This is a genomic window from Brucella anthropi (genome assembly GCF_046630315.1).
Classification (GTDB): Bacteria; Pseudomonadota; Alphaproteobacteria; order Rhizobiales; family Rhizobiaceae; genus Brucella; species Brucella anthropi_A.
Window position 1 is genome coordinate 1 of sequence record NZ_LQBD01000017.1, and the last position, 57,671, is coordinate 57,671.

Genomic DNA, 57,671 nt, shown 5'->3' on the forward strand with positions numbered 1-57,671 from the left:
AGCCGCGCTCGGTAATCTGCGCGACAGCATCGCGCTTGAACTCGTCACTGAAATTGCCAGACCCCATCATGGCCTCCTTGCCTCAAAAATAGGGAAGAAAGCGTCCACAAATCTAGGGGCTATTCAGAGCGACATATGTGCACGGAGATGATGATATTCGAGTACCGGAGTGCAAAGCACCCGACATACACGGGCACCGGAACTTGAAACAATTGCCATTTGCAGCCACCCAGGGTGACTAGCAGGGCATGCTCTTAGACGACAGAAACTTTTACCGGGCCACAGGACTGCCTGACCTGCAAATATGTTTCACTGACGATCCGCCGGGGCTCTCCTTTTGGATTTGCCAAACGGGACAGGAGCAAGTTGGCAGCATTCTGACCAACCGTTACAGGCCGGGTTGAAACAGAACTCAGGCGCGGACGCGTTGCTTCGGCATCGCTTACATCATCGAAGCCGACCAAAGAGAAATCCTCACCCACTTTTCTTCCGCAATCATAAAGACCTGCCGAGAGGCCCAGCGCAATCACATCATTGAAGCAGATTGCGGCTGTCGGCTCACGGCCATCCTCAAACAGAAGCGGAGCCGCCCTTGCGATTTCCGGCATCGTATGCGGCAGGCGAACAATCAATGCGGGGTCAAGACCCTGCCGTTGCATCGCATCGCGAAAACCTTCAATACGCTCGCGATATGCCGAATGAATGGGCCCGTGCACAGCGAATGCGATCGTCTTGTGCCCAAGCGTTGCCAGATGATTGACCGCCTGTCGCATGCCGCCCGCGTAATCCACGCCTGCATAGTCAATGCGGTCTGTCACATGGCGCAACACCTGCACCACCGGCAAACCCCAGTCGGCGATCTGCTCGATGGTTTCCGCTGGTGTTTCGGCCGTCAGTGAGACGATCACACCGTCAACACCGTGCTCGCGCATGCGCTGCATCAGGGTGCTCTGATTGGCAAAGTTTTCATGACTGTTGGCGAGAAGCACCACCATGCCCGCTTCACCCACGACACTGTCTATACCTGAAAGCAATTCGCCATAGAACGGATTGCCGAGCGTCGGCACGATAATGCCAACCGTATTCGACCGCTCCACCCGCAGGCTGGCGGCCCCCATATTGTAGACGTAACCCAGTTCATGCAGGGCCTTTTCCACCTTCTCACGTGTGGCCGCCCCCACCAGCGGACTTTTGCGAATGACCAGTGAAGCCGTTGCACGCGAAACATTTGCATGGCGCGCCACATCCAGAAGGGTAACGCGACTTTTCTTGCGATCGTCACTCGGCATAAATTCACCTGTCAGCAAGCGGGCAATGCGCAATAGGGTTGCGGTGGAAATTCGGTCGACCACCGATCAGATTCGAAGGGCTTATAATCGGTTCAGACCTGTGCATTGGTCAATCCGCTGGATAGGGAGCCTCCAATTATCGCGGGAGAATGCCGCTTCAAGGCATTTTCGCCCCCCTGATTATTCACATGTTCTCCCCACGATTATCACTTACCTTTCGTTTTTTTTCATTTTGAATGCTACCGTTTTCGGATTTATTCTGCCATTGGAGGAATCGAAGGTTGATCCTTCGCAAAAAATTGCATTCATATAAGTGCAATGAATATATCGCAGATGTCGGGACTTTGAGACCAACATGAAGAAGCTCAAATGTTCACGCAATCTCACATTCGAGGAGGAAACATGCTTATCCGTCTGATTACGACTTCGGCGCTGACAAGCGCCCTCGCCCTCACCATCGGTTCGCAGGCATTCGCCCAGACGGAACTGGCGTGGTGGCACGGCATGACCGGTGCCAACAACGAAATGGTCAACGAGCTTTCGAAAGAGTTCAACGAAAGCCAGAGCGAATACAAGATCGTTCCCGTCTATAAGGGAACCTACCCGGAAACGCTGAATGCTGGCATTGCCGCGTTCCGTTCCAAGCAGCCTCCCGCAATCCTTCAGGTATTTGATGCCGGTAGCGGCGTCATGATGGCAGCCGAAGGCGCCATCGTTCCCGCCGCCGAGGTGCTGGAAAAGGGCGGCTACAAGTTCGACAAGTCGCAATATTTGCCGGGCATCGTGGCTTATTATTCCAAGCCGGATGGCACCATGCTGTCCTTCCCGTACAATTCCTCGTCGCCGATCCTTTATTACAACAAGGACGCCTTCAAGAAGGCCGGTCTAGATGAAAACAATCCGCCAAAAACCTGGCCGGAAGTTTTCGAAGCCGCCAAGAAGATCAAATCCAGCGGCGCCGCACCATGCGGTTTCACATCCACATGGCTAACCTGGATCCAGACTGAAAACTTCGCTGCCTGGAACAACGTTCCCTATGGCACGAACGAAAACGGTCTTGGCGGCACGGATGTAAAGCTTGAAATCAATTCACCGCTTTACATTCAGCACTTTCAGTCGATCGCCGATCTCGCCAAGGACGGTACGTTCCGCTACGGCGGGCGCACCTCCGAAGCCAAGCAGCTCTTCACCTCCGGGGAATGCGCCATGCTGACGGAATCCTCCGGCGGTCTGGGCGACGTTGTGAAGTCGGGCATCAATTACGGCATCGGCCAGTTGCCTTACTATGAAGGCCATGGCCCACAGAACACGATCCCCGGCGGCGCAGCTCTCTGGGTCTTTGCCGGCCTGAGCGACGAACAGTACAAGGGCATTGCAGAGTTCTTCAATTTCCTTTCGCAGACCAAAATCCAGGTCAAGCTGCATGAAAAATCCGGTTATCTGCCGGTAACGCTTGCGGCTTATGAGGAAACCAAGAAATCGGACTTCTATGACAAGAATCCGGGTCGCGAAACACCGATCCTGCAAATGATGGGCAAGGCTCCCACCGAAAATTCGAAGGGTGTTCGTCTCGTCAACCTGCCGCAGGTGCGCGATATTCTGAACGAAGAATTCGAAGCCATGCTTGGTGGCAAGCAAGATGCGAAAACCGCGCTTGAAAATGGCGTCAAGCGCGCTAACGACGCGATTGCCGCCGCACAGTAATCGATAATATTGACGCAGCGCCGCCTGCCGCCCTGGCAGGCGGCCTTGTTGCCCCACGAGGAAGCTCCCCGTGCAGAAAGTTACCTTTCCGAATAAAATCTTGCCTTACTTCCTGCTGGCCCCGCAGATCATCTTGACTGTGGTGTTTTTCTTCTGGCCAGCCAGTCAGGCAATTTATCAATCCTTCATGCGTGAAGACGCATTCGGCCTCAAATCCACCTTTGTGGGGCTGGCGAACTTTACCGCCGTTCTATCGGACCCGAACTATCTGCATTCCGTTAGAGTAACGATTGTCTTCAATATTCTGACCGCCCTGCTTGCCATGGGTGCAGCGCTTTTGCTTGCAACAGCGGCGGATCGTGTTATCCGCGGCAAGACTTTCTATCGTACCCTTCTGATCTGGCCATATGCCGTGGCGCCCGCCGTTGCAGGCATGCTGTGGCTCTTCATGTTCAACCCGGCGATGGGCACTTTTGCCTATATTCTGCGTCGCAACGGCATTGCATGGGACCCTCTTCTTGATGGAAATCAGGCTATGGGCCTGGTCGTCGTTGCGGCCGCATGGAAACAGATTTCTTATAATTTTCTGTTTTTTGTCGCGGGCTTACAGGCGATCCCCAAGTCTTTGATCGAAGCGGCGGCGATCGATGGCGCGCGCGGAGCGCGGAGATTCTGGACAATCGTGTTTCCCCTGCTCGCACCAACTTCGTTCTTCCTGCTGGTTGTGAATACGGTTTACGCCTTCTTCGATACGTTCGGCATCATCCATGCCGTGACAGGCGGGGGGCCGGCCAAAGCGACCGAGACGCTGGTCTACAAAGTTTACAATGACGGCTTCGTCAATCTCAATCTGGGATCGTCTTCAGCCCAGTCGGTCATTCTGATGGCAATCGTGATTGCTTTGACCGCGTTCCAGTTCCGCTTCGTCGAGAAGCGCGTGCATTATTCGTGAGTGAGGCGACAATGATAGAAAAACGCCCAGTCTCAAACCTGATCGGCCATCTGATCCTGATCCTCGGCATCATTATTGTCGCCTTTCCGATCTATTATACATTCGTCGCGTCAACAATGACGTCGACACAGATCATTCGTCCGCCCATCTCGCTGTTGCCCGGCGACCATTTCGTCGAAAACTACGGCGAGGCAATCTTCGGTGGTGTGGAACGCGTTGTCGGCGTCAGCCTCGAACGGCTGCTCTGGAACTCCTTCGTCGTTGCCATGGCGATTGCCGTCGGCAAGATCATCATTTCCTTCATGTCCGCCTTCGCGATCGTGTTTTTCCGCTTTCCGATGCGCATGTTCTTCTTCTGGATGATCTTCGTCACGCTGATGCTGCCCGTGGAAGTGCGCATCCTGCCAACCTACAAGGTGATCGTCGATCTCGGCATGATCGACACTTACGCAGGCCTCACCCTGCCCTTGATGGCATCGGCGACAGCAACCTTCCTGTTCCGTCAGTTCTTTCTCACCATTCCGGGTGAACTGGTGGAAGCAGCGCGCATCGACAATGCGGGGCCGTTCCGCTTCATGCGCGATATCCTGCTGCCGCTTTCCAAGACGAATATCGCAGCGCTCTTCGTCATTCTCTTCATCTACGGATGGACCCAGTATCTGTGGCCCCTTCTCGTCACCAATGACGCCAAGATGAATACGATCATCATCGGCCTGCGCCGCATGGTCGATTGGGCCGATGCGTCCACGCCCTGGAACTACGTCATGGTCACGGCCATCCTGGCCATCATCCCGCCGATTCTCGTGGTGGTGCTGATGCAGCGCTGGTTCGTCAAAGGTCTCGTTGAAACGGAAAAGTAATGAGCAAAATCGTTCTTGATAACGTCCGCAAGAGCTATGGCGGCAATATCGAAGTCATCAAAGGTGTTTCGCTTGCGATTGAGGATGGCGAATTCGTCGTGCTGGTCGGTCCGTCCGGCTGCGGCAAGTCCACGCTGCTGCGCATGATCGCTGGTCTGGAAAGCATCACATCCGGCACCATTTCCATCGGCGACCGCGTGGTCAACGACGTCGAGCCCGCCGAGCGCGACATCGCCATGGTATTCCAGAACTATGCGCTCTATCCGCATATGACTGTGCGGGATAATCTCGCCTATGGCCTGAAAAACCGTAAGACGCCAAAGGATGAAATCGAACGCCGCATCGCCAAGGCGGCGAAGGCGCTTGAGATTGAACAGTTTCTGGAGCGTAAACCCCGCCAGCTTTCCGGCGGCCAGCGCCAACGCGTCGCCATGGGCCGCGCCATTGTGCGCGAACCGGCGGCTTTCCTCTTCGATGAGCCGCTTTCCAACCTCGACGCAAAACTGCGTGTGCAGATGCGCGTGGAAATCAAGCGCCTGCAACGGTCACTCGGCACCACCAGCGTCTATGTCACCCACGACCAGATGGAAGCCATGACCATGGCCGACCGTCTGGTGGTGCTGAATGCCGGTCATATCGAGCAGGTCGGCACGCCGATCGAGCTTTATGAAAAGCCCGCCTCCACCTTCGTGGCAACCTTCATCGGTTCGCCCTCGATGAACCTGCTCCAGAGCACGGACACCACCGTCTGGCAGCCGGGCAGCGCGGTCACGCTTCCATCCGGCGGCTACACTTTCGGCGTGCGCCCGGAAGATATCCGCATTCTGGAGGAAGGCGATCAGGATGCCGACGGTTTCAACGCGCAAGCGCGCATCGAGGCGGTCGAGCTCGTCGGCGCGGAAAGCTATATCCACGCCGCCCTCAGCGACGGAAAACCGCTGATCTTCCGTGTCGCGGGCCGCTCCACGCACAGTATCGACGGCATGGTCCGTGTTGGCGCATCCGCCAAGGACGTGCATATTTTCGGCGCGGATGGACGCCGCATAAACAATTGATTTTGAAGGAACGGTTGCGCCCCGAACAAGGGCGCAACCGTTGTTCATGCACCACGTGCAGGCATATGCGTGCATTGCAATAATCGATTTCTGTTTTGATTTTTATCGGCTACACAGAGACGGAATAATTTTCCATTCTTGAGGATATCCCGATAGATGACGCATCAGCAGATACTCTCCTTCGCAGTGATCATACTCATGATGGGGGCGTTTATCTGGGGCAAGTTCCGTTATGATGTCGTGGCGCTTTGCGCCCTTCTTCTTGCCATTGCCGTCGGCGTCGTTCCCTTCGATCATGCTTTTTCCGGTTTCAGCGATGACATTGTCATCATTGTAGGCAGCGCATTGGTGGTCAGCGCGGGGGTGGCGCGCTCTGGCCTCATGCAGGCGGCCGTTCAGCGTTTTTTGCCGGAATTGAACAGCGTGCGGATGCAGCTTGCCGTTCTTGTGGCCGTCGTTACCGTTCTCTCCGCCTTTGTTAAAAATGTCGGCGCGCTGGCAATCATGATTCCGGTTGCCTTCCAGTTCGCGCGCCGCTCCAATGTTTCACCCTCGACCTTTCTCATGCCCATGGCTTTCGGCGCACTCCTTGGCGGGCTGATGACACAGGTGGGCACATCGCCCAATATCGTCGTTTCGCGTATTCGCGGCGAAATGGTGGGCGAACCCTTCACCATGTTCGACTTTACACCGGTCGGGGCGGTTCTTTCGGTCGTCGGCCTGATCTATCTCGTGCTGTTTTACTGGCTCGTTCCACAGCGTACCCGCGAAAATATATCGCTGAACGAAGCGATCAAGATCAAGAATTACGCGTCTGAAGCGCGGATCACCAAAACCTCCACCATGATCGGCAAGCGCGTGACCGATCTCATCAAGGCGGCTGAAGGTGAAGCGATGGTGACGTCCATCATACGCAACGACCAGCGGTTGACGCCGCTTCCCGACACGATGCTGAACGAGGGGGATGTCATCCTTCTCGAAGGCGACCCCAAGGCGCTCGATGCGATCATAAGTGCTGGAAAACTGACCCTGTCCGAAAACCGTAACCCGTCCGAGACTAGCGGCTCCACCGACATTGAGGTCGTGGAAGCCGTCATCGGCAAGAATTCACGTCTCGTCGGCCTTACGGCACAGCGGCTTGACCTTTATGCGCGCTATGATGTCAATCTTCTGGCAGTCAGCCGGCCAGATGAACGCATCACCGAGCGCTTGAGCGAAGTCATTCTGCGCTTCGGCGACGTCGTCGTGCTGCAAGGCAGGCAAGCCAATCTTTCCAGCTTCCTGCCGGAGTTCGAATTGCTGCCGCTCGCCCGTCGCAAGCTGATGCTCGGCAGCGTTCGACGTGGATTGATCCCCCTTGCCATTCTGATTGCAGCCATCGGGGCAACGGCATTAAGCCTGATACCGGTCGCGGTGGCGTTCTTTGCCGCCGCCGTTGCCATGCTGGTGTTCAAGGTGATCCCTCTCAACGAGGTCTATGACGAAATCGACGGCCCGATTCTGGTCATGTTGGCTGCCCTCATTCCGGTCTCGGATGCGTTGAGAACAACCGGCGGAACGGATCTCATTGCGGAAGGGCTTGCGACCATCGGCCATCAGTTGCCACCCGCCGGAGCTTTGGCGCTCATTCTGGTGGCGGCGATGATGGTGACACCGTTTCTCAACAACGCCGCGACGGTGCTCGTCATGGCTCCCATTGCGACAAGCTTTGCTGCTGGTCTTGGTTTCAGGCCGGAAGCCTTTCTCATGGCCGTAGCCATTGGCGCGGGATGCGATTTCCTCACGCCCATCGGCCATCAGTGCAATACGCTGGTCATGGGCCCCGGCGGTTACAAATTCAGCGACTATCCGCGTCTGGGGTTGCCGTTATCGATCATCATAGCGATTGTAACGGTTCCGACCCTGATGTTCTTCTGGCCTTTGAAATAGCGCTAAACTGCGACGGAGCGTATCCATTCGACGCTGTCGGAGACGATCTTCTCCACAGGCTCGGCAATATCCGCACGGAACACCAGCGGTTCTCCGACAGGACTTTCAAGTGTAGCAATCTGGCTTTCCAGCATCGTTAACGGCATGAAATGGCCAGTACGATGCCCCATATGTTCGCGCAGCACTTCAAAGCTGCCATCCAGAAAAACAAACATCACCGGAGCACCCGCAGCAGAGCGGAGCCGGTCACGATAGCTCTTCTTCAGTGCAGAACAGGAAACGACAATCCCGTCAGTCGAGGCAGCAAGACGTTCACCGATTTTATCGAGCCAGGGCCAGCGATCCTCATCCTGCAAGGGTATGCCCGCAGACATCTTATCGACATTGGATTTGGGATGCAGGCTGTCACCTTCTAGAAATGGAAGAGCCAGCGCATCCGCTATCTTCTCACCGACGGTCGATTTTCCTGAACCTGAAACACCCATCACGATAATACGTAGCATCAAACCCTCATACACTCGCCGTCATGCCGCCATCGACATGCAGGACCTGTCCATTGACAAAAGAGGAAGCATCGCTGCTCAGAAACACCGCAGCGCCCACCAACTCTTCCACATCGCCCCAACGGCCTGCCGGTGTTCGTTTTTCCAGCCATTCCGCAAACTCTGGGTTATCAACCAATGCCTGATTCAGCGGCGTCTTGAAATAGCCGGGGGCAATCGCATTAACCTGTAAACCGTGTCGGGCCCAATCGGTAGCCATACCGCGCGTCAAATTGCGAACAGCTCCTTTTGTTGCGGTATAAGGCGCGATGGAAGGCCGGGCCAGTTCACTTTGAACCGAAGCGATGTTGATTATCTTGCCACGCCCTCGCGCGATCATGTAGCGGGCAGCCGCCTGCCCAACATAGAAAGCGCTGGAAATATTCGTTTCCAGAAGCTGTTGCCATTTCTCGATCGGGAAGTCTTCCAGCGGAGCGCGATACTGCATTCCGGCATTATTGACCAGAATATCGAGTGGCCCGATCTCCTCTTCGATCGCATCGACAGCCGCACGCACGTCTTCAGCATCCGTCACATCGAAGACCGATGCAAAGACGGTATGGCCCTCATCTTCCAAGAGCGCGATCGCCGCATCCATCTTGGTCCGGTCACGCCCGTTGATGATGACTGTCGCGCCATGTTCCGCAAGCCCTCGAGCCAATGCGAAACCGATCCCCTGGCTGGCCCCGGTAATCAGGGCAATACGCCCCGTCAGGCTGAACAGTTCAACAGAAGACGTCATCAGAAAGTTTCCAGTTTGAGGCCGACGCGGTCTGCCGCATGCACAATATGGTGACGCATCACCTCACGGGCGCGCAATGGATCGCGCGAGGAAACGGCATCTCTGATTGCCGTGTGCTCATCGATGGTGATCTCGACAATCTGCTCAAGCACGGCACGCGCGCGCGCCGCATTGATCGCCTGATTGATGCGCTCGGCGATGAAACCAAGAACCAAGGGAAAATATTCATTATGCGTTGCAGTCGCGAGCGCACGGTGAAACGCCAGATCCGCGGCAATACCGGTCTCCGTCCATTTTTTTGAACCGCTCATTTCCGCAAGCGCGTCGTTCAGGTGCATCATGTCCTTTTCATCATGATGCACGGCGGCCAGTCCTGCTGCTTCTATCTCCAGCGCCATTCGCAACTGGAACAGGCTACGGAAACTGTCGCGATTGGCAAGGGTTTCCGGTTCTATGCGCAGCGCATGCCGCCTGTCGGGTTCCGTTACGAAAGCACCAACCCCTTGCCGGGTTTCAACCAATCCCTCATTGCGCAGCTGGGCTATCGCTTCGCGCACAACCGAGCGGCTGACACCGAAACTTTGCGCGAGATTGTGTTCTGTCGGCAGCTTTTGCCCCGGCAAAAGACTGCCCTCGCCGATCTGCCGCGTAATTTCGGAAGCAATGCGTCCGGGAAGCTGCTCATTGCGCCTGATTTCACCAAACAAAATGATAAAGTCTCCCTGATTGTCCATGCGATTTGGTGTGTCGTCAGCCTTTTCAAGAGTCAAGCGAAAGCTGGCAGCCGGGATTCATGATATTGCCGGGATCAATGACCTGCTTGAGGCCTTCAAGCAGTTTTCGCCGTGCAGGGTCGATGCGCTTCTCGAAATCCTCCCTCTTCAGGCGACCTATACCATGCTCAGCGCTGATGCTGCCCGCATAACGATCCAGAACAGCATTGATTGTCTCCTTGGCAAGCTTGATCTTCTTGTCTTTCAAGACGATATCGAGATCGCTTTCGGGAATGACATTGAGATGCACATTGCCATCGCCAACATGCCCATAAGAAACGGCGAGACAATCGGGAAGGACCCTGGCCAACTCCCTTTCAGCTTCCGCAACGAACGGCGCCAGTTTTGAAAGCGGGACTGATATGTCCGTGCGCAGGTGTTTGCCACGCAGCGCCTGGCCCTCGTTCATGGCCTCGCGGAACATCCAGAGATTTTGACCTTGCGCGCGCGAGGACGCGATTGTCCCGTCAAGAACGAGACCGTCTTCCATCGCGCCTTCAAGAAACTTTTCCATCAAGGACGCCATATCAACCAGTCCCGATCCTGAAATCTCCATCAGGACATAGGCCGGATATTGTCCAAGCGGCATGGCCAGATCAGGCATAGCCTCTTGCGCCAGGGAAAAAGCCACGGGCGGCATGAACTCAAAAGCAGACATCAGGTCACAACATTGCACGCGCGCACGCCGATAAAGGGCAATCGCATCATCGAGCGAGTTCAGTCCCAACAAGGCGGTTTCCACCTTATCCGGCAAAGGCATCAACTTGATTGCAACGCCGGTCACTATTCCAAGAATACCTTCCGCGCCGATAAAAACTTGTTTCACATCAATGCCGCGATTGTCTTTCCGCAATGTTGAAAGACCATTGAATAGTGTACCGTCAGGCAACACGACCTCCAATCCCAAGACCAGATCGCGGGTCATGCCATAACGCAATACATTGACGCCTCCGGCATTGGTGCTGACATTTCCACCAATGCGGCAGCTGCCCTGCGCACCGAGGGTTAAGGGGAAAAACATTCCTTCGTCCGCCAGTCTGTCTTTCAGTTCGGAAAGTATGCAGCCAGCATCGACAACCGCTGAAAAATCATCAGGATCGATCTTGCGAATACCGTTCATCCGATCGAGGCTAAGAATAGCGAGATTATCGCGCCCATCAGGTACGCCGCCTTGCACAAGACCGGTATTTCCACCTTGTGGAATGATGGACAGTCCCAGCGAGGCACAGGCTTTAACCGCAGCCGAAACATCTGCCGTCGAGCGCGGGCGGATTATTGCAACCGCCATATTCTCCACGTCTCCCGCCCAGTCGCGGCAATAGCCGAGCATGTCGCTTCGCTCGGTCATAACCAGATCGTTCCCCAAAAGAGCAACAAGATCAGCTTGCTTGTTCCCAGTCATATCCCCCGAACCGTGCATGGTATCCTCTTGACTTACTGATGCGCTACAGGCTGGCGCGGACGCGCGAAAGCGTTGGAAATGCTCCGGCTGTCCGCTTCATTCCTGTGGCAAGATGCAGAAAACTGTTTTCAACGCTTACATATAAGGTTATCAGACAACCCTACAACATAAATCTGGTGGGAGACTGGATAAGTGTTGTTATGGTGGCCGAAACGGCGCATCCAAGCGCAGCCGGCTGCAAGACAGGGAGGAGGCTTCAACATGCATATCGCAATCATCGGCGCCGCTGGCATGGTCGGGCGCAAGCTAACGCAACGTCTCTCAAATGACGGTCGCCTCGGCCGGAAATCCGTTGAAAAACTTACTCTTATCGATATCGTAGCAGCGGAACCTCCAATCGGCTTTGCAGGATCGGTCGATACTCTGGCAGCGGATATATCCACCATGGAAACCGCTCAGAAGATCGTGTCAGGACGTCCCGATGTCATCTTTCACCTTGCTGCAATCGTGTCCGGCGAGGCGGAACTGGATTTCGATAAGGGGTATCGAATCAATCTGGACGGCACCCGTCATCTGTTCGACGCGATCAGGCTCGCGCACATGGCGGACGGTTATAAACCCCGCGTGGTCTTCACATCGTCCATCGCGGTTTTTGGCGCCCCGCTCCCCTACCCGATCCCCGATGAGTTTCACACGACCCCATTGACGAGTTACGGTACGCAGAAGGCCATCAGCGAACTTTTGCTGTCGGATTACACCCGGCGCGGCTTTTTTGACGGTATCGGGATTCGCCTGCCGACAATCTGCATACGCCCCGGCAAACCGAACAAGGCCGCATCCGGCTTTTTCTCCAACATATTGCGCGAACCGCTCTGCGGGCAGGAAGCCGTTTTGCCCGTTCCGGAAGATGTCAGGCACTGGCATGCTTCGCCGCGCTCAGCCGTCGGTTTTCTGATTCATGGCGCCACCATCGATACGGAAGCAGTCGGAGCGCGTCGCAATCTTTCCATGCCGGGTCTTAGTGCCACCGTAGGCGAACAGATCGAAGCATTGCGCCGTGTTGCCGGTGAAAAGGCCGCCGGCCTGATCCGACGCGAACCGGACGAAATGATTATGCGCATGGTCGCTGGCTGGGCTCCCGGTTTCGAAGCAAAACGCGCGCGGGCCCTTGGCTTCTCCGCAGAAACATCCTTTGATGAGATCATTCGTGTTCACATCGAAGATGAAATGGGAGGCAAGCTTTGACGCACAAGATCGCTTTTCTGGGAACCGGGCTGATGGGCACCCCCATGGCCGGGCGTCTTCTGGACGCAGGCTTTGACGTGACAGTCTGGAATCGGAATAGCGTCAAGTCCGCCCCCATTGCGGAAAAAGGCGCCAAACTTGCTCATTCTCCTGCCGAGGCAGTCGAGCAGGCTGATGTCATCATCACCATGCTGACCGACGGCCCGGCGGTTCGCGACGTGCTTTTCGAACAAGGGGGCGCCGCTGCTTTGAAAAAAGGCAGCACCGTCATCGACATGAGTTCCAATTCACCAGACTTCGCACGCGAGCATGCCGCGCGTTTGCAAGCCAAAGGCGTCAAACATATCGACGCTCCGGTTTCAGGCGGCGTCGTGGGCGCCCAGGAGGGCACGCTTGCCATCATGGCCGGCGGCGATGAAGCGGTTATTGAGAGCCTCGCCGATGTATTCAAACCAATGGGGCGCCTCACCCGCGTCGGCCCATCAGGTGCCGGTCAGCTGGCAAAACTCGCCAATCAGCAGATTGTAGCCGTAACCATCGGAGCCATTGCGGAGGCAATGGTACTCGTCGAAAAAGGCGGCGGGTCGCGCGCTGCATTCCGCGATGCCATTCGCGGCGGTTTTTGTGAAAGCCGTATTCTCGAACTGCACGGCAAACGGATGATTGACCGCAATTTTGCGCCGGGCGGCACATCGCGCATTCAGCTGAAGGACCTCAATTCAATCCTCAAGACGGCAGGCGACCTGTCTTTGAGCCTGCCGTTGACAGAAACCGTGCGCGAGGCCTTTGCCGCTTTCGTGGAAGAAGGCGGCGGCGAGCAAGATCATAGCGCCCTGCTCCTTCACCTCGAAAAGCGCAATGAGGGTGGAACGAGCTAATTCCCATCCATTCCGATTGCATTGGGAGGTGCAATGAAGATCACAGCCGTCGAAACGATCCGCATAGCTGAACGGCCAAACCTGTTGTGGGTGGAAGTTCATACCGATGAAGGAATTACCGGGCTCGGTGAAACCTTCTTCATGTCCGAGACTGTCGAAGCCTATCTGCACGAATATGTTGCGCCACGCGTTCTCGGTCGTGATCCGCTGCAAATCGATCTGCTGGCCTCTGATCTTGTGGGCTATCTCGGATTTCGTTCAACCGGCGCCGAAGTGCGTGGCAACTCCGCTTTCGACATCGCCTTGTGGGATCTCTACGGCAAAGCTGCCAATCTCCCCATCGCCCAGTTGCTCGGCGGTTTCAGCCGTCGATCCATCCGCACCTACAACACATGCGCGGGAACGGAATACATCAAGAAAGCAACTGGTCAGCAATCCGCCAATTACGGTCTGGCGGATGCAGGGACCGATTATGACGACCTCAATGGCTTTCTGCATCGCGCGGACGAGCTTGCCCTCTCATTGCTGGACGAGGGCATAACGGCGATGAAAATCTGGCCGTTTGACATGGCGGCGGAGAAGACACGCGGGCAATATATTTCCCAGCCTGATCTTAAAGCAGCATTGCAGCCTTTCGAGAAAATCCGGGCGGCAGTCGGTGACCGCATGGATATCATGGTTGAATTCCATTCCATGTGGCAACTCTTGCCCGCCATGCAGATTGCCCGCGAACTCGCACCGTTCAAAACATTCTGGCACGAAGACCCGATCAAGATGGACAGCCTCGGCAGTTTGAAACGTTACGCGGAGGCAAGCATAGCCCCCATATGCGCTTCAGAAACGCTGGGCAGCCGCTGGGCGTTTCGCGATCTTCTCGAAACCGGTGCGGCTGGCATTGTCATGCTCGATTTGAGCTGGTGCGGCGGCCTCTCGGAAGCCCGCAAGATCGCAGCCATGGCGGAAGCCTGGCATCTTCCGGTCGCACCGCACGATTGCACCGGGCCAGTCGTTCTATGTGCTTCAACACATCTGTCGCTCAATGCGCCGAATGCGCTCATTCAGGAAAGCGTGCGCGCATTCTATAAAACCTGGTATCGAAACCTCGTCACGGCCCTGCCCGAAGTGACGAATGGCATGATTACCGTCCCACCCGGCGCAGGTCTCGGCATGGAGCTCAATCCTGAAATGGACAAGGCCTATACCGTCAGCCGAAGAAAAACAGATCGATCCAATTTTTGAGGTTAATGGAGTCCAACGGCTGGACTCAACGTCCGACTGCTAATAATAGTACTATTGTTGTCAGACATCCTGACAACGTATGACCTTTGGGAAAGGTCATGAAATGGGAGGATATCTGTGCAAGACAAGCATGAATTGAAAGCATCGGCAATTCTGCCAGAGGATAGCCATTCTGCCCTTCTCATTGGTCGTGTATGGTCGAAAGCGGACAACGGCCCCTGCCCGGTTCTGATTAAAAACGGTTATCTGCATGATATCTCCGGCTTGTCCGCGACCGTTTCGGGACTTCTGGAACGCGATCTGCTGCTGAGCGAGTTGAAAACCGCCGAGAGTTTTCCGGTCCTCGGTTCCCTGGATGATTTTCTTTCCGGTGATCGCGGAGAGCTTCTTGCCCCCATCGATCTGCAATCCATCAAGGCCGCTGGCGTTACCTTTGCTGACAGCATGCTTGAACGCGTGATCGAAGAACAGGCGAAAGGCGATCCCTCCCGCGCCCGTGAAATCCGCGAGCGCCTCGCCCCCGTCATCGGCGATAATTTGCGCGGCGTTGTGGCTGGATCTGATAAAGCGGCAGAGGTCAAGGCACTCCTTCAGGAAATGGGGCTCTGGTCCCAATATCTGGAAGTGGGCATCGGGCCTGACGCAGAAATCTTCACCAAGTCGCAGCCGATGTCTGCCGTTGGATGTGGCGCAACAGTCGGCATTCTACCCATTTCGCAATGGAACAATCCCGAACCGGAAGTCGTGTTGGTTGTCGCTTCGGACGGACGCATTGTCGGGGCAACGCTCGGCAATGACGTCAATCTAAGGGACGTCGAAGGGCGCTCAGCACTCCTGCTCGGCAAGGCGAAGGATAACAATGCGTCCTGCGCCATCGGCCCATTCATCCGCCTGTTCGATGGTGATTTCACCATGGACATGTTGCGCAAGCTCAAGCTTTCGCTGACGGTCCACGGTGCAGACGGCTTCGAAATGACCGGCGAAAGCCCGATGGAAGCGATCAGCCGCGACCCTGAAAATCTCGCCGCGCAGATGATGAACCGCAATCATCAATATCCAGATGGCGCGGTTCTGTTCCTCGGCACAATGTTTGCGCCCGTGAAGGACCGTCGCGGCACCGGACAAGGCTTCACGCATGAAATCGGCGATCGTGTGGAAATATCCACGCCGAAGCTCGGCCGTCTCATCAACTGGGTCGACCGGACCGACAAATGTCCTGAATGGACATTCGGCATCCGGGCGTTGATCCGGAACCTGCAAGCCCGCGACCTGCTCGATAAAGTCTGAGGGTGACCATATGACGAAAGCCATAGATTTCTTCTACAAGATACTTGGTGCAATTCTCGTCTTCCTCCTCGCCGGCATGGCTATCATGGTCTTCGTCAACGTGATTTTGCGCTATGCAGCAAATTCCGGGCTGACCGTATCGGAAGAACTTGCGCGTTATTTCTTTGTGTGGGTGTCGTTTCTCGGGGCTGTTCTCACTTTTCGCGAAAACAGCCATTTGGGTATCGAGACGCTCGTTGCACGCTTCGGGCGTCAAGGGCGCATTACCTGCATGGCAATCAGCTATCTGATCGTCCTCTTATGCTCGGGGATTTTCTTCTGGGGCACATGGAAGCAATTCGACATCAATGCCAGCATGGTCGCGCCCGTCACCGGTCTTTCCATGATCTGGGTTTATGGAATAGGCCTGTTCACCGGAGGAGCAATGTTCATCATTGCCGCCGAGCGTTTCCTGCGCGCTGTCACCGGTCGCTTGACCGATGAGGAAATTGCCACCTTTGCGGGCGAACATTCGCTCGACCATCTGATGGAGTAGACGACATGACGCTTGTAGTATTTGTCGGCTCGCTTCTCAGCGCCATGGCCATCGGTGTTCCGATCGCTTTCTCCCTCATGTTCTGCGGTGTCGTTCTCATGTTGTACATGGGAATGTTCAATACGCAGATCATTGCCCAGAACATGATTGCCGGCGTGGACTCCTTCACGCTTCTGGCGATTCCTTTCTTCATTCTGGCTGGTGAATTAATGAATTCCGGCGGACTGTCCCGCCGTATCATTGATTTCGCCATCGCCTGCGTCGGCCATATTCGCGGCGGCCTCGGCGTGGTCGCCATTCTGGCTGCCATCATCATGGCCAGCGTATCGGGTTCGGCGGCGGCCGACACGGCGGCGCTCGCAACAATCCTCGTGCCCATGATGGCCAAGGCGGGTTACAATATTCCACGCTCCGCCGGATTGATGGCAGCGGGCGGTATTATCGCACCGGTCATCCCACCGTCCATGGCCATGATCGTCTTCGGTGTCGCCGCCAATGTATCCATCACGCAGCTTTTCATGGCAGGCATCGTACCGGGTTTGCTGATGGGCATCGCCCTCCTCGTGACCTGGCAGATCGTCGTCAGAAAAGACAATCTCAACGTGCTTCCAAAGCAGTCCGGCAAAGACAGGCTGCAGGCGACCGGGCGCGCGCTATGGGCGCTCGGCATGCCCATCATCATTCTCGGCGGCATTCGCATGGGCGTCATGACACCGACGGAAGCAGCCGTGGTAGCAGCAGCCTATGCGCTCTTTGTCGGCATGTTCATCTATCGTGAACTGAGAATAGTCGATCTTTATGGCGTCTTCCTGCGAGCCGCAAAAACCACCTCCATCATCATGTTTCTGGTCGCATCGGCGCTGGTTTCATCGTGGTTGATAACGGCAGCAAATATTCCTGCGGAAATCAGCAGCTATATCGCGCCGCTGATCGACAGTCCGAAACTGCTGATGTTTGCGATCATGATCCTTGTGCTCATCGTCGGGACTGCGCTGGACCTTACGCCAACAATTCTCATCCTCACGCCGGTTCTGATGCCGATCATCAAACAAGCCGGTATCGATCCGGCTTATTTCGGCGTCCTGTTCATCATGAACAACAGTATTGGGCTTATCACGCCGCCTGTTGGTGTCGTGCTGAATGTGGTGAGCGGCGTCTCAAAGGTGCCGCTTGGAAAGGTGGTCGCTGGCGTCAATCCATTCCTGATTTCGCAAGTGATCGTATTGCTGTTGCTGGTTCTGTTCCCAAGTCTCGTTCTCGTACCCATGAACTGGCTTCATTAGAGCGCTGATCTGATCGAATCCAATCAGTGCTCTAACGATTTATTGTAACACGCATCTTGTCTGGACAATGCTTCATACTTTTCGGGATGCGCATTAGGTTCAACTTCAACTCTGGGAGGAGAGTTCAATGAAAAAACTGATTATGCTGGCTACAACGGCCCTGATGGCAGGAGCGCTGACCATACCCGCCTTCGCCGAGTTTCAGGAACGCAATATCAGGGTTTCGAACGGCATCAATGAAGATCATCCTGTCGGCAACGGCATCAAGGCAATGAATGAGTGCCTGGCCGAAAAGTCCGGCGGCAAGATGAAAATAACCGCTTTCTGGGGTGGAGCCCTGGGAGGCGATTTGCAAGCAACGCAGGCGCTGCGTTCCGGTGTGCAGGAAGGCGTCGTCACGTCATCATCACCCCTCGTCGGAATCATTCCGGCGCTTGGCGTCTTCGACCTGCCGTTTCTCTTCGCAAATGATGAAGAAGCCGATGCTGTCGTGGATGGACCTTTCGGCAAGATGATGGACGAAAAACTTGCCGCCGTCGGCCTCGTCAATCTGGCCTATTGGGAAAACGGCTTTCGAAATCTTTCGAACTCGAAACATCCGGTCAATAAGTGGGAAGACTTCAGCGGCATGAAAGTCCGCGTAATGCAAAACAACATCTTCCTCGACACATTCCAGAATTTCGGCGCCAATGCCACGCCGATGGCTTTCGGCGAAATCTTTTCGGCGCTGGAAACCAAGGCCATCGATGCGCAGGAAAACCCCTACGTCACGATCGACACATCAAAATTCTACGAAGTGCAGAAATACATCACGGAAACGAAACACGCCTACACGCCATTTCTCTTCCTCTATTCGAAACCGATCTTCGATACATACTCGCCCGAAGAACAGGCTGCCTTGCGTGAATGTGCCGTCATCGGGCGCGACGTGGAACGCAAGGTCATTCGCGAACTGAACCAGAAGTCGCTCGAAAAAATCAAGGAGGCTGGTCTGGAAGTCAACACGCTTTCACCAGAAGAGCATGCTCGCATGCTTGAGAAGTCCCAGCCCATCTATGACAAATATAAGCCCCAGATCGGTGCGGATGTCGTCGACGCGGTACAAAAGCAGCTTGGCGAAATCCGCAAGCAATAGGACATCAACGAAAATAGGCCGCGTTGATGACGCGGCCTATTCTGCCAATTCTGGCAGCCCCCAGACGATTATCGGCCCGGTTGGCAGATCGCAAGCGCGAACAAGACTGTCAATCGAGCTTGTGCCGGAACGCTCTTCGCCAGGCTCCATCATTCTCAATTGAGCGGAATAGCGTTTCCATCCTTGCCTGCCTGATATGCGGCTGACAATTCGTCATATTTCGCGAAAATGGCGTCGAGCCTTTTGCCAAAACGCAAACGATCGGCTTCGGGCAGGGATGCAACCATCTTCGGGATCGAATGGCTATGCCAGAAGGCATTATCGCGATTGTATCCGCCCGGCTCCAGCGTGAAGACTTCCTTGAGGATTTTCAGATCATGCGGGATCGAGAAAGCGTCTCGTGAATCTTCATGGCTGAAGAGATAGTAGAAATTGTCAAAACCACTCCACGTAATGGCCGAAAGGCACATGGAGCATGGCTCGTGAGTGGAAAGAAAGACCATGTCCTTCGTATCGGGGCGTTCGTTCTCGGGCATCTCGTAGAAGCGCTTCAAAGTATGCACTTCACCATGCCAGAGCGGGTTTTCAGTCTCGTTGTTGGTTTCAGCGAGAACAAGGGACAGATCCGACTTGCGCAATAAAGCTGCACCGAAAACCTTGTTGCCTTCAGCAACACCGCGTTCAGTCAGCGGAATGACATTCTGCTCGATAACGTCGATCAGCCTTTCGAGCAGTTTCAATTCGTCCGTTTGCACAGCGCTTTTTCTCCCGGTTTATCGAAACTGGCGCCGGGCTGTCAGCCCGGCGCATTTATTGTCACTCCGCAAAGAACGCGAAGCGGATAACGAAGAGCGCGGCAACCAGCCAGGTTGCGAGATGCACGTCACGCGCCTTGCCGGTGAAGGCCTTGAGCACGACATAGCTGATGAAGCCGAAAGCCAGACCGTTGGCAATCGAATAGGTGAACGGGATTGCCAAGGCCGTCAGCGCAGCAGGTGCCGCTTCCGTGACATCGTGCCATTCGATTTCGGTCAGTTCACGCATCATCAAGCAAGCGACATAGATCAGTGCCGGCGCTGTTGCGTAGGCCGGAACGGAACCGGCAAGCGGCGAAATGAACAAGGCTGCAAGAAACAGAAGTGCGACAACCAGAGCTGTCAGGCCCGTACGACCGCCAGCCTGAACACCCGATGCGCTTTCGACATAAGCCGTCGTGGACGACGTGCCGAGGAGTGACCCGCCAAGAATTGCCGTGCTGTCGGCAAAAAGTGCGCGTCCAAGACGGTTCGGTTTACCGGGTTCGATCAGGCCGCCGCGCTTCGCCACACCGATCAGTGTGCCGGTCGCATCAAAAACCTCGACCAGAACAAAAACCAGAATGACATGCAGAATACCGGTATGCAGAGCACCCATCACATCCAGTTGAAGGAAAGTGGGAGCAAGGCTCGGTGGTGCTGAGAAAACACCCCCGAATTGGCTGATGCCGATAGCGATCGATGCAACGGTGACCACAAGAATCCCGATGAGGATAGCACCGCGAACTTTCAGAGCGTCCAGCACCGCAATAATGAAGAACCCGGCAATGGCCAGCAATGGTCCAGCTTTCGTCAAGTCCCCAAGTCCGACCAGCGTTGCTTCGTTGCCAACAACGACACCAGCGCTCTTCAGACCAATCAGCGCGAGAAACATGCCGATACCCGCAGCAATCGCACTTCTCAGCGAATGCGGAATGCCTTCAACCAACCAGCGGCGTATGCCTGTCACGGTCAGGATCAAGAAGATGATACCAGAAATGAAGACGGCACCAAGCGCCTGCTGCCAGGAGAAACCCATGGCTCCGACCACGGTGAAAGCGAAGAACGCATTGAGGCCCATGCCGGGAGCCATACCGATAGGCCAGTTCGCAACGAGCGCCATGATGATCGAGCCAAGAGCCGCCGCAAGGCAGGTGGCGACGAAAACGGCGTTTCGATCCATACCCGTAGTGGACAGAATGTCCGGGTTCACGAAGATGATGTAAGACATGGTCAGGAAGGTCGTCACGCCGGCGATGATTTCCGTTCTCGCCGTGGTGCCGTGTTCCTGCAATTTGAACAGCTTTTCGAGCATCGTCCCTCCAAGGCAAGCGCCCGTCAATCAGCTTCCTCAGTTCGCGTAAAATCGCGACGCGCAATCCCTTGCGCCTCGTAATCTGCCTGACTGAGGCAACCTCTGCGATTGCCATAATGTTAGTTGCCGCTGCAGATTTGCAGTCGGACACGTTCCCCATACACCCATCACGAACAAAAGCACAGTTCCGCCGTGTGAATGCCAGTTTATTGACATGATTTAGTGTGGACTGAGTTTTCGCCGGGCGCCAGCCACTCATTTGCCGGGAAATATTTGAAACAGATTCAAAAAAGACAATCCGCAGAAACAGCCATGTTCTTCTAACCGACTGATTAGAAATGACTTTCCAAAAGCAACGCCGTGCCATACATGCCGAGTGCAAAAAACGTATGTGCGATCAGATTCAACAAGCGGATATTCTGGGCATTGGGCAATTTTGATGCTGCCCAACCGATTCCCAAGCCTGGTTGCAGCAAAAACCATCCCGCCGCGACGGTGAGAATACCGAAAATCCACACCGGTAGAAAGACCGGATCAGAAAACCATTCCATACCACCATAAACGGCAAAGATAACGCCATACAGAATACCGACGGCGTAATGTCCGATCCAGCCAAGTGCATTTTCGTGCTTATAAGGTTCAGCTTCGGAAATATCATCGTGGAAAATTTGCCCGTGGCGAAGGTGCCAGAACCAGCGGCCCACCAATCCCCAGTTTGGACGTTTCTGCCCCGGCATCGCCGCCAGCACAAGCGCCCACAGGTCCATGACAACCGTTGCGCCGATCCCAATCAGAATTCCACGCCAAATGATATCCATTATATATCCGCCTTTGCGTCATCGGGCGGCCAGATAAACCTGAGACCGCCCGATGAGCAAGCGTTGGATTGCGTGCACTCCTGCATTCCACGCAATGTACTGGCAATAAATTCACGCAATGAATGCAACTATTTCAGCAATAGACATCGCTATAAAACAAGAGGCGATGAAGATCGGCAAACATACCGCGCTACAACGGAAAGGCCCCTTCATCGCCTGCCCCCACACAAATACAGGTTGACTGAAAGTTAGCTCGACCACAACCGCAATCTGTCCCAAAATGGCACACAATATGTCCCATTCGCAAAACAGCGGGATATCGAAGGGCAAGATAGATTTCGCGAATGAAATATGAAGCCGAAGATGGAGCTCATTCGGCGAAATGCAATTCGAAAACACATAAAACAAAAGCGCCGGGACTGGAGACCGACGCTTTGTTATTTTATTTGATTTTTACTTATGAAGCGATCTTTCGGGAGATACGCCATAAGTTATTACCGACCAAAAACGGCGCTGTGAATCTGCGAACGCGAAACACCAATATCGGCAAGAAGATGATCGTCCATTGCACCGAGTTCGCGGATAGCGCGGCGGCGGGATACGAACTGCTTTACTTTCTGACGAATGTTCATTTGCTTTCTCCTCATTTCGATGATTGTTAAATAGGCGTTTGCACAAATTTCCACCACGGATATGATTGCAAATGAGGCATGCGTTTTTGTTTGAGCTTGAAGCCTTGAAAAGGCCAGATTTACTTCTTCTTGAAGCAATTGCGCGTTTAATATTCTTGAAATGAAAATTGCCACAAATGTCTTTTGCCAATAGGCTTTCAATCGATTAATGGAGCGGAAGGAACGAATTCCTTCCCCCGTTTCCTTCGGACATCGTCATGCTTTACGGTATTTTTCTCGCGTTTGCGTCTTATGCGGCATTCGCTGTCAGCGACGCCTGCGTCAAGTTTCTTGATGGCACGCTCTCCCCATACGAAGTGGCGTTTTTCGGCGCTGTACTTGGTCTGTTTGCTATTCCCTTTACAAAGAAAGCCGGCGATGTCTGGCTGGACATGTTTCGCACCACCAATATCAGGATGTGGCTGCTGCGGACGGTGACAGCCGCCATGGGAACGATAGGCAGTGTCACCGCATTCACGCATCTGTCCATGGCGGAAGCCTTTGCCCTCATTTTCCTTCTTCCGGCTTACGTGACGATACTTTCAGTCATATTCCTGAAAGAACAGGTGGGCTGGCGCAGATGGTCAGCCGTCCTGATCGGCTTTGCCGGTGTTCTGATTGTGCTTCGTCCGGGTTTCAGGGAACTTTCGATCGGCCATCTCGGAGCGCTTGCTGCCGGAATGGGCGGCGCGATGAGCATCATCATCTTCCGCGTCATGGGAAAACAAGAAAAGCGCATCTCGCTTTATACCAGCGGCCTCGTCGGTCCCATCATCATCTGCGGCGCCTTGATGGCCCCGTCTTATGAAGCGCCGAATACCGAACAATGGATCTATCTGGCAGGCTATGGCCTGCTCGCGGCGCTTGCCAATATCCTGTTGATGCTCGCAGCCCAACGCGCACCGGCGAGTGCGATCGCGTCTCCGCAATATAGCCAGATGATCTGGGCAATCCTTTTCGGATATTTCGTCTTCCATGACCACATAGACCTGCCAATGATGATCGGCATCGTCCTGATTACCATTTCCGGGCTCTTCACCTTCATCCGTGAAAGGCAGAAAGGCGTCGAAGGTCCACCGGCTGTTGCTACATCGGAACCAACTCCGGCACTTGTGGAAGACAAAATGGAATGATCCTGAAAGCAAACAGGGACAAGTTGGCACTTGTCTCCGGCGTTGCCTGCTCCTACGATGTGGACAGCCTGTCCGGGATCGATGAAATAACGCTTCAAACAGAAGTGCTTAGGACAATGATCTGATTCCATCATATCCAGATGCTCCGAGCATTTTTCCAATAACGATCTGTGTTTGAAAGCGCTCCGCCGCGGGCAGAAGCATGAGAAATATACTGTCAAAGGACCAGGGAAATGACTGACAAACGGCCGATGTGGACCTATTACAAGGGCGAATGGCGTGAAGGCGATGTACGCATTCTCGGCGCAGCCTCCCAGGCGACCTGGCTTGGTTCGCTGGTGTTTGACGGCGCTCGCCTGTTTGAAGGCGTGACACCGGATCTTGACCGTCATTCCGCCCGCGCCAACGATTCAGCCCGTGCCTTGGGATTGGAACCCACGCTTTCCGCCACCGATATAGAAGCGCTTGCACGCGAGGGCCTGAAAAAATTCGCGCCGGGAACAGATGTTTATATCCGCCCCATGTACTGGGCGGAAGAAGGTGACGCCAGCACGGTCGCGCCGCTTGCATCCTCCACGGATTTTGCGCTCTGTCTTGAAGCGATCCCCATGGTCGAGCCGAAGGGCTTTACCATCACCACGACATCGTTCCGCCGCCCATATCTGGAAGTCATGCCGGTCAATGCAAAAGCCGCCTGCCTTTATCCGAACAATGCGCGCATGCTGCGTGAGGCCAAGGCAAAGGGCTTTCATAATGCACTGGTGACAGACGTGATCGGCAATGTTGCGGAAACTGCAACCTCCAATGTTTTCATGGTGCGAGGCGGCGAGGTTTTCACGCCTGTTCCCAATGGCACATTCCTCAACGGCATCACGCGCCAGCGTGTCATCAGCCTGTTGCGGAAAGCGGGCGTCACCGTTCACGAGACCACCTTGAAGATCGAGGATTTCCGCGAAGCAGACGAAATCTTCTCCACCGGCAATATGAGCAAAGTCGTTCCGATTATCGCTTTCGATGACCGCAAGATTGAATATGGCCCCGTGACGAAACGCGCCCGTGCGCTCTACTGGGAATGGGCTCACGCCTGATCGCCAAGCAAAACATCTCCGACCTGATGCCGGAGATGTTTTTTCCCGCCCTCCGCAAAGCCAATCCCCCATCACATGATTGAACACACGTCTCTGTTCCTCACAATCGCAGTCATTGCGGCATTTCTCGTCGGGCTTTCAAAAGGCGGATTGCCATCAGTCGGAACGCTTGCGGTCCCGTTGATGGCGCTTGTCATTTCTCCAGTGACGGCCGCGGCACTTCTGCTTCCGATCTATGTCATCAGCGACATGTTCGGCCTTTATCTTTATCGCCATCACTTTTCCGCACGCAATCTGGCGATCCTGATCCCGGCCGCCATTGTCGGTGTCGGCATCGGCTGGATGTTCAGCGCACATCTGTCGCCAACTTTTATCGGAATGCTGGTCGGATTGGTCGGCATCCTTTTCTGCTTCAATGCGTGGTTCGGCGCACGTTATCGCAAAAAGGCGCGAAAGGCGGATGTTCCGGGCGGCGTATTCTGGGGCATACTTACGGGATTGACCAGTTTTGTCTCCCATTCCGGCGCACCGCCCTTCCAGATGTATGTGCTGCCGCAGCATCTCCCGAAACTGATCTTTGCCGGCACCTCGACTATACTTTTTGCCGTCGTCAACGCCGTCAAGCTCGTCCCCTACTGGCAATTGCAGCAATTTTCCAATCTCGATATCTCACTCGGTTTGTGGCTTGTTCCGGCTGCCATCATCGGCACCTTTGTCGGCGCAAAGCTGACCCGCATCATGCCGGACGGACCATTTTTCCTGCTCGTGCAACTGACCTTGTTCGGGCTTTCCATCAAGCTGATTGCCGATTGGATCGCGCCTTATTTCTTCGGTTGACGCGGTTCAACTACCGCTTGCAACCCATCATCCCTTCGGTCACGATGCACTTATCAAGCGCTTTGTGGGAGAGAGGGAGCGGGGATGGAGGATGCGGATGCAATTATCATTGGTGCAGGCCTGGCCGGACTTGTCGCAGCGCATGAACTGACGGCAGCCGGACGCAAAGTCATTCTTCTGGAACAGGAGGGTGAAAATTCCATTGGCGGCCAGGCGTTCTGGTCACTGGGTGGGTTGTTCATGGTCGACAGTCCGGAACAGCGTCGCCTCGGGATAAAGGACAATATCGATCTCGCGCGGCAGGACTGGTTCGGATCGGCACAATTTGACCGGCCCGAGGATCATTGGCCGAAACGCTGGGCCGAATCCTATCTGGAGTTCGCGGCCGGCAAAATGCGACCTTGGCTGCATGATCTCGGCATGCGCTGGTTTCCGGTTGTCGGCTGGGCAGAACGTGGTGGAGCAGGAGCCGATGGACACGGCAACTCGGTGCCGCGCTTTCACGTGACATGGGGCACGGGGCCAGCTGTTGTGGCTCCATTCGAACGGTCGCTCCGCGAGGCCATCGGCAAGGGCCTCATAACCCTGAAGTGCCGTCATCGGGTCAACAGTATCGCGACGACCGGCGGACGGGTCAGCGGCGTTTACGGGGAAGTGTTTGCCCCCTCGACGGTCGAGCGCGGGCAACCCTCATCACGCGATGTCGTTGGTGAGTTTGCCTATTTCGCTGACTGCGTCATCGTCACATCGGGCGGCATAGGCGGCGATCCGGACAAGGTTCGAAGAGCCTGGCCGCGAGAGAGACTTGGCAATCCGCCAAGAGACATGGTGTTGGGCGTTCCGGCGCATGTCGACGGGCGCGGTATCGATATCGCCGTTGCCGCGGGAGGACATGTTATCAATGCCGATCGCATGTGGCACTACACCGAAGGACTGCGAAACTGGAACCCCATCTGGCCCAACCATGGCATCCGTATTCTGCCGGGACCGTCCTCAATGTGGTTTGACGCCAAGGGCAATCGCCTTCCTGCTCCCTTTCTTCCCGGCTTCGATACGCTTGGCACGCTCAAACATATTCTTTCCACCGGCTACGACTATTCCTGGTTCATCCTGACCGAGAAAATCATCCGCAAGGAGTTCTCCCTATCGGGGTCGGAACAAAATCCGGACCTTACGGGCAAAGACTGGAAGCTTCTGCTGAAAAGCCGTCTCGGCAAGGCGCCACCGCCGCCGGTCAAGGCATTTGTGGATAAGGGCGCAGATTTCCTCACCGCCGGAACGCTGGACGAACTGGTGGCCAAAATGAACGGCTTGACGGGAGAGAATCTTCTCGAGCCCGACCATATCCGCGCTCAAATCGAAGCGCGGGATCGCGAGATAGCGAACCGTTATTCCAAGGACGCCCAGGTGATGGCGATCCACAATGCCCGGACCTATATCGGTGATCGTCTCACACGAGCCGTGCCGCCGCATCCGCTTTTGGAAGCCGCCCACGGGCCGCTCATCGCCGTCAAACTTCATATTCTCACACGCAAGACACTGGGCGGATTGCATACCGATTTGGACGCGCAAGTGCTCAATGAAGCTGGTGAAAAGGTGCCCGGCCTCTATGCGGCAGGTGAGGCCGCCGGCTTTGGTGGCGGCGGTTATCACGGCTACAATGCGCTTGAAGGGACATTTCTTGGGGGCTGCATCTTTTCGGGGCGCATAGCCGGTCGCGCTGCTGTTGCGGCAACATCGCTCTAATTCATGGACGGCCTGCGGTGCAACATGCAGGCTGTTCTCCCCTCGTCCGTATTCCATATATGAGATTTTTATTTTTTGCCGCCCGGCCCGCTCTCGAAACCCTATGCCGTGCGGCGCCATAATGCCCCTGTAAGAAACAGGGAGCCCCTTTGGGCAGTTCACGCATGATTATGGATTTCGCCGTCCTTGCGGTCGGTGTCGGCTTTTTCGCGCTGTTATTCGGCTATCTGCGCGTCTGCGAAAGACTTTGAGGCGCCGCCATGTTGATTGAATATATCGCTGGCGCTTTGGTTGCGGCCTTCATAACCGCCTATCTCCTTTACGCGCTCATAAGACCGGAGCGGTTCTAGCAATTCCGTTAAAACAGGAACCGCTCTGGACCGGTTTCCGGTTCATTCCGCGTCGTCGACAGCCTTTCAGGCCTCGGAAAAGATCATGACACTCAATGGATGGATTCAGATCCTCGTTTTCTGCGGGATCATCATTTTGCTCGTCAGGCCGCTCGGCGGCTACCTGACACGCGTTTTCAGCGGTGAACGGACATTCCTTTCACCGATCCTCGTTCCGGTCGAGCGCGGGCTTTATCGTCTCGCTGGCGCAAGTGAACGGGAAGAACAGCATTGGACAACCTACACCGTCTCCATGCTGCTATTCAATCTGGCCGGTTTTCTCCTGCTTTACATGCTGCAACGGTTTCAAGGCTCACTGCCCTTCAATCCAATGGGTATGAGCAGCGTCCCGGCAGACCTTGCCTTCAACACGGCAGCCAGTTTCGTCACCAACACCAACTGGCAGAACTATGGCGGCGAAAGCACCATGTCCTACCTGACGCAAATGTCAGGGCTGACGGTGCAGAACTTCGTTTCAGCTGCGACAGGCATTGCCATCGCTATAGCGCTCATCAGAGCGTTCTCGCGCAAATCCATGAAGACACTGGGAAATTTCTGGGTCGATCTTACACGCTGCACGCTCTACGTCCTCTTGCCGTTGTGTATTATCCTTACCCTGGCTTTTGTCAGCCTCGGCGTACCGCAAACGCTCGGCGCTTATGCCGAAGCAACCACGCTGGAAGGTGCGAGACAGGTGATCGCGCTCGGGCCTGTGGCTTCGCAGCTTGCCATCAAGATGCTTGGCACCAATGGCGGCGGCTTCTTCAATGCCAATTCGGCGCATCCCTTCGAAAACCCCGATGCTATCTCCAACATGATCCAGATGGTCGCGATTTTCGCCATCGGCGCGTCGCTTACCAACGTTTTCGGCCGGATGGTCGGCAACGAACGTCAGGGGTGGGCGATCTTCGCTGCCATGGGCATATTGTTCGTCGCTGGTGTTGCAGTCTGCTACTGGGCGGAAGCGGCGGGTAATCCCCTCATCCATGCGCTCGGTATCGATGGCGGCAATATGGAAGGCAAGGAAACGCGCTTCGGCATTGCAATGTCCGCGCTTTTTGCCGTCGTGACAACTGCTGCGTCATGCGGCGCGGTGATCGCCATGCATGACAGCATGATGGCGCTGGGCGGAATGATCCCCATGATCAATATGATGCTGGGCGAGATCATCATCGGCGGTGTCGGTGCGGGCTTTTACGGCATCGTTCTCTTTGTTGTCGTGACCATCTTCGTCGCGGGGCTGATGGTTGGGCGCACGCCTGAATATCTGGGCAAGAAAATCGAAGCCAAGGAAGTGAAAATGGCAATGCTCGCCGTTCTCTGTCTTCCGCTGTCCATTCTCGGATTTACGGCCATCGCTTCGGTTCTGCCGACGGGTCTGGCCTCCGTCGCCAATCCCGGACCGCATGGTTTTTCAGAAATCCTCTACGCCTATACTTCAGGTACGGCGAATAACGGTTCGGCCTTTGGCGGCCTCTCCGGCAATACACCCTGGTACAATATCACCATCGGTCTCGCCATGCTGATGGGGCGGTTTCTCGTGATCGTTCCCGCGCTCGCCATCGCCGGTTCGCTCGTCGCCAAGAAGGCCGCCCCGCAATCGGCAGGCACGTTCCCCACAACCGGCCCGCTTTTCGTCGGCCTGTTGATCGGAGTCATCCTTGTGGTCGGGGGGCTGATCTTTTTCCCGGCGCTGGCGCTTGGACCGGTTGCCGAACATTTCGCGCTGATTGAAGGGCAGATGTTCTGATGCTCAAACCTTCAAGCTGCATTCTCTCGATCCTTCTGGCAACGACCGTGCTTCTTCTCACGGTTCAGCTTGCCGGGTTGATCTGAGCTTTCCGAACGGAAATGTAATTTTACTGGAGCCTCTGTTATGAGCCAGTCCAAATCCGCGAGCATTCTCGATGCCCGCATCCTTATACCCGCCATTGGCGACGCATTTCGCAAGCTCAATCCAAAGAGTCTTGCACGTAATCCTGTAATGTTCGTGGTTGCAGTTGTTTCAACGCTGACAACGCTCCTGCTTCTGAAAGACGTTGCTGCCGGCAATCCGAATGTCGGTTTTTCGTTCCAGATTGTTCTGTGGCTGTGGTTCACCGTATTGTTTGCGAATTTTGCAGAAGCCGTCGCCGAAGGTCGTGGCAAGGCACAAGCGGATTCACTGCGCCGAACACGGACGGAAACGCAGGCCAAACTTCTGAACAGCCCGGAAGGGCCAAACTGGAAAAGCGTGCCGGGAACGAGCCTGAAAGTCGGCGATGTCGTTCTCGTGGAAGCCAACGACATCATTCCTTCGGATGGTGAAGTCATCGAAGGCGTTGCATCCGTCAATGAGGCCGCCATTACCGGGGAATCCGCACCCGTCATCCGCGAATCCGGTGGCGACCGGTCTGCCGTTACCGGTGGAACACAGGTTCTCTCCGACTGGATAAAGGTCCGTATCACAGCCGCACAAGGGTCGACTTTCATCGACAAGATGATCAGTCTGGTGGAAGGTGCCGAACGCCAGAAAACACCCAATGAAATCGCACTCAATATTCTGCTCGCGGGCATGACGCTGATATTCGTTCTGGCCGTCGTGACGATCCCGAGCTTTGCCACCTATGCAGGCGGTTACATTCCTGTAACGGTTCTGGTTGCTCTCTTTGTCACCCTGATCCCGACCACCATCGGCGCCCTGCTTTCCGCTATCGGTATCGCAGGCATGGACCGTCTCGTACGGTTCAACGTGCTTGCTATGTCCGGCAGGGCGGTCGAGGCCGCAGGCGACGTCGACACGCTTCTTCTCGACAAGACCGGCACGATCACACTCGGCAATCGTCAGGCGACCGCTTTTGTCCCTGTGAGCGGCATCACCGAACAGGCATTGGCCGACGCCGCACAATTGGCCTCGCTTGCCGATGAAACGCCGGAAGGCCGCTCCATCGTTGTCCTGGCCAAGGAAAAATATGGCTTGCGCGGGCGCGACATGCAGGGGCTTCACGCGCATTTTGTGCCGTTCACGGCACAGAGCCGCATGAGCGGGGTCGATGTCGAGGGTTCCGTCATTCGTAAAGGCGCAGTCGATGCCGTACTCACCTATGTGAGCCAGAATAGCCGAACGGATGAAAAAACACTCTCGGAACTGCAATCAATCGCAGACACGATCGCCAAAGCGGGTGGCACACCGCTTGCTGTCGCCAAGGATGGCCATCTGCTCGGTGTCGTGCATCTGAAGGACATCGTCAAGGGCGGTATCCGTGAACGCTTCGCGGAGCTTCGCCGCATGGGTATCCGCACGGTCATGATTACCGGCGACAACCCGATGACTGCGGCAGCCATTGCCGCGGAAGCCGGTGTGGATGACTTTCTTGCGCAGGCCACACCGGAAAACAAGCTGTCACTGATCCGCGAGGAACAGGCCAAGGGCAAGCTTGTCGCGATGTGCGGCGACGGCACCAATGACGCCCCTGCCCTTGCCCAGGCCGACGTCGGCGTGGCCATGAACACCGGCACGGTTGCAGCGCGCGAAGCGGGCAATATGGTCGACCTCGATAGCGACCCGACCAAACTCATCGAAATCGTTGAAATCGGCAAGCAGCTGCTCATGACGCGAGGGGCATTGACGACCTTTTCCATTGCCAACGACATTGCAAAATATTTTGCGATTATCCCGGCTATGTTTCTGGCCTTCTATCCCCAGCTTGGCGCGCTCAACATCATGGGGCTCGCGACACCGCAGAGCGCCATCCTGTCGGCCATCATCTTCAACGCCTTGATTATCGTGGCTCTGATCCCGCTCTCGTTGAAAGGCGTCACGTATAAACCGGTCGGTGCGGGCGCGCTCCTTTCGCGTAATCTTCTGATCTACGGTCTTGGCGGCATCATCGTCCCCTTCATCGGCATCAAGGCCATCGATCTGGCCATCACCGCCCTTGGCCTCGCATAAGGATTTGCACAATGCTGAAACAGCTTCGTCCAGCGCTCGTCATGATCGTTTCGCTCACCGTGATAACGGGATTGCTTTATCCGCTCGGCATGACAGGGATCGCCCAGGCGATCTTTCCGACCCGCGCCAATGGCAGCCTGATCGAACAGGAGGGACGTATCCTTGGCTCCGAACTGATCGGACAGAATTTTACCAGTGACCGCTATTTTCATGGCCGCCCATCAGCCGCGGGAAAAGACGGCTATGACGCTGCAAGCTCCGGTGGCTCCAATCTGGGGCCGACCAACCCACAGCTGATTGAGCGGATCAAAACCGACGCCACGGCCCTGGTGCAAGGTGAAGGCTCCACTCCGCCGCCGATCGACCTTGTGACGACATCCGCAAGCGGCCTTGACCCCCATATTTCGCCGGAGGCAGCGTTCTATCAGGTGCCGCGCGTTGCGAAGGCGCGCGGGATGGATGAAGCCGCTCTGCGCGGAATTGTCAGCCGACAGGTTGAAGCCCGTGAGCTTGGCTTCCTCGGTGAACCGGTGGTCAACGTTTTGGAGCTGAACCTTGTTCTGGACAGGACCGGCACCAAGTAGAATAACTAGCGGCGGCGTGATTTGCCGCCCCTTCTTTTCAGGAGCTTTGCTTGACATCGGACCCGCTTCGCTCTGGCGACAACAGACCTTCACCCGATGCCCTGCTTGAACAGGCGGAACGCGAGACGCGGGGCCGCCTGAAAATATTTCTTGGTGCCGCTCCAGGTGTCGGTAAAACCTATGAGATGCTGATGTCCGGCCGCGCGCGCAAAGCTGACGGGATAGATGTCGTCATCGGCGTGGTCGAAACGCACGGAAGGGCAGAGACAGAAGCCCTGACGGAAGGGCTTGAGATTGTCCCGCGCGCGCAAGTGGCTTATCGCGGTCATCTTCTGGATGAAATGGATATCGATGCGGTGCTCGCCCGCAAGCCGCAGCTGGTCCTGGTGGACGAACTGGCGCATGCAAACGCACCGGGCAGCAGGCACCCCAAACGGTATCAGGATGTAGAGGAAATTCTGGCGCGCGGAATTGACGTCTATACGACGCTCAATATCCAGCATGTCGAAAGCCTCAACGACGTCGTGGCGCAAATCACCCGCATCCGCGTGCGTGAAACAGTGCCTGACAGCATCATCGACCGCGCCGATGATATCGAACTCATCGATCTCACACCCAATGATCTCATCAAGCGTCTCAACGAAGGCAAGATCTATCTCCCGAAGACTGCCAAACGGGCGATCCGCAACTATTTCTCTCCGGGAAATCTCACCGCATTGCGTGAGCTGGCGCTACGCCGTACCGCCCAACGTGTGGATGAGCAACTTCTCAGCCATATGCGGGCTCATGCCATCGAAGGACCATGGGCGGCAGGCGACCGCATATTGGTTGCGATCGATGAGCGACCGCGCAGCATCTCGCTGGTTCGCTATGCACGTCGGCTTGCCGACCGTCTTCGTGCACCATGGGCCGCAATCCATATCGAAACGGCGCGGTCTGCCGGGCTTGCCGAGGAAGCGAAAGACCGGCTTGCAACAGCTTTAAGGCTCGCTGAACAGCTTGGCGGCGAAACGATCATCGTTCCGGGCCAATCGGTCGCCGAGGATATTATACGCTACGCCTCTACCCACAACTTCACGCAGATCGTTGCCGGAAAATCAATAAAGTCACGCTGGCGCGAGATGATCGACGGCTCCATCGCGCGCGAACTCGTGCGGCTTTCCGGCGCCATCGATATCCATATAACCGCGGGAGTCGACCATGAGAATGGCGGAACGACCCGCAAGGTCGATACCGCCACACAGAAGACCGCTCTCGACATAAAGCCTTATGTGAGCGGCATTGCGATCACAAGCCTGGCGCTTGCCAGCGGATTGCTGCTCGACCAGTTTCTGGACGTGCGCAGCATAGCGCTTGTGTTCGTTGTCGGCGTCCTGGGCGTCGCGGTCACGCTTGGTCTCTGGCCAGCGCTCTTTTCATCCGTGCTGAGCGCATTTGCCTATAATTTTTTCTTTCTTCCACCTCTCTACACGCTTTCCATTGCCGATCCGGAAAGTGTCGTCGCGCTGGTTTTCTTCCTGTTTGTGAGTTTCATCGCCAGCAACCTTGCAAGCCGGGTCCAGCGCCAGGCCGCAGCCGCACGGCAGCGAGCGCGCATGACGGAAGATTTATATCTCTTCAGCAAAAAGCTGGCAGGAACCGGCTCACTTGACGATGTGCTTTGGGCAACCGCATTCCAGATCGCATCCATGCTCAAGGTGCGGGTCGTGATCCTCTTGCCTGAAGGAAACAGCATCGCGGTTCGCGGCGCTTATCCACCGGATGACACTCTGGACGACGCCGACATCGCTGCCGCGCACTGGACCTGGGAGCACGACCTTCCTGCAGGACGCGGCGCCAACACATTGCCGGGCGCCAAGCGGCTCTATCTGCCCCTCAAAACCGCTCGAACGTCGGTAGGCGTCATCGGTCTCGACAATGACCGGATGGGGCCTATCCTCACGCCGGAACAACAACGCCTCTTTGAAGCCCTGGCGGATCAGGCGGCGATTGCCATCGAGCGCGTCCAGCTCGTCGGCGATGTGGAGCGCGCGAAACTCGCTGCGGAAGCTGACAAGTTGCGTTCGGCCCTGCTCACCTCGATTTCACACGACCTGAAGACGCCCCTGGCGGCCATTCTGGGGGCGGCAACGACGCTGCGCGATTATTCCGCGTCCCTGCCCGATACGGACCGTTCCGAGCTGGTGGCAACAGTCGTTGACCAGTCCGAGCGCCTGAACCGCTTCATCGCCAACCTCCTTGACATGACGCGGATCGAGGCAGGCGCGATGAAGCCCAATCTATCCCTTCACTATATCGGCGATCTTGTCGGAGCCGCTCTCAATCGTGCAGCCAAGATACTGAGCCATCATCAGGTCCATGTTGCTGTTCCGTCCAATCTGGCGATGGTCCAGCTTGATGCTGTCCTGTTCGAACAGGCCTTGTTCAACCTGCTCGACAATGCAGCCAAATATGCGCCTGCGAATACACCGATCACGATAGCGGCTCATACGGGACCTTCTCGTATCACGCTGGAAATCAGCGATCGGGGTCCGGGTATTCCACCGGGCGATCTGGAACGCGTGTTCGATACGTTCTATCGTGTGCGCAAGGGTGATCACGTGCAGGCTGGCACTGGACTGGGCCTTTCTATCGCGCGTGGTTTTATCGAAGCCATGGGAGGCTCGGTCAGGGCAGGCAATCGGCATGACGGTGCCGGTGCCGTATTCACAATCACATTGCCCGTCCTCGCTGACGAAATTGACAGGACCCCATGAACGATCCGAAACTGAAAATCCTCGTTGTCGATGATGAACCGGCCATCCGCAAACTGCTGCGGGTCGGGCTGACGACCGAGGGATATACCGTCGTTGAAGCGGTGAATGGCGAGGAAGCGGATAAGTCCCTCGCGACCGAAAAGGCGGATATCGTGCTTCTCGACCTGGGGCTTCCCGATACCGATGGGCACGCGCTGCTGCAACGCTGGAGGGACAATGGCATAACCTTGCCCATTCTCATCCTTTCAAGCCGTACAGACGAGGCCGGGATTGTGCGTGCGCTGGAAGAAGGAGCCGATGATTACGTTCCAAAACCTTTCGGCATGAAAGAACTCGCCGCACGCTTGCGGGTTGCCCTGCGTCACCGGCTGCAACAACAGGGAGAAAAACCACTTTTCCAGAGCGACGGCCTGACGGTCGATCTCGTGCGCCGGATAGTGAAACTCGACAATGAGGAAATCAAGTTGTCGCCAAAGGAATATGACATCCTGCGGCTTCTCGTGCAGCATGCAGGAAAAGTGCTGACACATCACTTTATCCTGAGCCAGGTCTGGGGGCCTGCCGCAGACGTACAATATCTTCGTATTTATGTCCGTCAGCTGCGGCAGAAGATTGAAAAATCTCCCGATCAGCCACATTATATTCTAACCGAGACAGGCGTCGGCTACAGGCTGCGCGAAGCTGATCCATCTCCCTGAGACAGCCGGAACCAAGCCTTCGCGAAAGCGTTGTTTGTCAAACAACAAAGGTGACGGAGACAATCGTGGTCGAGCTGATCAACAATATCGAGAATCTGGAATTCATCATTGCCAAGGCTCGGGAGTATGATGTTCAAGTTCCCGCAGTGGATGAAGAATCCGGATCGAATGCCAGCGACGACAGCGAAATCGATATTCTCGACGCTTCTCTGGCGAACCCGACCCGTAAGGAACTGTTCGCCGCAATCCGGTCTCTGAACATTGATGAGCGGCAGGAACTGCTGGCACTTATGTGGGTGGGGCGTGGTGATTTCAGCGCTGATGAGTGGGATGAAGCTCTTTCAACCGCCGCTGACCGCGATAACGGTCGTGAAGCCAAATATCTCATTGGGACACCGCTTCTCGGGGACTATCTGGAAGAAGGATTGGTTGCTCTGGGTTTCGACGTCGAGGCCTACGATAATGAATAAGAAAAATTGATGCTTTCATGCATCCTTCTGTTTTGACGCTGCCATGCCCGGACATTAGTGTTGCAAACAATTCGGGTCGGCTTCGCCGACCGTCTATATTCAGCGCGATGGAGGACCGCACGATGCTTCAAAAAAACCTCACCCAAAAAACAGACTTCTATATCGACGGTGCATGGCGCGCGCCGATAGAAGCCAAGTCCATTGAGGTTATCAATCCTGCCGATGAAAAGCCTTATGCCATTATCTCGGCCGGTTCTGCGAAAGACATAGATCTGGCGGTCGCCGCAGCCCGCAAAGCTTTTCCGTCCTGGAGTGAAACACCGGCAGCCGAGCGTATTGGATATGTGCGGCGTCTGGTTGAAATCTACGAAGCGCGTCTGGATGAAATGGCCAAGACCATTTCACTCGAAATGGGCGCACCCATCACACTTGCAAGGGAATCGCAGGCCGCGGCTGGCCTCTCGCATACCAAGGCTTTCATCGCCGCATTCGAGAATTTCGAATTCGAAGAGATACTTTCCCCCAAATATCCGAACCAGACCGTGCTTCACGAACCCATTGGTGTTTGCGGCCTCATTACGCCGTGGAACTGGCCAATGAACCAGATCGCGTTGAAAGTTGTACCTGCGTTGGCGGTCGGCTGCACGGTCGTGCTGAAGCCTTCAGAAATTGCGCCTATGTCGGCAATGCTCTTCGCCGAATTTGTCGATCAGGCTGGCTTTCCGAAAGGCGTGTTCAATCTCGTCAATGGAGAAGGTCCTGTTGTTGGCGAAGCGCTGTCACAACATCCAGACGTCGACATGATGTCGTTCACCGGTTCGACACGGGCGGGAACGGCAGTTTCAAGAGCTGCCGCAGCCACCGTCAAGCGGGTTTCACTCGAGCTTGGCGGCAAATCGCCAAACATCGTCTTTGCCGATGCCGACCTTGAAAAGAGCATTGCACGCAGCCTCGCCCATTGCTTCGAGAATACCGGACAGTCCTGCAATGCGCCGACGCGCATGCTTGTAGAACGCACGGTGTATGACAAGGCCGTTGAACTGGCCAGGCAGGCAGCGGAAGGCACGAAGGTCGGTGATCCGGCAGAAGAAGGCGATCACATCGGGCCGCTTTCCTCGTCGATCCAGTTCGAGAAAGTTCAGAAACTCATTCAGAAGGGCATTGATGAAGGCGCACGACTTGTAGCGGGGGGAACCGGTCGTCCCGATGGTTTCTCCGAAGGCGATTTCGTCAAGCCGACAGTCTTTGCCGATGTGAACAATGGCATGACGATTGCCCGTGAAGAAATTTTTGGACCAGTGCTCGCCATGATCCCGTTCGATACGGAAGAAGAGGCCATCGCTATCGCCAACGATACGCCTTACGGGCTTGCCGCCTATATCCAGACAGGAAATCCGGAAAGAGCAAAGCGCGTGGCCCGCAAATTGCGTGCAGGCATGGTGCAGATCAATGGCACCTCACGCGCGCCAGGCAGCCCATTTGGCGGTTACAAGCAATCGGGTAACGGTCGCGAAGGCGGCAAATGGGGCCTGGAAGACTTCATGGAAGTAAAACTCATCAGCGGGTGATCCTTGCACGATAATAACAAAAGCGCTGCTTAGCGGCGCTTTCTGCTTTTCCCGGATTGGTGTGGTAGATCGGACCTCGCTGCCTATTGCAGACTAGAAGCCGATATCGTCCACGGATATCCTGAAAGTGCACGATCCTAGCCAAATATAGAAATACATGCGTCTCAACATCCGCGCCATCAGTGCTTTGAACGATCAAGCCGCACATTTGCCAAATTGAGAGGATCTCTCCCTCGCTCGGATGAGGTAAAGACATATATGATAACAACTCCCTTATCGGCAAGCGCAGCTTATAGATGCCAGTACGTAACGAAATACGGACGGCTATTATTTGTTAGACTGGCGCCCGAACATGGCGAGCGCGCCAAAGCTCTTCTGCCTTGTCGAAAAATTGCGCGTAGCTTTCATTGTCTGCCGATGCCGCCGTCATCATCGCCAGCGCAGCCGTCGCAATAACAGTATTTTCAGCGCGCTTGTCGGCTGCTGCGCCGGACCAGATGCCGTACCAGTATTCGAATGAGCTAAAGCTGGAATGTTTATCGCCACTCTCCCTCGACAGGGTGGGAAGCAGCAGGTCCGTCTTGCGGCCATCAAGAAGCCTGTGGATCGTATGCGTTCTGTGGGGCACCAGCTCAGCCACATCGCGGCTGGTTGAAACGACTGAGATCGATGGCATATCGAGAAGTGCCGCCGCGTCACGATGCAGTTCGCGATAGGCCGGTTGGGTGACGCCCATAAATGCAGCCTTGAGGCCCATCGGATTAAGCAGATGAACGAGGCTGTTCATCGATGAACGTGACTCGAACAAGGGATATAATGCCAGCAGCGCGTAGATTTGTGGAGCAAAACCGGCCACCGGCATAAAACAGATGCCGTGCGCTCCAAGCGCGCTTTCCGCTTGGGCGTGCGACATTGCAATCGGCAGGTTCACGGCCTCAGCCGCTATCTCAAGTTTGCCCGATATATCACCCGTGCCGCAATTGCCATGCATGACAACCGGATAACCCGCCCGAGCGACCAGTATGGCCGAAAGCATGAACCATGGAGACTGCATGGAATTGGGTGACAGATAGGCTGGCCAATCCAGCGCCGGTATATTCAACCCGGAATCAACCGCATAAAATCGCCGCGCCGCGCGTGCCATGCCTGCAAGTTCCGTTGCCGTTTCTCCACGATAATGAATGAGCCGCAACAACGCACTGATCTGCATCGGATCGGCATCGCCTGCAAAAATCGTCGTGAATGCATCTTCGGCTTCAGCCATCTCAAGAGGGCGCGTATGCCCGACCTTGCGCCCCACCACAGCGATATATTTTGCAAGCCGTCGTACTGGATCGTTCTCCGCATGAATATTGGCGAATTGTGCGGCAAGCTGTTCCGGCGTCGGATGATTTTCAAGCTCTATGACTTTGCGGATACCAAGCGGAGGCGGTGCCGCAATGGCGCTTCGTTTCCACCCGTGATGCCCGATGCAGTCCGATTTCGGCTGCTCAGTCAGATCCAGCCTCAACAATGTTTCGGCTTCATTCGCCAATCGCCGTAACCGCCCGCGCAGAGCTTCCGCTTTGGGGGTCGCAACCATGTTTCGGCCGGAACGGACCAGAATAGGATCATTGAATTTCTCGCGAATCTGGCCGAGCAGACGGCTCATGGCCGCGATGCTTAAACCCATCTGTTTGGCAGCCCCTCCAACGCTGCCTTCCACAAGAAGTGCATCAAGAGCAATCAACAGGCGCAATTGCCCCAAACGAAGGCTCTCCACCTCGCCTTGGTCTGTTGATTGCCGCGTTTTCGCCCGCTTACCCGTCATCGCCGATATTGCTCGTTCATTTGCGTTTAGTGAAACTTAGAATGCTTATAAAACATGACCGTTGACGTCACCTTATTGCCATACATAAGGAGACTTGAAAACTCAACTTTATACGGTGACGAAAATGACCAGCTTGTTTCGGGGATTGTGGGCCGATGGTACACAAAACAGGCGTTGGGCCGGAAAATCGCTCATTTCTCAGGCAATCCTTGCGGGGACATGTCTTTCCACTGTGCTTTTCATAAGCGAAGCGGCCATCGCCCAAACGGTGAACACGGTCGCGGAAGAAGCAGCCAGCAAGAAGAAAAAGGCCAAAGAAACGGTTCCGACCACGCCCGACGGCGCGGTGAAGCTGAACCAGATTGTCGTGACGGCAACGGGCTTCGAGCAAAATATCACTGATGCGCCTGCCAGCATCACAGTGGTTCCCGGAGAAGAGCTTGAAAGAGGCGCCTACCGTGATCTGACCGACGCCTTGAGGGACGTTCAGGGCGTCGCAGTCACAGGTTCAGCTGCTGAAAAGGACATTTTTATCCGCGGCCTGCCGGGCACATACACGCTGCTGCTCGTGGACGGCAAGCGCCAGAGCACACGCGATGCGCGCACCAACGGCAATTCCGGTTTCGAGCAAAGCTTCCTGCCGCCTGCGAACGCCATCGAGCGTATCGAAGTCATTCGCGGCCCCATGTCCTCGCTCTATGGCTCGGATGCCATGGGGGGCGTCATCAATATCATCACCAAGAAGGTTTCCGACACATGGAGCGGTTCGTTCACGGTTGATGGCACGTTGCAGCAGCATTCCAGATTCGGAAACTCTTTGCAGGGTTCCTATTATATGACGGGACCGCTGGTGCCGAACCTCGTTGGCGTACAGCTATGGGGCCGTGGCTTGAAGAGCGAGGAAGACCATATCGTCAGCGGTTCACCTGAGCAGAAGGACGTCGATATTACGGGCCGCATCACCTTCACGCCGAATGAAGATCACGATATCCAGATCGAGCTGGGCAAAACGCGCCTGCGCCGCGATCTGACGGTCGGCGAAACCGTCGCGGCAAGCGGCAGCAGTTCGTATAATTACAACGACCGCGACCATTGGTCGATCAGCCACACCGGGCGGTGGGGACCTACGACTTCGGAATTCTCCTTCATGCAGGAGTGGGCGCAGCGCACCAATTTCGCATGGGATAAGAAGCGGGGCGATTTCGTCGAAAACATGCGCGCGCCCCATGTGCGCAACTCCGTTCTGGACGGCAAGTTCACGACCCCGTTCGAGTTCTTCGGCAACCACACGCTCGTCACCGGCGGCCAATACACCGACTCGGTCCTGACGGACCAGAATCCGGGCTATCAAAACAATATCGATGAAAAATTCGGCGTGAACCAATGGGCATTGTTCGCCGAGGACGAGTGGTGGCTGACGCCTGACTTCGCGCTGACCGGCGGCCTGCGTATGGATGACCACAAGATCTACGGAACACATTTCAGCCCGCGCGGCTATGCCGTCTGGCACGCGACCGACCAGATCACCTTCAAGGGCGGGGTATCCACCGGGTTCCGCGCGCCGGAAATCCGCAATATCGCTCCCGGCTACACCTATACCACCGAAAAGGGTGCAGGCGTAATCCTGAGCAATCCGGACCTGAAGCCGGAAACCAGCACCAGCTATGAAGCAAGCGTGCTCTGGGACAATCAGACGGGCCTGCGCCTTGGCGCCACCTATTTCTACACCGATTTCAAGGGCAAGATCGAAAGCTACAAGACCCCAGATCGCGTGACTGTCGGCGGGATCGAATACAACAAATGGCTCTATCGCAATATCAGCGAGGCGACCTTGCAAGGGGTGGAGCTGACCGCCGATTGGGAAGCCACCGACAGCATCACCGTTCGCGCCAACTACACCTATACGCATTCCGAGCAGAAGACCGGCGACTATGCGGGCTTTCCGCTCACCCGTACGCCAAAGCATATGGCCAGCCTGCGCGCCGACTGGGAAACGCCGGTCGAGGGCCTCAAGGCCTGGGCTTCCGGCACCTATCACGGTGAGGAAGTCAATGCCGGGTTGCGTATCGGCACCGCCGGCGAGCCGATCTATCGCAATGGCAAGGTGGTTGCCCTGAAATACAAGCCCTATGCCACTTTCGACATCGGCGGTTCGTATGACTTCAGCGAGAATGTCACCCTGAACGCCGCCATCTACAATATTTTCGACAAGCGGGTGGAAGTGGACGCCTACAATACGGTTGTCGATGGCCGTCGCCTCTGGCTCGGCATGACCTCACGCTTCTAAGCCCGACACTTCGACGCCAGCCCTTTCGGCTGGCGTCTTTTCGCACGAATGGATGCTCTTATGAGCGCTCTGAACAATCTTATGAAAAAGGCGTGTCTGATGATGGCCGGTATTTTTCTGGCTTCCGCCGCACAGGCCGCAGAACCCGTTACCGCTTCCTTCGACATGGAAGCCAACGGCATCGCCTACCGGATTTTTACAGCTGCACCCGCCGAAGCAGCGCCAGAAGGTGGTTATCCTGTCATTTACATGACCGACGGCAACCGCATGTTGCCCATTGCCGCAAGACTGATGGCACAGAACCCTGCCCTGAAAGCCGTTTTTGTCGGCATCGGCTATCCGACCAACGACCCGGACGAAATCGTCCGCCTGCGCTATTTCGACCTGACGCCACCCACGCCCGACCATCTCATCCCGGCCCATTTCAATGTGCCGAAAACAGGCGGGCGTGAAGCGTTTTTCGATTTTATCGAAACGCAGGTCAAGCCGGAGATCGAAAGGCGTTTCAGCATCGACAGAGGCAAGCAGGCGCTGTTCGGCCATTCGCTTGGAGGGCTTTTCACGCTTTATGCGCTTTTCAATCACACCGTATCATTCCAGACCTACAGCGCCGCCGATCCATCGATCTGGTGGAACGACCGCGCAATCCTTGCCGACAAGGATCATTTCGTTGCTGCATTCGGGTCCTCGCCTCATCCGATCCGTCTCCTGATCGAAACCTCCGGCAAGCGCGGCGAACGCCGCCCAAGCGTAGCAAAGGAAGACAGGGCACGGATGGAAAAACTGCGCGGCGGGCCTTCGGGCGCGGATATTCATGTGGAACTGTCGAAACTGCCGCAGATGGAAACGGCATTCCGCCGTTTCGACAATGAAAGCCACGGCTCCATGATCCCGCTCACGGTGGAAGACAGCCTTGCCTTCATCTTGCTGGGGCGGAACCCGGTATCAACCGAAGAACCCACAAGGAATTGAACTTTTTTGCCCTGTTGTCTTTAACGTACGGAAAACTGGACTATAAAGCACAGGATTGATGAAAGGATCGAACACCATGCTGAATTTCGGCCAAAACCTTGCCCGGCTTTGCGGCGTTGCCGCGATGGCACTTGCCCTATCATCTGCTGCCCATGCCGCGGATATCACGGTAAAACATGCGCAAGGCGAAACGGCAGTTCCGGCCTCGCCGGAGAAGGTCGTGGTCTTCGACCTGGCGAGCCTCGACAATCTCGACCGTCTCGGCGTCAAGGTGACGGGTGTTCCAAGCGGCGTGGCTTTCCCGGAGTATCTGAAGAAATATCAGGGCAACGACTATGCCAAGATCGGCACGCTGTTCGAGCCGGACTATGAAGCGGTCAACGCCGCCGAACCAGATCTCATCATTGTCGGTGGCCGTTCGGCTGCGAAATATGGCGAGTTGAAGAAGATCGCTCCTACTGTCGACCTGACGGTCGACGCCAAGAACTTCATTGCCGACACACAAGTCAACATCGAAAAGCTTGGCCAGATCTTCGGCAAGGAGGCGGAAGCCAAGGCTGAGGCGGAAAAGCTGGACAAGGAGCTTGCCGCACTGAAGGAAAAGGCCGCCGGCAAGGGCACCGGCCTTCTCATCCTCACCTCCGGCGGCAAGATCAGCGCCTATGGGCCGGGCTCGCGCTTCGGTGTTCTGCATGACAGCTTCGGCGTGAAACCGGCAGCCCCCGACCTTTCCATCGGCAATCACGGCCAGCCGATCAGCTCGGAATTCATTCTGGAAACCAATCCGGACTGGCTGTTTGTGATCGACCGCGACGCCGCAATCGGTCGGGAAGGCAATTCCGCCAAGCAATTGCTCGACAATGAACTCGTCCGCCAAACCAATGCGTGGAAGAAGGACCAGGTGGTCTATCTCAACGCCCAGAACTGGTATCTGGTGGGCGGCGGTCTCGGCGCGTTGCACAACACCATCGGACAGCTTTCGGAAGCTTTCGACAAGAGCAAGTAATCTTCTGACCCAGTCCGTGCGGGCCGTCTGTTCATGCTGCGTCACCGGCATAAGGTGACAAAACGAACAGCGGCCCGGCATCGCGACAAGGCAAGAGACAGGACATCAGCGTGAAGGGACTAGCAGCAGCCGTAATTGTTGTCGCCGTGCTGGCTGTCATCAGCCTTTTCATCGGCGTCAGCGATGTATCGCTGTATACGCTTTTTGGTGCTCAGAGCACAGACCGCGCCGCGGAAGTCCTGCTCATCAGCCGCATCCCGCGCACGCTTGCCATCATTCTCGCCGGCATGTCCACGGCCGTGGCCGGCATGATTATGCAGATGCTGACCCGCAACCGTTTCGTGGAGCCTTCCACGGCGGGAACGGTGGAATCGGCAAGCCTCGGCATTCTGCTCGTCATTCTCTTTGCGCCCGAAACGCCGGTCATCGGCAAGATGCTGGTGGCCTCCCTCACCGCCCTTGCCGGGACAGCCCTCTTCCTGCGCATCCTGCGTTCCATTCCGTTGCGCTCTGTGCTCGTCGTACCGCTCGTCGGCATCATGCTGGGCGGTGTGGTCAGCGCTGTCACCACCTTCATCGCCTATCGCTTCGATCTTCTGCAATCGTTGAATTCATGGACGACAGGCGACTTTTCCGGCGTGCTGCGCGGACGCTACGAACTTTTGTGGATCGCCTTTGCCCTGACGGTCGTGGCCTATATCGCCGCCGATCGTTTCACGGTTGCCGGACTTGGCGAGGACTTCACCACCAATCTCGGTCTGAATTATCGCCGCGTGGTCACGCTCGGCCTCGTCATCGTTTCCATGGTGAGCGCCTCCGTAGTGGTGACTGTCGGCATGATCCCCTTTCTGGGGCTGATCGTGCCCAATGTGGTGAGCATGTTCATCGGCGATAATATGCGCCGCGCCGTGCCATGGGTGGCGCTTCTGGGCGCAGGGCTGGTGCTCGCCTGCGATATTGTCGGGCGGCTGATCCGCTTCCCCTATGAGATACCCATCGGCACGATGATGGGCGTGGTGGGCAGTGCCCTCTTCCTCTATCTTCTGCTCCGGCGAGGATCGCGCCTTGCTTAGACGTCCCGCGATCATCATCGCGCTTCTAAGCGCACTCACACTGCTTGCCTGTGCTGCCTTCATGACGCTTGGCGCGAAAGGCAGCTGGTCATTCGTGCTGTCGTTTCGCGGCACCAAGCTTGCGTCGATGGTTCTCGTCGCCTATTCGGTGGCCGTCTCGACGGTCCTGTTCCAGACCGTCACCAACAATCGCATCCTCACGCCATCCATCATGGGCTTCGATGCGCTCTATATCCTGATCCAGACACTCGTTGTCTTCTTCTTCGGCGCGGTGCAGATCGACTGGCTCGGGCCGAATGCACGCTTTTTGGCTGAAACCGCCATCATGGTCGTTTTTGCAGGCACGCTCTATTACTGGCTGTTCTCGGGCGCTGCCCGCAGCCTGCATCTCGTCATGCTCGTCGGCATCGTCTGCGGCGTGTTTTTTCGCAGCATTTCCAACCTGATGCAGCGAATGCTCGATCCGAACCTGTTTGCCGTCCTGCAGGACAGGTTCTTTGCAAGTTTCAACACCATCAATGCCGATATCCTGTTGATCTCGGCCATCATCGTTGCTGCCGTCTCACTTTATGGCCTGCGTTATCTCTACGTCCTTGACGTTCTGTCATTGGGCCGCGAACCCGCGATCAATCTCGGTGTCGATCATGCCAGGGTGGTGCGCAAGATCCTGTTCATGGTCACGGTGCTCGTTTCCGTCTCCACCGCCCTCGTCGGACCAATCACCTTCTTCGGGCTTCTGGTCGCCAATCTTGCCTATATGATTGCAGGCTCCGCCCGGCATCGCATCGTCCTGCCGGTAGCGGTACTGCTGGCGATACTTTGCATCGTCGGAGGCCAAACCGTGCTTGAGCGTGTCTTCGCGTTCAACACCGCGCTCAGCGTCATCATCGAGTTTCTGGGCGGCCTCGTCTTCATCATCCTTCTCGTCAGGGGGAACGCGCGTTGATCGAAATAAGCCAAGTCAGCAAAGCCTATAACGGTGCGCTCGTCGTCGATGATGTAACGCTGCGCCTGCCGGCGCGCGGCATCACATCGATCATCGGGCCGAATGGAGCGGGAAAGTCCACCCTGCTTTCGATGATGAGCCGCCTTCTGCCGATGGACAAGGGCCGCGTGACCGTGGACGGGCTCGATGTCACCACCACGTCAGGCGATGTGCTGGCCAGGCGTCTTTCCATCCTGCGGCAGGAAAACGCCATCAATTCGCGTCTTACCGTGCGCGATCTCGTGACCTTCGGGCGCTATCCCTATTCCAAGGGACGCCCCAACAGCGAAGACCGCAGGCATGTGGAACAGGCCATAGGCTATCTCGGCCTCGAAGATTTGAGCGAACGTTTTCTGGACGAGCTTTCGGGCGGCCAGCGCCAGCGCGCCTTCGTGGCGATGGTGCTTTGTCAGGATACGGATTACGTTCTGCTGGACGAGCCGCTCAACAATCTCGACATGAAGCATTCCGCCTCGATGATGAAGCTTCTGCGCCGCGCTGCCGATGAACTGGGAAAGACCATCGTGCTGGTGCTGCACGACATCAATTTCGCCTCCTGCTATTCCGACCATATCGTTGCCATGCGCCACGGCAAGGTCGTGCATCAGGGAAGCCCGGATGAACTCATCCACCCGGAAATCCTCGGCGAAATCTATGAGATGGAAATCGGCGTCGAGGTCATCGGTGGCAAGCGCATAGGCGTCTATTATCTTTAAGCGATGGTTTCCTCGCGCAACAGCGCCTGCAAGGCATCGTATGATGCCAGCACGGTTTCCATCTGTGCCGTGTGCCCCTTCACAAAGGCATCGCCATAGATGGTTTCATCCGGATATTCTGTAATCAGCGTCAGCGGAACAGTGTGGCGGTCATCCACGCCCACGAGACATGGAAAACCGTTGATGATGCGGAAGCCGGTTTCGCCTGCATGCTGCTCGAATAGCCTGATCTGTGCGTTGTTATAGTCCACCAGCCCGTCGATAGCGGCCAGATGTCTGGTCACGCGATCAATCAGTTCCTCTGCCTGTTTTTCCCATGCCGCGTGATGGCGGATGATGAGGAAAAAACCCTTGGGCAAGGTCCACATGGCAAAGGAGCGCGGTACATAACCCGAGAGCGGACGCGTCCATTCATGCGAAGGATAGCCGTGCAGGTTGACATGAAGCTTCGCGCCGGTGCGCCCTTCCGCCTCCACACGGATCGCCTTTTCGTAAAGCCCCTCACCGCTTCGATATTCCAGATCGTCGCCCAGCGCCGTATAGCGCGCGGCATGGTGCATATGGTGCGGGTGGAGTGCACAAAGGCGCTTGTGTATCTCGTATCCGTCTGGGTTTTCCTGCGGGGAAACGATAAAATGCGCACCTTTTCTGGCCGAGAGGCGGCGCGCGGCGCGCAAGGCCCCCACCACGCCCGTTGTTTCATTGGCATGCTGGCCACCGCTGATCATCATCGGCGCATCGGATCCCCTGACATAGGTGGCGCGCACGGCACGGCCGGAACGGGTCTTCGCCTCGAAAGGCTCGCCGCCGATCTTCACAAGTTCGCGGCGTATCTGATCGGCTGAAAGCGGCGCCTGCGCCGTTTCCAATTGTTGTTCGGCCGTCAGCGCATCCGCAGTGGAAAGCGGGCGCGTCTCGACCCGTACGGAAGGATCGGCGTCGCGGAAGCGCACTTCCGGCACGATCTGCCCCGGCTGCAGGCCGCGATCTCCCACCGGGCGCCCCGACTTCTTCTGGAAGACTTCGAGCAGCGAGAAATAAATATCCTCGTGCAGGGCTTCGGTCAGGCTCAAAGCCTCTTCGTCGTAAGGCAGGCGACGATCGGTGATCGGCAGGCTAACCGCGATACTGAGTTCGTCGAAATAGGGTTCTCCCCGCCCCCAGTCATAGGCGGCAATGGCCGAAACCGTATCGTGGAACAAGGTTTCATAAGCCGTTTCAAAACGACCGTTCCCGGCTCTGCCGTCTTGCTCGACGGTGAGCCAGCCGGTCGGTGAAACCAGCGTTTCGCCGATGAAATCCTCATGCACACGGTTGGGTGCGAAAACACGGTGGTTTTCGCTCCGCCCATCCCTGAAAGTCAGATCGACATCATAGAAGAAGTCATCCTTGTTTGAGGGGCAAAAGGTTACGTCCACATCAGGCAGCAGCGCAGAGAGCGGATAGGTTTCAAGGAGAAAACGGTTTTCCACGCATAAATCGTGACGCGGATAGCGGACGGACACGGATTGAAGAGCGTCACAATCCACTTCCTCCAGGAAGAAATGCAGGAGCGGCTTGTAGGCCGAGCGCAGCCTTGCATTCACGCCCGCCTCTCGCAGCCGGGTTTCGGCGGCAAAACGGCTCGGCTGATCGTCGAAAAGCCATGCTTCCAGCTTCGCACCGCGCATTTCCGGTTTCAGAAAACGGCCCAGAAGCGCAGTAATGGTGCGCGGATAGGTCTTTTCAAAAATCATGCTCATCGGGATGTCCTGCCGGTGGGATCAAGGCTGTCGCGCAGCCAGTCGCCAAGAAGATTGAGGCCCAGAACGGTAAGAAGAATGGCGAGGCCGGGAAAGACGCTGACCCACCATGCGGTTTGCAGATAGGTGCGCCCGTCGGCCAGCATCCCGCCCCAGCTTGGGATGGTGGGATCGACGCCCAAGCCAAGGAAGGTGAGGCTCGATTCCAGCAGGATATTGTTGGCGACATTGAGCGTCATGAGCACGATCACAGGCCCAAGCAGATTGGGCAGGAGATGCTGGAAGATGATGCGCCGGTCCTTCACGCCGATAGCGCGGGCGGAAAGGATGAATTCACGCTCGCGCAGCGACAGCACGGAACCGCGCACCAGACGCGCATATTGCACGCATTGCGACACGATCAGCAGCAGGATCGTATTGAAGATGCCGCCGCCCAGAATGGCCATGACGGTGATGGCGAGCAGGATGAAGGGCATGGCAAGCTGCACATCCACGAAACGCATCAGCGCCATGTCCCAGAAACCGCGATAATAGCCGGCCACGAGGCCCATGATCGTACCGATGACGACCGAACCGATCACCGAGACGAAGCCGACAAAAAGCGAAATCTTGCCGCCTGTCACGACGCGGGCCAGCACATCTCGCCCCAGCGGATCGGTGCCGAAAATATGCGCCGGATTGACGAAAGGCGGCATGAGCCGGGCCAGAAGATCAATCTTCGCGCCACCGCCGGGAAAGAGATAGCCGGAAAAGATTACCGCCAGGCAGATGCAGCCTGTCAGCACGACACCCAGAATGAATTCCAGGCTGGCGAACCGGGAAAAGAGAAGGGATGAGGTTTTGGTCGCCATGGTCCTACTCCGTGCGGATACGCGGATCGACAAGGCCATAGGCGATGTCCACGAGAAGATTGACGCCGATAATCAGCATCGAGAGGATCGCGATGGTCGCTTGCAACACGGGATAGTCGCGCCCCGCAACCGCGTCGAAGGCAAGCGTGCCCATGCCCGGCCAGTTGAACACGCGTTCAACCACCACAATGCCGCCCAGAAGGCCGCCAAACTGGAGGCCCAGATAGGTGATGAGCGGAATAGCGCAATTGCGCAGCGCGTGCTTGTAGAGCACCTTGTTTTCGCTCAGCCCCTTGGCGCGCGCCACCATGATATATTGCGATTGCAGCGTTTCCAGCATCGAGGTGCGCACGAGACGCACATTGGTCGCCGTCAGGATGATGCCCATGGTCAGCGCCGGCATGATAAAGCTTGCAATGCCGCTCATACCGCTTGGCGGCAGCCATTGCAGCGAAATGCCGAACAGCAGAACCAGCATGGTGGCGAGCCAGAAGTTCGGGAATGACAGGCCGACCAGCGAGCAGATACGGATGAGCTGGTCCGCCCATTTGCCGCGTGAAACCGCAGCCTTGATGCCAAGCGGAATGGAAATCACGATGGAAACGAACATGGAGGCGAAAGCCAGCATGAGCGTGGCCGGAAGCGCGCTGCCGACCAGCGTGGAGACCGGCGTGCCGCCGAGGAAACTGCGGCCCAGATCGAACGTGAACAGCCCCTTGAGGAAGTGCCAATATTGCACGAGGAACGGCTGATTGAGGCCAAGCCCCTCGCGGATGCGCTCAAGGTCGGCCTCGGTGATGCTGCCAGCACCCTGCGTCAGCATCAGGGCCGGATCGCCCGTCAGGCGGATCGCAAAAGCGACCAGCAGCGTCATCGCGACAAGCACGAACAACGCCTGCAAAATTCGTTTGATCAGAAACCCGGCCACCAGAACGCCTCCGCAATGCTGCGGCAAGCCGAAAACCGGCTTGCCGTATCCATGTTCAATTACTCGACAGTCACATCCGTCAGCCGCAGGCGGCTGTCCGGCACCGGCACGAAATTCTTCACGCGCTTGTTGACGCCGAAGATGGCCTTGAGATTGTAGAGCGGCATTTCCAGTGCACGGCCTGCCGCGTAATGCGCTATCTCCTGGAGGAGCTTTTCGCGTTCGCCACGGTCGAGAACCGAACGCTGTGCTTCCAGCATCTTGTCGAGCTTTTCGTCCTTGTCATACGGGTTCCACTTCTCGCCCGAATGGTACATCGAATAAGCGGTATTGTCGTAGTCGAAGGTCCAGCCGCCCCATGACTGCTGGAACATCGCGCCCGTCTTGCCCTGCGGAATGATATCGTTCAGCAGGACATTGGTATCATATGGCTTGATGTTTGCAGTAATACCGACCATTTGCAGATAACTTGCAATGGCTTGCGCCACTTCGTTAAAGCTTGCATCCTGCCCGCGCACATCAATCTGGACAGTCGCGCCCGGCTGAACGCCCGCTTCCTCAAGCAGTTTCTTTGCGCCTTCCGGATCATAGGGAAGCGGCTTCATGTTCGGATCGTAGCCAAAGGACAGCGCGCCCTGGAAGCTCGCAATCGGCTCCGCCTGACCAGCAAGGATCGACTGGATGATCGCATCGCGGTCCACAGCCATGATAAGCGCCTTGCGCACGCGCTCGTCCTTGGTGATACCGTCGCGCGTATTGAAGCGCAGCGCATAGACCGTGGGCCCCGAAGCGGTGACAAGCTCCAGCTTGGGATCGGCCTCAATGGTCGGGATCATGCCGATGGGAATGGTCGGCGGAATGACGAGATCGACACGGCCTGCCTGCAATTCGGCAACGGCTGTGGAAGGCTCGGTGATGAAGCGATATTCGAGTTCGGAGAGCTTCGGTGCACCGCCCCAATGATCGGCGAATGCCTCAAGCTTGATGTTCACCTTCGGCTCGTAGGAGACAAACTTGAACGGTCCGGTGCCGACCGGATGCATGTTGAAGTAATCATCGCCCTTTTCCTGAATATATTTCGGCGGAACGATCATGCCGCCATAGCCGGCCAGCTTGGTGATCAGAACCGGATCCGGAGCCTTCAGGTGAAAATCGACGGTCTTGTCATCGATCACTTCCACCTTGTCGATGGCGATATAGTTGGAACGCTGCGGCCCTTTCGCACCTTCGTCGCCCAGAAGGCGCTCGAAGGTAAACTTCACGGCTTCCGCATTGAACGGCTCGCCATCATGGAACTTCACGCCTTCGCGCAGATGGAAGCGGATGCGCTTGCCGTCGTCCAGCTCTTCCCACGATGTTGCAAGCGCCGGGACGATCTTGAGGTCCGGTCCGCGATAGACAAGGCCGTCGAAAATATTGGTGGCGACCGAGGCCCAGTTTACAAGAAAAGTGTCGATCGGGTCCCAGCTGCCGGGGTCCTGCGGCGACGAAACGGTAAGCTTGCCGGCAGCAAATGCGGGCGCCGATGCAAGAACTGCCGCCGAAAGAGCGGAAGCCATGAAAACGGCTTTCAGTGTTTTTCTTATCATTGTCTTTCCCCTTTGGGTTCTGGTTGAACTTTTGTTCTTCAAGCGCTTTCCGCAATGAAATGCCCGGCGGCAATCTCGCGATGGTTATAGATCGTCGGCTTGTCGTCGACCCGCCGCGTCGTGCTGGGAATCTCACCTTCCAGTGCGGGCCGGTTGGTGCGCGCCGCCGGATCGGCAATCGGCACGGCGGAAAGAAGCCGCTTCGTATAGGGATGCGACGGCGTTTCGAACACCTGCGCACGCGAGCCGAGCTCCATGATCTGGCCGAGATAAAGCACGGCAACGCGATGGCTCATCTTTTCCACCACCGCCATGTCATGGCTGATGAAGAGATAGGCAAGCCCGTGTTCTTTTTGCAGGTCCATGAACAGGTTGATGACCTGGGCCTGTATGGAAACATCCAGCGCGGAGAGCGCCTCATCGGCGATGATGAGTTTTGGCTGCGAAGCGAGCGCACGGGCAATGCAGATGCGCTGCCGCTGCCCGCCGGAAAACTCATGCGGATAGCGCCCGGCATGTTCCGGCCCAAGCCCCACACGCTCCAGCAATTCCGCCACACGCGCATGGATGGCCTTGTCATTGTCGAGAAGACCATGCGTGCGGATTGGTTCGGCGACGGAAAAGCCAACCGTCTTGCGCGGATCGAGCGAGGCGAACGGGTCCTGAAAGATATATTGCACCTCGCGGCGCATGGCATAGCGTTCGGCAGCGCTCATCTGGGAATAGGCCTTGCCGTTGAAGCGCACGTCTCCGGCAAAGGGCGTCTGCAATTGCTGGATCGTGCGGCCTATGGTGGATTTTCCGGAACCGGATTCACCCACCAGAGCCAGCGTTTCGCCCGGATAAATATCGAAACTCACCTTCGAAACGGCATTGCAGACATGCGTAACCTTGCCGAAAAGGTTCTTCTTGATCGCAAAGCGCACATAGAGGTCGTCGACGGACAGAAGCGGCTTGCCATCATAGCGCGCCGTTTCCTGAACACGCTCCTCACCCGCCAGAACCGGCACGCCGTCGCGCATCATCATGACCGGCATGCGTTTCGGAAACGCTTGCCCCTTCATGCTGCCGAGCTTCGGCACAGCGGAAAGAAGTGTCCTGGTATAGGGATGCTGCGGCGCCTCGAAGATGCGCCCGACCGGACCTTCCTCGACCTTTTTGCCCTTCCACATGACCACGACATCATCGGCCATTTCCGCCACCACGCCCATATCGTGGGTGATGAAAATAACAGCCATTTCCAGCTCTTGTTGCAATTCCCTGATAATATTCAATATCTGGGCCTGAATGGTGACATCGAGCGCGGTGGTCGGCTCGTCGGCAATCAGCAGCTTGGGGCGGCAGGCAAGCGCCATGGCGATCATCACGCGCTGGCGCATGCCGCCGGAAAGCTGGTGCGGATAACGTTTCAAAAGCCCTTCTGCATCCGGCAGGCGCACCATTTCCAGAAGGCGCTTGCCTTCGGCAAGTGCGGCGCGCTGCGTCATGCCTTCGTGCAGCATCAGCACTTCGGAAATCTGGTTGCCGATGGTGAAGACAGGGTTCAGCGACGTCATCGGCTCCTGGAAGATCATCGCGATCTCCTTGCCGCGAATGCTGCGCATGGCCTTCTGGTCGGCCCGCAGCAGATCGCGCTCACCGCCCTTGCCGGAGAACAGGATGCGCCCCTCGGGGAAACGCGCGCCGCTCATATCGGCAAGGCGCATGATGGAAAGCGAGGTGATCGATTTTCCAGAACCGGATTCGCCAACCACGGCCAGCGTGCGGCCGGGCCTTACGGAAAAGCTGAGGCCGTCGACAACACGGCTTGCGCCGAACTCGACGCTGAGGCCATCGACGGTCAGCAGAGGTTTTGAAACAGGTTCGCTCAACTCGGTTCCGCTCAAATTCGCAACTCTCTTATAATGTAATGGCAGACCGCGTGGCCTGATTGAATGCGCCCGACATGAAGCGCAGAAGTGCGGCCACTTCCGAAAGCGTCTCCTCCGAAGGCCGCGCATTGGCGGTGGAATCGACCAACAGGCGCTCGCGAATCTGCGCGTAACGCGCGCAGGCTTCCGCTCCCTTGGCCGTGATCTTCACCGTCTTTTCCTTGGCGGCCTTGCCGGTCGTCAGCAATCCGGCCTTTTCCAATTTGCGGATAGCGTAAGTCGCAATGTGCGTATCTTCAATATCCAGCACGAGACAGATATCGGCGAGCTTTTTTTCGCGGTCGCGGTGGCGAATGGAATGGAGAATGAGTACTTCGATCGGCGAAAGCCCCGGCAGCCCGGCAGCAGCCATGCAGCGCACCATCCAGCGGGAAAAGGCGTGCGATGCGAGAATGAGGCCGTACTCGACCTCGGACATGGCGGGCGAGCCGCCTTCGGCAAGGTGGGCGGAGGAAACAATCGGGCCGATGGAGGCAACGGGGCGCAAATGCTTCGGCAAGGCGACTTCTTCGAAGCCCGCCTCGCGCGGATCGACAGCCGCTTCCGGCCCGTCCTCCGTTTTCCTCATTTTTCCCATTCTTGCCGCTCCCTCTTTTATGTGTATTTTATGTCACCATCTTATCGACATTTTGTCAATAAAGTGGGACTATCAAATCCCGAAAAGATTTCGGGCAGCACCGTCGAATTTGCATGAGGGAGCCAATAATGAGCGGAACGGGACGCGGAGTATGGGACTTCTGGATCGACCGCGGCGGTACGTTCACCGACGTTATCGGGCGCGATCCCGGAGGGCGGCTCCATGCGCGAAAGGTTCTCTCGGAAAATCCCTCGGCCTATAAGGACGCGGCCGTTCACGGCATTCGCCTGCATCTGGGCCTCAGGACGGGCGAGCCGGTGCCAGCCGGCATTATCGGCGAAGTGCGCATGGGAACGACCGTTGCCACCAATGCGCTTCTGGAGCGCAAGGGCGAGCGTCTGGCGCTCGTCACTACCAAAGGTTTTCGCGATGCGCTGAAGATCGGTTATCAGGAACGCAAGAACATCTTTGCAACGGAGATCATCAAGCCGGAAGCGCTTTATGATTCAGTCATCGAGCTTGACGAGCGCGTCCGTGCCGATGGCACGGTGGAAAAGGCCATCACCCTCGCGGAAGCTGAAAAGGCCCTTCGTGCGTTGAAGGCGGAAGGCTATAAATCCATCGCCATTGCCCTCATGCATGCCTACAAGTTTCCGGCGCATGAGGCTGAAATCGCTCGGATTGCCCGCGATATGGGGTTCGAGCAGGTTTCCGTCAGCCACGAGGTTTCGCCGCTCATCAAGCTGGTGGGACGCGGCGATACGACGGTCGTTGATGCCTATCTTTCCCCGGTTCTGCGCCGCTATGTGGCGCAGGTTTCCAACGAACTGGACGTGGAGCGCACCGGCGCGCGTGTCATGTTCATGATGTCTTCGGGCGGTCTGACCGCCGCCGACCTGTTCCAGGGCAAGGATGCCATCCTTTCCGGTCCCGCCGGCGGTGTCGTTGGCCTTGCGCGCACTGGCGAAGCCGCGGGCTTCGGGCAGGTCATCGGTTTTGACATGGGCGGCACCTCCACCGACGTTGCGCATTTCGATGGCGAATATGAACGCGCTTTCGAGACGGAAGTGGCGGGCGTGCGCGTGCGCGCGCCAATGATGCTGATCCACACGGTTGCCGCTGGCGGTGGCTCCATCCTTCATTACGAAGCCGGCCGTTTCCGTGTCGGACCGGATTCGGCAGGCGCAAATCCCGGCCCCGCCTGCTACCGCAATGGCGGCCCGCTTGCCGTTACCGACGCCAATGTCATGCTCGGCAAGCTTCTGCCGGAATTCTTCCCGGCGATCTTCGGTCCAGAACAGAACCAGCCGCTCGATGTGGCGCGCGTGCGCGAACTCTTCGCAGCACTTGCCGACGAGATCGGCGACGGGCACTCGCCGGAGGCGGTTGCGGATGGCTTCATTCGCATTGCCGTCGCCAATATGGTTGAGGCGATCAAGAAAATCTCCGTCCAGCGCGGCTATGACGTAACGCGCTATGCGCTCAATTGCTTCGGCGGCGCGGGCGGGCAACATGCCTGTCTCGTGGCCGATGCGCTGGGCATGAAGAACATTCTTCTTCATCCGATGTCGGGCCTACTGTCCGCCTATGGCATGGGGCTTGCCGATATTCGCGCGACCCGCCAGAAAGCACTTGGCGTTGCGCTCGATCCTGCTGCGCCGAAAGCGCTGAAAGAACTGGGCGAGGAACTGGCAAGCGAATGCGTTGCCGAGCTCATCACACAGGGCATAGAGACAGATGCCATTGAGCGGCACCTTCGCGCCCATATCCGCTATGCGGGCACGGACACGGTTCTTTCCATCGAGGCAACCTTCCCGATGGAAGACGATGCTGCGCGCCTGCGCATCGAATTCGAGGCTGCGCATAGACGCCGGTTCGGTTTCATCGCGGAAAACAAGGCGCTCGTCATCGACGCGGTTGAAGTGGAAGCCGTGGGCGGCGGCGCCGGTGAAATGGAGAATGCCCGATCGCTCGACTGCGACCAGGAAGCAAAACCCGCCAAAAAGACGCGCTTCTTCTCGCAGGGTGAATTCCATGAGGCCGGCGTGGTGCTGCGTGAAGAGATGCAGCGCGGCCAGACCGTCACCGGCCCGGCGATCATCATCGAGAAGAACCAGACCATCGTGATCGAGGATGGCTGGCAGGCGCGCCTGACCGCGCATGACCATGTCGTGCTGACCCGCATCAAGGCCCTGCCCGCCCGCACCGCAATCGGCACCGAGGCCGATCCTGTGATGCTGGAAATTTTCAACAATCTCTTCATGTCCATTGCCGAACAGATGGGCGTGACGCTGCAAAACACCGCCTATTCGGTCAATATCAAGGAACGTCTGGATTTCTCCTGCGCTGTCTTCGATGCCGAAGGCAATCTCGTCGCCAATGCGCCGCACATGCCGGTGCATCTGGGTTCGATGGATGCTTCCGTCGCCACCGCCATCCGCGAAAACAGGGACATCAAGCCGGGCGATGTCTTTCTCATCAACGCGCCTTATAATGGCGGCACCCACCTGCCGGACCTCACTGTCTGCACCCCCGTCTTCGACGATGCGGGCCATGCAATCCGCTTTTGGGTGGCAAGCCGCGGCCATCATGCCGATATTGGCGGGATCGCCCCCGGCTCCATGTCGCCCCTTGCCGTCAATATCGAGCAGGAAGGCGTCTATATCGACAATTTCAAACTGGTCGATCGCGGCACATTCCGCGAGGATGCACTGACTGCACTTCTGACGGGCGCGACCTATCCGGTCCGCAATCTGACGCAGAACGTCAACGACCTGAAAGCGCAGATCGCCGCCAACGAAAAGGGCGTGGCGGAACTGAAGAAGATGATCGGCCTCTTCGGCGAGGACGTCGTGAAGGCCTATATGGGCCATGTTCAGGATAATGCCGCCGAAAGCGTGCGTCGCATACTGGACCGGTTGCCGGACGGTCATTTCACTTATGAAATGGATCAAGGGTGCCAGATCGAGGTGCGTGTCACCATCGACAGGGAAAAACGCGAGGCGACCGTCGACTTCACCGGGACTTCCGAACAGCGCTCCGACAATTTCAATGCGCCGGAGCCCGTCACCCGCGCCGCCGTTCTCTATGTCTTCCGCGTGCTGGTCGAAGGCGACATCCCGATGAATGCGGGGTGCCTGCGCCCGATCAGGGTCATCGTACCGCAAGGCTCCATGCTTTCACCGCGCTATCCGGCAGCGGTCGTAGCCGGCAATGTGGAGGTGAGCCAGGCCGTCACCAATTGCCTGTTCGGCGCAACCAAGGCCATGGCAGCAGCACAGGGCACCATGAACAACCTGACATTCGGCAATGACGAATATCAGTATTACGAAACCATCTGTTCAGGCGCGCCCGCAGGCCCCGGCTTCAACGGTGCCGATGCAGTTCACACCCACATGACCAATTCGCGCCTCACCGATCCGGAAATTCTGGAAACCCGCTTCCCCGTGCTGCTGGAGGATTTTCATATCCGTAAGAATTCCGGCGGCAAGGGCAAATGGCATGCGGGCGATGGCACCAAGCGCACGATCCGCGCGCTGGAAAAGCTCGACTTCGC

At 56.6% G+C, this 57,671-nt stretch carries 47 protein-coding genes (1 of these 47 running past the window's edge); 31 read left to right on the top strand and 16 right to left on the bottom strand.

The window, feature by feature from the left end:
- Positions 1-254: 254 nt before the first annotated feature.
- Entirely contained in the window at positions 255-1,289 is a 1,035-nt protein-coding gene (locus AVM02_RS10985) for a LacI family DNA-binding transcriptional regulator (RefSeq protein WP_411507004.1), read from the bottom strand.
- A 402-nt stretch (positions 1,290-1,691) separates the two neighbouring features.
- Between AVM02_RS10985 and ugpB the strand changes: the two genes are divergently transcribed.
- From ugpB to AVM02_RS11010, 5 genes are all read left to right on the top strand, one after another.
- Positions 1,692-2,993 (top strand): sn-glycerol-3-phosphate ABC transporter substrate-binding protein UgpB, encoded by a 1,302-nt coding sequence (gene ugpB / locus AVM02_RS10990; protein ID WP_411507005.1) that lies wholly within the window; start codon positions 1,692-1,694, stop codon positions 2,991-2,993.
- A 70-nt stretch (positions 2,994-3,063) separates the two neighbouring features.
- Positions 3,064-3,945 carry a sn-glycerol-3-phosphate ABC transporter permease UgpA gene (gene ugpA, locus AVM02_RS10995; protein ID WP_411507006.1) on the top strand — a complete coding sequence of 294 codons (882 nt, stop codon included), beginning with the start codon at positions 3,064-3,066 and terminating at the stop codon, positions 3,943-3,945.
- An 11-nt stretch (positions 3,946-3,956) separates the two neighbouring features.
- On the top strand, positions 3,957-4,805 hold the full coding sequence (gene ugpE, locus AVM02_RS11000; protein WP_411507007.1) for a sn-glycerol-3-phosphate ABC transporter permease UgpE: 849 nt from the start codon (positions 3,957-3,959) through the stop codon (positions 4,803-4,805).
- On the top strand, positions 4,805-5,860 hold the full coding sequence (locus AVM02_RS11005) for a sn-glycerol-3-phosphate import ATP-binding protein UgpC (protein WP_411507008.1): 1,056 nt from the start codon (positions 4,805-4,807) through the stop codon (positions 5,858-5,860). The genes ugpE and AVM02_RS11005 overlap by 1 nt, the downstream gene beginning before the upstream one ends.
- Positions 5,861-6,016: 156 nt before the next feature.
- A complete protein-coding gene (locus tag AVM02_RS11010; RefSeq protein WP_411507009.1) occupies positions 6,017-7,789 on the top strand; it encodes an SLC13 family permease in 1,773 nt (590 codons plus the stop codon).
- Positions 7,790-7,791: 2 nt separating this feature from the next.
- Here the strand turns inward: AVM02_RS11010 and AVM02_RS11015 are convergent, their stop codons facing one another.
- From AVM02_RS11015 to AVM02_RS11030, 4 genes are read right to left on the bottom strand one after another with little or no spacing between them, the layout of a single operon-like run.
- A complete protein-coding gene (locus AVM02_RS11015; RefSeq protein WP_411507010.1) occupies positions 7,792-8,292 on the bottom strand; it encodes a gluconokinase in 501 nt (166 codons plus the stop codon).
- A gap of 7 nt (positions 8,293-8,299) precedes the next feature.
- Positions 8,300-9,073, bottom strand: a complete 774-nt coding sequence (locus tag AVM02_RS11020) for an SDR family oxidoreductase (RefSeq protein WP_411507011.1) — start codon at positions 9,071-9,073, stop codon at positions 8,300-8,302.
- Positions 9,073-9,780, bottom strand: coding sequence for a FadR/GntR family transcriptional regulator (locus AVM02_RS11025; RefSeq protein ID WP_411507012.1), 708 nt, complete (start codon positions 9,778-9,780; stop codon positions 9,073-9,075). The genes AVM02_RS11020 and AVM02_RS11025 overlap by 1 nt, the downstream gene beginning before the upstream one ends.
- Positions 9,781-9,832: 52 nt before the next feature.
- Complete coding sequence (locus AVM02_RS11030) at positions 9,833-11,266, bottom strand: FAD-binding oxidoreductase (protein WP_411507013.1); 1,434 nt, start codon at positions 11,264-11,266, stop codon at positions 9,833-9,835.
- A 243-nt stretch (positions 11,267-11,509) separates the two neighbouring features.
- On the opposite strand from AVM02_RS11030, the gene denD reads away from it, so the two are divergent.
- The 7 genes from denD to AVM02_RS11065 all read left to right on the top strand — a co-directional run bounded on the left by denD (position 11,510) and on the right by AVM02_RS11065 (position 18,850).
- Positions 11,510-12,493 (top strand): D-erythronate dehydrogenase, encoded by a 984-nt coding sequence (denD, locus tag AVM02_RS11035; protein WP_411507014.1) that lies wholly within the window; start codon positions 11,510-11,512, stop codon positions 12,491-12,493.
- A complete protein-coding gene (locus AVM02_RS11040; RefSeq protein ID WP_411507015.1) occupies positions 12,490-13,371 on the top strand; it encodes an NAD(P)-dependent oxidoreductase in 882 nt (293 codons plus the stop codon). The genes denD and AVM02_RS11040 overlap by 4 nt, the downstream gene beginning before the upstream one ends.
- Before the next feature lie 33 nt (positions 13,372-13,404).
- On the top strand, positions 13,405-14,610 hold the full coding sequence (locus AVM02_RS11045; protein ID WP_411507016.1) for a mandelate racemase/muconate lactonizing enzyme family protein: 1,206 nt from the start codon (positions 13,405-13,407) through the stop codon (positions 14,608-14,610).
- A gap of 117 nt (positions 14,611-14,727) precedes the next feature.
- Complete coding sequence (locus AVM02_RS11050) at positions 14,728-15,897, top strand: fumarylacetoacetate hydrolase family protein (RefSeq protein WP_411507017.1); 1,170 nt, start codon at positions 14,728-14,730, stop codon at positions 15,895-15,897.
- A 10-nt stretch (positions 15,898-15,907) separates the two neighbouring features.
- Positions 15,908-16,432 (top strand): TRAP transporter small permease, encoded by a 525-nt coding sequence (locus tag AVM02_RS11055; RefSeq protein ID WP_411507018.1) that lies wholly within the window; start codon positions 15,908-15,910, stop codon positions 16,430-16,432.
- Positions 16,433-16,437: 5 nt separating this feature from the next.
- On the top strand, positions 16,438-17,715 hold the full coding sequence (locus AVM02_RS11060; RefSeq protein ID WP_411507019.1) for a TRAP transporter large permease: 1,278 nt from the start codon (positions 16,438-16,440) through the stop codon (positions 17,713-17,715).
- Between the two features lie 127 nt (positions 17,716-17,842).
- Positions 17,843-18,850, top strand: coding sequence for a TRAP transporter substrate-binding protein (locus AVM02_RS11065; protein ID WP_411507020.1), 1,008 nt, complete (start codon positions 17,843-17,845; stop codon positions 18,848-18,850).
- A gap of 155 nt (positions 18,851-19,005) precedes the next feature.
- On the opposite strand, the gene AVM02_RS11070 is transcribed toward AVM02_RS11065, so the two are convergent.
- The 4 genes from AVM02_RS11070 to AVM02_RS11085 all read right to left on the bottom strand — a co-directional run bounded on the left by AVM02_RS11070 (position 19,006) and on the right by AVM02_RS11085 (position 22,409).
- Positions 19,006-19,605 (bottom strand): deaminase, encoded by a 600-nt coding sequence (locus tag AVM02_RS11070; protein WP_411507021.1) that lies wholly within the window; start codon positions 19,603-19,605, stop codon positions 19,006-19,008.
- A 61-nt stretch (positions 19,606-19,666) separates the two neighbouring features.
- Positions 19,667-20,959, bottom strand: coding sequence for an NCS2 family permease (locus tag AVM02_RS11075; protein ID WP_411507022.1), 1,293 nt, complete (start codon positions 20,957-20,959; stop codon positions 19,667-19,669).
- A gap of 332 nt (positions 20,960-21,291) precedes the next feature.
- Complete coding sequence (locus AVM02_RS11080; protein WP_411507062.1) at positions 21,292-21,780, bottom strand: DUF2938 domain-containing protein; 489 nt, start codon at positions 21,778-21,780, stop codon at positions 21,292-21,294.
- 491 nt (positions 21,781-22,271) lie between these two features.
- Positions 22,272-22,409, bottom strand: a complete 138-nt coding sequence (locus AVM02_RS11085; protein WP_411507063.1) for a DUF1127 domain-containing protein — start codon at positions 22,407-22,409, stop codon at positions 22,272-22,274.
- Between the two features lie 257 nt (positions 22,410-22,666).
- On the opposite strand from AVM02_RS11085, the gene AVM02_RS11090 reads away from it, so the two are divergent.
- The 12 genes from AVM02_RS11090 to AVM02_RS11145 all read left to right on the top strand — a co-directional run bounded on the left by AVM02_RS11090 (position 22,667) and on the right by AVM02_RS11145 (position 37,648).
- Entirely contained in the window at positions 22,667-23,581 is a 915-nt protein-coding gene (locus AVM02_RS11090) for a DMT family transporter (RefSeq protein WP_411507023.1), read from the top strand.
- 233 nt (positions 23,582-23,814) lie between these two features.
- Positions 23,815-24,669 (top strand): branched-chain amino acid aminotransferase, encoded by an 855-nt coding sequence (locus tag AVM02_RS11095; RefSeq protein ID WP_411507024.1) that lies wholly within the window; start codon positions 23,815-23,817, stop codon positions 24,667-24,669.
- 75 nt (positions 24,670-24,744) lie between these two features.
- On the top strand, positions 24,745-25,506 hold the full coding sequence (locus AVM02_RS11100; protein ID WP_411507025.1) for a sulfite exporter TauE/SafE family protein: 762 nt from the start codon (positions 24,745-24,747) through the stop codon (positions 25,504-25,506).
- Between the two features lie 84 nt (positions 25,507-25,590).
- Complete coding sequence (locus AVM02_RS11105; RefSeq protein WP_411507026.1) at positions 25,591-27,252, top strand: FAD-binding dehydrogenase; 1,662 nt, start codon at positions 25,591-25,593, stop codon at positions 27,250-27,252.
- 260 nt (positions 27,253-27,512) lie between these two features.
- Positions 27,513-27,602: a K(+)-transporting ATPase subunit F gene (kdpF, locus tag AVM02_RS11110; RefSeq protein WP_411507027.1), complete on the top strand. Its 90-nt coding sequence runs from the start codon at positions 27,513-27,515 to the stop codon at positions 27,600-27,602.
- Between the two features lie 85 nt (positions 27,603-27,687).
- A complete protein-coding gene (gene kdpA, locus AVM02_RS11115) occupies positions 27,688-29,391 on the top strand; it encodes a potassium-transporting ATPase subunit KdpA (RefSeq protein ID WP_411507028.1) in 1,704 nt (567 codons plus the stop codon).
- A gap of 126 nt (positions 29,392-29,517) precedes the next feature.
- Positions 29,518-31,572 carry a potassium-transporting ATPase subunit KdpB gene (kdpB, locus tag AVM02_RS11120; RefSeq protein ID WP_411507029.1) on the top strand — a complete coding sequence of 685 codons (2,055 nt, stop codon included), beginning with the start codon at positions 29,518-29,520 and terminating at the stop codon, positions 31,570-31,572.
- A gap of 11 nt (positions 31,573-31,583) precedes the next feature.
- On the top strand, positions 31,584-32,156 hold the full coding sequence (kdpC, locus tag AVM02_RS11125; RefSeq protein WP_411507030.1) for a potassium-transporting ATPase subunit KdpC: 573 nt from the start codon (positions 31,584-31,586) through the stop codon (positions 32,154-32,156).
- Between the two features lie 50 nt (positions 32,157-32,206).
- Positions 32,207-34,912, top strand: a complete 2,706-nt coding sequence (locus AVM02_RS11130; protein ID WP_411507031.1) for a DUF4118 domain-containing protein — start codon at positions 32,207-32,209, stop codon at positions 34,910-34,912.
- The gene (locus AVM02_RS11135; protein ID WP_411507032.1) at positions 34,909-35,610 is read left to right on the top strand and encodes a response regulator transcription factor; all 702 of its coding nucleotides are present in this window, start codon (positions 34,909-34,911) and stop codon (positions 35,608-35,610) included. Before AVM02_RS11130 ends, AVM02_RS11135 begins: the two co-directional genes overlap by 4 nt.
- A 65-nt stretch (positions 35,611-35,675) precedes the next feature.
- A complete protein-coding gene (locus tag AVM02_RS11140; protein WP_411507033.1) occupies positions 35,676-36,080 on the top strand; it encodes a DUF3775 domain-containing protein in 405 nt (134 codons plus the stop codon).
- A gap of 122 nt (positions 36,081-36,202) precedes the next feature.
- Positions 36,203-37,648, top strand: a complete 1,446-nt coding sequence (locus tag AVM02_RS11145; RefSeq protein WP_411507034.1) for an aldehyde dehydrogenase family protein — start codon at positions 36,203-36,205, stop codon at positions 37,646-37,648.
- 334 nt (positions 37,649-37,982) lie between these two features.
- Here the strand turns inward: AVM02_RS11145 and AVM02_RS11150 are convergent, their stop codons facing one another.
- Positions 37,983-39,458, bottom strand: a complete 1,476-nt coding sequence (locus AVM02_RS11150) for a glycosyl transferase family protein (protein WP_411507035.1) — start codon at positions 39,456-39,458, stop codon at positions 37,983-37,985.
- Positions 39,459-39,582: 124 nt separating this feature from the next.
- Here AVM02_RS11150 and AVM02_RS11155 point away from each other — a divergent pair, with 124 nt between their 5' ends.
- The 6 genes from AVM02_RS11155 to AVM02_RS11180 all read left to right on the top strand — a co-directional run bounded on the left by AVM02_RS11155 (position 39,583) and on the right by AVM02_RS11180 (position 46,497).
- On the top strand, positions 39,583-41,745 hold the full coding sequence (locus tag AVM02_RS11155; RefSeq protein WP_411507036.1) for a TonB-dependent receptor domain-containing protein: 2,163 nt from the start codon (positions 39,583-39,585) through the stop codon (positions 41,743-41,745).
- 99 nt (positions 41,746-41,844) lie between these two features.
- Entirely contained in the window at positions 41,845-42,717 is an 873-nt protein-coding gene (locus AVM02_RS11160) for an alpha/beta hydrolase (protein ID WP_411507037.1), read from the top strand.
- A 76-nt stretch (positions 42,718-42,793) separates the two neighbouring features.
- Complete coding sequence (locus AVM02_RS11165) at positions 42,794-43,723, top strand: siderophore ABC transporter substrate-binding protein (protein ID WP_411507038.1); 930 nt, start codon at positions 42,794-42,796, stop codon at positions 43,721-43,723.
- 110 nt (positions 43,724-43,833) lie between these two features.
- Positions 43,834-44,796 (top strand): ABC transporter permease, encoded by a 963-nt coding sequence (locus AVM02_RS11170; RefSeq protein WP_411507039.1) that lies wholly within the window; start codon positions 43,834-43,836, stop codon positions 44,794-44,796.
- Entirely contained in the window at positions 44,789-45,742 is a 954-nt protein-coding gene (locus tag AVM02_RS11175; RefSeq protein WP_411507040.1) for an iron chelate uptake ABC transporter family permease subunit, read from the top strand. The genes AVM02_RS11170 and AVM02_RS11175 overlap by 8 nt, the downstream gene beginning before the upstream one ends.
- Complete coding sequence (locus tag AVM02_RS11180) at positions 45,739-46,497, top strand: ABC transporter ATP-binding protein (RefSeq protein WP_411507041.1); 759 nt, start codon at positions 45,739-45,741, stop codon at positions 46,495-46,497. The genes AVM02_RS11175 and AVM02_RS11180 overlap by 4 nt, the downstream gene beginning before the upstream one ends.
- On the opposite strand, the gene AVM02_RS11185 is transcribed toward AVM02_RS11180, so the two are convergent.
- Genes AVM02_RS11185 through AVM02_RS11210 form a run of 6 tightly spaced genes read right to left on the bottom strand, consistent with a single transcriptional unit; the run spans position 46,494 to position 54,115 of the window.
- On the bottom strand, positions 46,494-48,239 hold the full coding sequence (locus tag AVM02_RS11185; protein WP_411507042.1) for a M14 family metallopeptidase: 1,746 nt from the start codon (positions 48,237-48,239) through the stop codon (positions 46,494-46,496). The two genes, AVM02_RS11180 and AVM02_RS11185, sit on opposite strands and share 4 nt — an antisense overlap.
- Entirely contained in the window at positions 48,236-49,090 is an 855-nt protein-coding gene (locus AVM02_RS11190) for an ABC transporter permease (protein ID WP_411507043.1), read from the bottom strand. The genes AVM02_RS11185 and AVM02_RS11190 overlap by 4 nt, the downstream gene beginning before the upstream one ends.
- 4 nt (positions 49,091-49,094) lie before the next feature.
- Positions 49,095-50,018, bottom strand: coding sequence for an ABC transporter permease (locus tag AVM02_RS11195; RefSeq protein ID WP_411507044.1), 924 nt, complete (start codon positions 50,016-50,018; stop codon positions 49,095-49,097).
- A gap of 59 nt (positions 50,019-50,077) precedes the next feature.
- The gene (locus AVM02_RS11200) at positions 50,078-51,607 is read right to left on the bottom strand and encodes an ABC transporter substrate-binding protein (protein WP_411507045.1); all 1,530 of its coding nucleotides are present in this window, start codon (positions 51,605-51,607) and stop codon (positions 50,078-50,080) included.
- Positions 51,608-51,645: 38 nt separating this feature from the next.
- Positions 51,646-53,493: a dipeptide ABC transporter ATP-binding protein gene (locus tag AVM02_RS11205; RefSeq protein ID WP_411507046.1), complete on the bottom strand. Its 1,848-nt coding sequence runs from the start codon at positions 53,491-53,493 to the stop codon at positions 51,646-51,648.
- A gap of 13 nt (positions 53,494-53,506) precedes the next feature.
- The gene (locus tag AVM02_RS11210) at positions 53,507-54,115 is read right to left on the bottom strand and encodes a winged helix DNA-binding protein (RefSeq protein ID WP_411507047.1); all 609 of its coding nucleotides are present in this window, start codon (positions 54,113-54,115) and stop codon (positions 53,507-53,509) included.
- Between the two features lie 113 nt (positions 54,116-54,228).
- On the opposite strand from AVM02_RS11210, the gene AVM02_RS11215 reads away from it, so the two are divergent.
- On the top strand, positions 54,229-57,671 hold the 5' portion of the coding sequence (locus AVM02_RS11215) for a hydantoinase B/oxoprolinase family protein (RefSeq protein ID WP_411507048.1). Its footprint extends 196 nt past the window's final position; only the first 3,443 of its 3,639 coding nucleotides appear in the window; the start codon lies at positions 54,229-54,231; its stop codon lies off the right edge, out of view.

Bases quoted from the DNA above. Each gene is read 5' to 3' on its own strand.
- AVM02_RS11005 (WP_411507008.1), top strand. From the start codon at position 4,805: ATGAGCAAAATCGTTCTTGATAACGTCCGCAAGAGCTATGGCGGCAAT.
- kdpC (WP_411507030.1), top strand. From the start codon at position 31,584: ATGCTGAAACAGCTTCGTCCAGCGCTCGTCATGATCGTTTCGCTCACC.
- AVM02_RS11200 (WP_411507045.1), bottom strand. From the start codon at position 51,607: ATGATAAGAAAAACACTGAAAGCCGTTTTCATGGCTTCCGCTCTTTCG.
- ugpE (WP_411507007.1), top strand. From the start codon at position 3,957: ATGATAGAAAAACGCCCAGTCTCAAACCTGATCGGCCATCTGATCCTG.
- AVM02_RS11055 (WP_411507018.1), top strand. From the start codon at position 15,908: ATGACGAAAGCCATAGATTTCTTCTACAAGATACTTGGTGCAATTCTC.
- AVM02_RS10985 (WP_411507004.1), bottom strand. From the start codon at position 1,289: ATGCCGAGTGACGATCGCAAGAAAAGTCGCGTTACCCTTCTGGATGTG.
- AVM02_RS11095 (WP_411507024.1), top strand. From the start codon at position 23,815: ATGACTGACAAACGGCCGATGTGGACCTATTACAAGGGCGAATGGCGT.
- AVM02_RS11155 (WP_411507036.1), top strand. From the start codon at position 39,583: ATGACCAGCTTGTTTCGGGGATTGTGGGCCGATGGTACACAAAACAGG.
- AVM02_RS11135 (WP_411507032.1), top strand. From the start codon at position 34,909: ATGAACGATCCGAAACTGAAAATCCTCGTTGTCGATGATGAACCGGCC.
- AVM02_RS11010 (WP_411507009.1), top strand. From the start codon at position 6,017: ATGACGCATCAGCAGATACTCTCCTTCGCAGTGATCATACTCATGATG.
- AVM02_RS11105 (WP_411507026.1), top strand. From the start codon at position 25,591: ATGGAGGATGCGGATGCAATTATCATTGGTGCAGGCCTGGCCGGACTT.
- AVM02_RS11150 (WP_411507035.1), bottom strand. From the start codon at position 39,458: ATGACGGGTAAGCGGGCGAAAACGCGGCAATCAACAGACCAAGGCGAG.
- AVM02_RS11160 (WP_411507037.1), top strand. From the start codon at position 41,845: ATGATGGCCGGTATTTTTCTGGCTTCCGCCGCACAGGCCGCAGAACCC.
- AVM02_RS11085 (WP_411507063.1), bottom strand. From the start codon at position 22,409: ATGAACATTCGTCAGAAAGTAAAGCAGTTCGTATCCCGCCGCCGCGCT.
- AVM02_RS11145 (WP_411507034.1), top strand. From the start codon at position 36,203: ATGCTTCAAAAAAACCTCACCCAAAAAACAGACTTCTATATCGACGGT.
- AVM02_RS11030 (WP_411507013.1), bottom strand. From the start codon at position 11,266: ATGCACGGTTCGGGGGATATGACTGGGAACAAGCAAGCTGATCTTGTT.
- kdpB (WP_411507029.1), top strand. From the start codon at position 29,518: ATGAGCCAGTCCAAATCCGCGAGCATTCTCGATGCCCGCATCCTTATA.
- ugpB (WP_411507005.1), top strand. From the start codon at position 1,692: ATGCTTATCCGTCTGATTACGACTTCGGCGCTGACAAGCGCCCTCGCC.
- AVM02_RS11060 (WP_411507019.1), top strand. From the start codon at position 16,438: ATGACGCTTGTAGTATTTGTCGGCTCGCTTCTCAGCGCCATGGCCATC.
- AVM02_RS11185 (WP_411507042.1), bottom strand. From the start codon at position 48,239: ATGAGCATGATTTTTGAAAAGACCTATCCGCGCACCATTACTGCGCTT.
- AVM02_RS11075 (WP_411507022.1), bottom strand. From the start codon at position 20,959: ATGCTCGAAAAGCTGTTCAAATTGCAGGAACACGGCACCACGGCGAGA.
- AVM02_RS11090 (WP_411507023.1), top strand. From the start codon at position 22,667: ATGCTTTACGGTATTTTTCTCGCGTTTGCGTCTTATGCGGCATTCGCT.
- AVM02_RS11045 (WP_411507016.1), top strand. From the start codon at position 13,405: ATGAAGATCACAGCCGTCGAAACGATCCGCATAGCTGAACGGCCAAAC.
- kdpF (WP_411507027.1), top strand. From the start codon at position 27,513: ATGTTGATTGAATATATCGCTGGCGCTTTGGTTGCGGCCTTCATAACC.
- AVM02_RS11020 (WP_411507011.1), bottom strand. From the start codon at position 9,073: ATGACGTCTTCTGTTGAACTGTTCAGCCTGACGGGGCGTATTGCCCTG.
- AVM02_RS11210 (WP_411507047.1), bottom strand. From the start codon at position 54,115: ATGGGAAAAATGAGGAAAACGGAGGACGGGCCGGAAGCGGCTGTCGAT.
- AVM02_RS11015 (WP_411507010.1), bottom strand. From the start codon at position 8,292: ATGCTACGTATTATCGTGATGGGTGTTTCAGGTTCAGGAAAATCGACC.
- AVM02_RS11065 (WP_411507020.1), top strand. From the start codon at position 17,843: ATGAAAAAACTGATTATGCTGGCTACAACGGCCCTGATGGCAGGAGCG.
- AVM02_RS11100 (WP_411507025.1), top strand. From the start codon at position 24,745: ATGATTGAACACACGTCTCTGTTCCTCACAATCGCAGTCATTGCGGCA.
- kdpA (WP_411507028.1), top strand. From the start codon at position 27,688: ATGACACTCAATGGATGGATTCAGATCCTCGTTTTCTGCGGGATCATC.
- denD (WP_411507014.1), top strand. From the start codon at position 11,510: ATGCATATCGCAATCATCGGCGCCGCTGGCATGGTCGGGCGCAAGCTA.
- AVM02_RS11165 (WP_411507038.1), top strand. From the start codon at position 42,794: ATGCTGAATTTCGGCCAAAACCTTGCCCGGCTTTGCGGCGTTGCCGCG.
- AVM02_RS11190 (WP_411507043.1), bottom strand. From the start codon at position 49,090: ATGGCGACCAAAACCTCATCCCTTCTCTTTTCCCGGTTCGCCAGCCTG.